This window comes from Phocaeicola salanitronis DSM 18170, from assembly GCF_000190575.1.
Lineage (GTDB): Bacteria > Bacteroidota > Bacteroidia > Bacteroidales > Bacteroidaceae > Phocaeicola > Phocaeicola salanitronis.
Window position 1 is genome coordinate 3,182,501 of sequence record NC_015164.1, and the last position, 57,671, is coordinate 3,240,171.

A 57,671-nucleotide genomic window follows, 5' to 3' on the forward strand; every position below is an offset into this window, starting at 1 on the left:
TTGCATGGACTAAAAATAGGAATGATGGAAAGAATAAATGCTGTAATTACAGGAGTCGGCGGATATGTTCCTGACTATGTATTGACAAATGAAGAATTGTCAAGAATGGTCGATACCAATGACGAGTGGATTATGACTCGCATTGGAGTAAAAGAAAGACGTATTTTAAATGAAGAAGGGTTAGGCACTTCTTATTTGGCGCGTAAAGCAGCTAAGCAATTGATGCAGAAAACGAATTCAGATCCTGATTCGATTGATTGCGTGATTGTGGCAACTACAACTCCTGACTATCATTTCCCTTCAACTGCTTCGATTTTATGTGATAAGTTGGGGCTGAAAAATGCGTATGCATTTGATTTGCAAGCAGCTTGCAGCGGATTCCTTTATGCTATGGAAACGGCGGCAAGTATGATTCAGTCAGGAAGACATAAAAAGGTTATTATAGTTGGTGCTGATAAAATGTCTTCGATGGTGAATTATTCAGACCGTGCCACCTGTCCGATTTTCGGGGACGGAGCTGCTGCTTGTATGGTAGAAGCAACAACAGAAGAATATGGAATTATCGATTCAATATTGCGCACTGATGGAAAGGGACTGCCTTTCTTGCATATGAAAGCAGGTGGTTCGGTATGTCCTCCTTCATATTTTACGATAGATAATAAGATGCATTATTTGTATCAGGAAGGAAGGACTGTATTTAAGTATGCAGTTTCGAACATGTCAGATGTGACGGAGGAAATCGCTCAGAAACACGGCTTGAACAAAGATAATATTGACTGGATTGTTCCTCATCAGGCGAATTTGCGTATCATAGATGCTGTCGCTTCGCGTTTGGAAGTACCCTTAAGCAAAGTGATGATTAATATCCAGCGGTACGGCAATACCAGTGCCGGCACGTTGCCGCTTTGTTTATGGGATTATGAAAAACAATTGAAGAAAGGCGATAATATTATCTTCACCGCATTTGGAGCCGGTTTCACATGGGGTGCTTCGTATGTGAAGTGGGGATATGATGGCGATAAAATTTAAGAATAAGATTAATCTTTATAAAAAACGCATCCCAATCCGATGCGTTTTTTTGTATAGTTGATGAAAGATTGAGTATGCACAAAGCCGGATTTGTAAATATTGTGGGTAATCCCAATGTCGGGAAATCTACATTGATGAACTTGTTGGTGGGAGAACGTGTCTCGATTGCGACCTTTAAGGCACAGACCACCCGTCACCGTATTATGGGAATCCTGAATACGGATGATATGCAGATTGTTTTCTCTGATACTCCTGGCGTGTTGAAACCAAACTATAAGCTTCAGGAGTCGATGTTGAATTTCTCTGAGTCTGCTTTGGTGGATGCAGATGTTTTGTTGTATGTAACAGATACAATAGAAAAGCCGGATAAGAATAAAGAGTTTGTAGAGAAGGTCCGCAACTTGGATATACCTGTTTTGTTGCTAGTCAATAAGATTGATTTGACCAATCAAGATAATTTAGTAAAGCTGGTAGAAGAATGGCATGGATTGTTGCCCGATGCTGAAATCATTCCAATATCAGCGAAGGCAAAATTCAATGTGGATGCGGTGATGAAGCGTATCACGGAATTATTGCCGGATTCTCCTCCTTATTTCGGAAAAGACCAATGGACGGATAAGCCTGCGCGTTTCTTTGTGACAGAGATTATCCGCGAAAAAATCTTATTATATTACGACAAGGAGATTCCTTATTCTGTAGAAGTCGTGGTTGAGCAGTTTAAGGAGGAAGCCAAGAGCATTCACATTCATGCGGTAATTTACGTGGAACGTGAATCGCAGAAAGGGATAATTATCGGCCACCAAGGGAAAGCGTTGAAAAAAGTGGCGACTGAAGCGCGAAAGGCATTGGAACGTTTTTTCCAAAAGTCTATTTATTTGGAGACTTTTGTCAAAGTAGATAAAGATTGGAGAAGTTCGGATAAGGAATTAAAGAACTTTGGGTATCAATTAGATTAATTTCGGCTGTGATAGCCGTAAACGGAAAAAGAAGAATATGGGAAATTTAGTAGCAATCGTAGGACGTCCCAATGTGGGAAAGTCGACACTGTTTAACCGCTTGACAAAGACACGTCAGGCTATTGTGAACGAGCAGGCCGGTACAACCCGCGATCGCCAGTACGGAAAGTCTGAATGGCAAGGAAAAGAGTTTTCGGTGGTAGATACCGGCGGGTGGGTTGTTAATTCGGATGATATTTTTGAAGAAGAAATCCGGAAACAGGTAATTTTAGCCATGGATGAAGCGGATGTCATTCTTTTCTTGGTGGATGTAAAGAATGGAGTGACGGACTTGGATATGGATGTTGCCGCAATTTTGCGCAGGTCGAAGAAGCCGGTGATTGTGGTGGCAAACAAGACGGATAATAATGACTTGCAATACAATGCTGCGGAATTTTATTCTTTGGGACTGGGAGAGCCTTATTGCATTTCTGCATTGAGCGGAAGCGGCACCGGTGATTTGCTGGACTTGATATTAAGCAAATTCCGGAAAGAAGCCGATGAAGAGTTGGATGAGGAAATTCCTCGTTTTGCCGTTGTAGGGCGTCCTAACGCAGGCAAATCATCTCTTATTAATGCTTTTGTCGGTGAAGAGCGGAATATCGTGACTGAGATTGCCGGAACGACCCGTGATTCGATTTATACGCGTTACGATAAATTCGGCTTCGATTTTTATTTGGTAGACACTGCCGGCATCCGGAAAAAGAATAAGGTAAACGAAGATTTGGAATATTATTCTGTTATCCGTTCCATTCGTGCTATCGAAAATTCAGATGTATGCATTCTGATGCTGGATGCTACCAGAGGCATCGAAGGCCAGGACCTGAATATCTTTTCATTGATACAGCGCAACCAAAAAGGATTGGTGGTGGTTGTCAATAAATGGGATTTGGTGGAAGAGAAGTCCGCGAAAGTCATGAAGACTTACGAAACCGCGATTCGCAACCGTCTTGCTCCTTTTACGGATTTCCCGATTATATTTGCTTCTGCCCTTACCAAGCAGCGTATTTTTAAAGTATTGGAAACGGCAAAAGAAGTATATCAGGCACGTACGACACGCATCTCTACAGCCCGTTTGAATGAAGCGTTGCTGCCTTTGATTGAAGCTTATCCGCCTCCCTCGAATAAAGGGAAATACATCAAGATTAAATATATTACGCAGTTGCCGAACACACAGGTTCCTTCTTTCATCTTCTTTGCCAATTTGCCGCAATACGTCAAGGAGCCTTACAAGCGTTTCCTTGAGAATCAGATACGGGAACGGTGGAAATTGTCAGGCACGCCGATTAATATATTTATTCGGCAGAAATAACAGAGGAGCATTTTCTCTGCCTTTTGTAGAGACGTCACATGGGTGGCGTCTCTAAACATATTGAATCAGTTGGGGAGTATAAAATAAAAAAGCGATAGTCCTCTTCTCTGACCACCGCCGGCTTCCAAAAGAACCCCCATTAATAGGGTTCTTGTTTCATCTTCATTCAGTTGTTTGTGTTTTTTTGTTATCCTTTTTTCTTCTTTTTACCTCAAAGCAAATTCCTAACCTATGAAAACTGTAATTCCTGAAAACTTACCTTCTTAAATACTAATACCTAAAAACAAAAACATCTTTTTAAACCTAACTTAATACCTATTTGCTTTGAATGCTTAGTGCTTTTTATTTCTAATACCTTTAGTTTTTGTATGTTGTCTAATACCTATATTTGTTAGTCTTCTTGTTGGTTTCACAACCACGATGCAAAGGTATGGCTTTTTTTATTATCTGCAATAGCTTAATGGCAATTATTATAAAAAATGCTATTTTTCTTGATGTAAATCATCTCATGTTTGTTAGAATATGTTTGAAAAAGCATCCTGTGTTCGGAAACGGTTCTCCCGTGTGCGATAACGCAGCCTTTTAATGGCAAATGTTATGTCAAATTACGCTTGCATCTTAACTTGCTTAAAACGTAACTTCAAAGCGTGATTTAGGGTTGAAGTGTTAAATGGGGACGCCGGATTTCAGCTTCAGGATGCGTTGGTTGCTGCTTCCGCGAAATTCCAGCCGGGGAGAGTAAAGCGATTGTTCAAACCGTCCGTCAACCAAGACATCAATGTAGCCGAGGATGGGACGGCGAAGCGGGTCGGCAACTAACTCCTCATACGTATATCCGGTGTAACACCAAATGTTCAGTCCGGTCTGTTCACGGAATTTGCGGATAACGGGAAGGAATGCTTCGGAATGATAGAACGGATCGCCTCCGGAGAAGGTGATTCCGTCCAGCAAGGGATTGGCTTTGATTTGGGAAATCATTCCGTCAATGACCTTATCGGTCAAAGGAGAACCGGCTAAAGGATTCCACGATTCAGGATTGTGGCATCCTTTGCAACGGTGGCTGCATCCGGCAAGATAGATGGAAAAGCGGATGCCTTCACCGTCGACAATGGTTTCGGGATATGTGTAGAGGTAATGGAGCACTTTTTTAATGATGTTTTACACGGTCGCGTTCTTCGGCACGTTTGGCAGAATTCCAACTGTTTAAGTCCCCGGTCAGATAACCTGTGATGCGGCGCATGCGGAGGATGTTCTCGCTGTTGCAGATGGGGCATTTGTCGTAGATTACACCCCGGTATCCGCAGTTATGGCATGTGTCTACCGGATGGTTGATAGAACCGTAGCCGATGCCTTCATCGTGCATCACTTTGACAATCTTGGCAATGGCGCGCACATTCTTTTGCGCTTCGCCGTCCAGTTCCACATACGTGATGTGTCCACCCCGTGTCAAGGCGTGAAACGGTGCCTCGCATTTGATTTTCTCAACGATGCTGATGGGTTCTTTTACGTCTACGTGGAACGAGTTGACGTAATAATCACGGTCTGTCACACCGGGAATAATGCCGTATTTCTTGCGGTCGATACGGGTGAAACGTCCGGAAAGCCCTTCGGCAGGCGTGGCGAGTATCGAGTAGTTCAGTCCATATTTCTGTTTGAATTCGTCTGCTACCCGGTTCATTTCCTCTATTGCCTCGTATAAGGTGTTCCATGCTTTGCGGTTATGCCCGTGCCCTGTGCCGTAAAGTGCGGTCATGGCATTGTGTCCGCCGATAAAACCGATGCCTAACGTGCCTTGCTTCAACACGTCGCCCACTTCATCGTTTGGATTCAGTTTGCCTCCTCCTTTCCATACATCGTTGCTCATCATGAACGGGAACTGGCGGGCAAGGGCGGTCCGCTGGTATTGGTAGCGGACATACAGTTGTTCTCCGATAAATTCCGACATGCGGTGCACCGATTGCAGGAACAGCTCTTTGGCGTGTTGTTCGATGGCCTCCTGGCTTTGGTTTCCCGGTGTGCGCTCTGCTTCCCGGCGTGCTTCGATGGCAAGGCGGGGCAGGTTCATTGTGGTAAACGAAAGGTTTCCCCGTCCCAGACTGGTCTTTTCGCCGTTCAGGTTTTCGAATACACGGGTGCGGCATCCCATGGTGGCAAGCTCGTAGCGGTACCGCTTCGGGTCGTTCGGATTCCATTTCTCGTTTTGGTTGAACGGGGTGTCTAAGAACATGAAGTTCGGGAAGAGGGCTTTCGCCGTAGTGCGGCATGCTTTCAGAAACAGGTCAAAGTTGGGTGCCTCGAAGGTCATTCCGCCGTTCAGTGCCGCTTCAAAGTCGGTCATTGCTTTCTGATAATCGGCATCCGAGTAGGATACCCCGTCTTTTATCTTGAATATCTGGATGGGGAATACCGGCACTTCGCCTTGCGTGCCCAGTCCTTCAACGGTGGCTTGGAGCAGTTCTTCGATGACCATCCGTCCTTCGGGAGAAGTGTCCGTCCCGTAATTGATGGAACTGAAAACCACTTGGTTCCCGCCTCGCGAGTGCATGGTGTTCAGGTTGTGGATAAATCCTTCCATAGCCTGATGCGTGTCTTTCCGCACTTGCTTGTGGGCGGAGTGCAGGATGTGTGCCAGTTCTTCTTCGGTGAGAAAGCAGCCTTCGTTTGCCAGTGCTGCAAGGAAAGCCTTTTGGGCTTTTGCGTCCGGTTCTATCGAAGTCAGGTGTTTGCGTACGTGTTCCGTCAGGGCTTTTTCGTCTATCGGCGTTCCTTTCATTTCCATATAGAAAGCAATGTCCGTTACAATCGCTTTCTGATAGCTTTTCAATACGCCTTTTGCCATGAAGAAGTCGAATGCCGGAATCGCTTGCCCTCCGTGCTGCTCGTTCTGGTTGGTCTGGAAGATAATGGTAGCCAGTGTGGCATAGCTTTGGATAGACTGGGGCGTGCGGATGCTTCCGTTCTTGGTATGGAACCCCCGTTCGAACAGGTCATCCAAGTCATATTGGATACACGTGGTGGTTTTGGTGGGATAATAATCCAGGTCATGAATATGGATATCCCCCATGCGGTGCGCTTCGGCATATTGCTTGGGCAGCAGGTATTTGTACGTGTAGTCTTTGGTGACTTCCGAGGCGAAGGTCATCATCTGTCCGGCAGGCGTATGGCTCGACATGTTGGCGTTGCTCAGGTTCACGTCGTTCTTGTCTATTGCCACGATGCCGTCCATGATGTGTTTCATCTGTGTCTTGCGCTCGCGTTCGGTATTGCGCCACTGGCGGTAGATGATGTATTTCTTCGCTACTTCGGGCTGCACTTTCATCAGTTCGTTTTCTACGAGGTCTTGTATTTCTTCTACTCCCAATGTCGGATGGGTGAAGTGTGCGATGACCCGGCGGGTAATTTCCTCGATAAGCTGTTCCTGTTTTTCCAGTCCGGTGGCTTGGAATGCTTTCCCGATAGCGTTCGAGATTTTGGATGCCGAAAAGCTTTCTTGCTTTCCGTCCCGTTTAATGATGCAAATGTCTGCTGCGTTCATACGTGTTGCTTTTATAAGGGGTTGAACAAACAGTTGCAAAGGTAATGATTTGGATGATAATTCAAAATTCAGAATCTTCGTTGTTGTCTAAATTGGATAACTTCGAAAAATAAAAACGGCGTTATATATACGTGTAACGCCGTTTTATGGATAACTTAATTTATAATTGGATTCTTCTGTTTGAAAATTGAAGAATGTTTATATTAGGAAAGCCCTACCGGTTCCAGCCCCATTTCCTTGGCTTTCTCCAGCATAAACCGGAAGGCGGCATCGTGCTCGTTGGGGATGGCGCCGTCCAGGATAGCGTCTTTAATGGCACTCTTTAAGTCGCCGATTTCACGGCAGGGATGCAAGTTGAAGACCTGCATGATTTCCTTTCCGTCTACCGGAGGCTGGAAATTACGGATGCGGTCTTTCTCTTCCAGGTCTTTCAGCTTTTGGCGCACCAGCTTGAAGTTGTCCAGAAAACGTTGCTTGCGTGCCTCGTTTTTCGAGGTAATGTCCGCTTCGCAGAGTGCCATGAGGTCGTCTATGTCGTCTCCGGCTTCGAACAGCAGGCGGCGTACCGCCGAGTCGGTCACCTCGTCATCGGCAATGACAATGGGGCGCATGTGAAGCCCTACCAGCTTTTGGACGTATTTCATCTTTTCGTTCATGGGCAGTTTCATGCGCCGGAATATTTCGGGCACCATTTTTTCTCCTATGTAATTATGGTTATGGAAGGTCCATCCCAGGCGAGGGTCCCAGCGTTTGGTGCGCGGTTTGCCGATGTCGTGCAACAAGGTCGCCCACCGCAGCCAGAGGTTGTCTGATACTTTCGCGATGTTGTCCACCACTTCCAGCGTGTGGTAGAAATTATCCTTATGCCCTCGTCCGTTGCGCACTTCTACGCCTTGCAGGGCGGTCAGTTCGGGAAATATCAGTTCCAGCAGCCCGCAGCGGTCAAGGTCGACAAATCCTTTCGAAGGGATGGGCGAGAGCAGGATTTTGTTCAGTTCGTCTTTGATGCGTTCGTACGAGATGATTTTAATCCGTTCCCGGTTGCGCTCCAGCGCGTTGAATGTTTCGTCTTCGATGTAAAAGTTCAGCTGGGTGGCAAACCGGATGCAGCGCAGCATGCGCAAGGGGTCGTCGCTGAACGTGATGTCGGGGTCGAGCGGCGTGCGGATAATGCCTTGCTTCAAGTCGTCCAGTCCGCCGAACGGGTCAATCAGTTCGCCGAACCGGGCTTTGTTCATGCATACCGCCAGGGCGTTGATGGTAAAGTCGCGCCGGTTCTGGTCGTCTTCCAGTGTTCCGTCCTCTACGACAGGCTTGCGGCTGTCGTGGCTGTACGATTCTTTCCGTGCCCCTACGAATTCCACTTCGGTATCGAAGAATTTTACTTGCGCGGTGCCGAAATTATGGAATACCGACACGTGCGCCTTCGGTCCCAGGCGTTTCCCCAAGGCTTCTGCCGTCTGGATGCCGCTTCCTACTACGACCACATCGATGTCTTTCGACGGGCGGTTGAGGAAAATATCACGCACGTAGCCTCCTACAACGTAGCATTCCAGCCCCAGTTCATCAGCGGTTTGGGAGATTAAACTGAATATTTTACCGGTAAAATGTTCCTTCAGATTCATGCGTTATGTTTTTTCGTTTGAAAATAGCGTGCAAAATTACAAAAAAAGAGATAGCTTTGCAGGGAATAAACCGATTAAATTGTATTTTTGTTTTGTGATAAGCATTTTGGGAGTGACAAAAAAACAACGCATTATGAGAAAAACAGTATTGGCAGCCCTCTGCCTGATGGCGCTTCTTTCGGGCTGCAACGGAGATTCGAAGAAAGCCGGAGCCTTGTTCCAGCAGGCGGAGCTGGCATACGCTTCGGGCGATTACAGTCTGGCTAAGTTGCAGATAGACAGCATCCGTACGCTTTACCCGAAGGCGGTGGAAGTCCGCAAGGCGGCTATCCGGCTGATGCAGAACATCGACATGCAGGAGCAGCGCAAGACGCTTGCCTACCTGGACAGCATGATGCTGGTGAAGCAGGCGGCTTTCGATTCGATAAAGGGGAATTACGTATTGGAAAAAGACACCGCCTATCAGGAAACGGGCAATTATTTCTATCCCACGCAGGTGGTAGAGAAGAACATCGGGCGCTCCTTCCTCCGGGCGCAGGTGAACGAGCGGGGCGAAATGTCGCTCACTTCCATTTATTGTGCCGGAGGGAATATCCACCACACGGCGGTGAAGGTCAGCACCGATGGGGATACGTTTGCCCAGACCCAGCCTTCCTCGGACAGCTACGAGACGACCGACTTGGGGCGTGCCATCGAGAAAGCCGATTACCGGGTGGGGAAAGACGACGGGGGCGTGGCGTCATTCATCGCTGCCAATCGGGATAAGCGCACGTTCCGTCTGGAGTTTATCGGAGACAGGAACTATCGGACTACAATGCGGAGGGACGATGTGAAAGCTATCGTAGCAATCAATGATTTGGCGCGTATCCTTTCGGCTATGGAAGAAATCCGCAAAGAACAGAACGAAGCGAACCTGAAATTAAAGTTCGTTATGCGGAAGATGAAGGAAGCGGAAAAGGCTGAAGAATAGTCCCTTTTATGTGCCTTCCTGCCTGCGTAAGCCAACGCAGGCTTTTGTCTCAGGAGTTTCACCGTGCTGAAACTGCAGTTTCAGTGCAGTGAAACTATAGTTTCAGTTAGCTAAAACTATAGTTTCAGCTAACTGCGACAAGCGTGAAACTATTTTCTGTTTGCGAAGCCATGCTTTTGTCTTGCCATTCCCTTCTGTATAAGCCTAAAAAAATCCGCCGGCTCCCTTGCTCACGCAAGCCTGCCGGCGGCACTTGAAATCTAAGAGAACTTATAGATCAATGCTGTATTATTCCGTTTTCACCACAGATTACACAGATTTTTCAATCAATTTTCTGTGTGCTCTGTGGCTCTGTATTTTATTTTGAATATCCGCAAACATCCCATGTAGGGGCGTATCGCATACGCCCGAATGCGTCCACTTATCCACGCGGATGCCTTCAGGGCGTATGCGATACGCCCCTACAGGGCAATTGGATGGAATGCGGATATTCATATTTTAATTTATTAATCTGTGTAATCTGTGGTGAACTTCATGTCATTCCGTCTTCAGGTTTTCCACCGGATTCTCTCGTGTGGCTTTCCGGCTGATGAGGTACACCGAAACCAGCGAGATGAGGCTCACGATGAGGACGGAAGCTATCGGAACCCACCATGGGAAAGTGCTTTCATATTCTATGATGTTGTTGATGCTTCTCACGCCTGTGATTGCCAGCGGGAGGGCAACGAGCAGGCTGATGCCGATGGAATGAAGCGAGAAGCTCATCAGTCGTTTCTGTTCTTCCAGCGGACTGGAGCCGAACACCTTGCGGATTGCCATATCCCGCTTGCGCTGGGCAATGAAGTAAATGCTCATGGCGGTCAGCCCTAACAAAGAGATAAGGAATGCCGCTCCAGTAAAGATGCCTATCAGCTTGTTCATGCGGAAGAGATGTTTGTATTGGTCACGCATTTGGTTGTGATACCAGCGTGATTTATAAGGGATATCTTTTACGAACGACTCATACAACGTGTTTAGTTGTTGTTGGTAATCTGCCAAGTCGCCGTCGTTGGTCTCTATTAAAATCTCCCATGGATGCACGTCTTTTACGTCACGGATTTGAATGCGCAAGGGACGTTGTGAATCCATAACGCTCCGGATGTGAAAGTCTTTGAACACTCCGCTGATGTAGAAGCCACGTTTCCCTTCACGTGTGTTGGGTACGTAATTGGTAATACCCGGCATCTCCTTCAATGCATTTTCGCTCACCATCCATGCACCGTCATCGTTTGTTAACTGGTAGTCTTGTGTGATTTGAATGCCGAACATGTCGATGAAAGAAGAGTCGGCAATGAAACATTGGAAACTCATCGACTTGGTGCTCCCTTGTATGGGGACGTTCATTGTATTGTTATTTCCTCCGTCGCGCGGCGTGCCTTGGGTGAAGCAGATTCGTTTCACGAAAGGCAGTTTCAGGGCTTCGTTGCGGAAGGCGAGCAGTGTTTCGTTTTCGCCTGCTGGCGTGAGGGCAAGGATGTTTCCGTAGGTATATCCCAACGGTTCGTGCAGGATGCGGTATAATTGCACGCTCAGGAAGAGGGCGCAGGTAAGCATGGCAATGGTTAAGCCGTTTTGCACGATATTCAGTATGCGCAGGTAAATGGTTTTGGTCTTGCGGCGGAACGTGCCTTTCACTACGTCCAGCGGACTGTAGTTCGAAAGGATGGTGGCAGGGATGAAGCCCGACAGGTAAGACAACAGTAAGATGAATGCAATATAAATAAGGAGTGTGCCTATGGTCAGGTCTCCTATCAGGTCGAGCTTGACTTGAAGCAAATCCATGGCAATTGGTTCGGCTGCCTTAGCCAGCAGGAAGCCGATAAGGAAAGCCGTGAAGGTGAGCAATGCTGATTCGGCTATCATGCGCCAGAAAATATCGGGACGTGACGAGCCGAGCAACCTGCGTGTTGCCATTTCCTTGGCTCGGTAACTGGTTTGCGCCACACTCATGCTGATGTAATTGAATACCGCCATAAGCAAGATGAGCACACCCGCCGTGAGGATAATCCATACCATAGTGATGTCGTATTGCTCCATAGGAAGAACGCAGTCTACGTTTGTTGCAAAATAGAAATCCCGAAGGGGAATAAAGCTCACCGGTTTGCCACCAAACCACCAAATCTCTTTCAAGTAGGCACTTACATCCTTGGCTTTCTCGTTCGGGTCTACGCCTTTCGGGCAGCGTATGAAAACCATGGCACTTGTGGCATTACTCATACGGTCGTCTTTGATGCTAATGGTCCCGTTTATGTATTCAGTATTCTCGTAAGGAATAATGGCTTGGATATTGTCGGGGATGATTGCATTGTTGAAATCTTCCATGATACCCGTGACGGTGAATGTCTGGTCATTGATTCCAGGGAAGTGCAATGTTTTACCCAAGGCGGGGTGTCCTCCGAATAGCATATTGGCACACGAGCGGGTGAGCACGATGCTGGTATTGCTTAGCAAGACTTGTTCGGGATTGCCTTCTATCAGCTTGTAGCTGAAGAACTCGAAGAAGTTTTTGCGGGTGGTCAGCAGCTTGATATTGACTGGTTTCTCTTCTATTAAAGTATATTGAACGTATCCGGGCGTATAAGAACACCAGTCTTCTACTTCCGGATACCGGCTTTGCAGCTTCTCGCCGATAAGGTAATGGGCATTGGCGAATTGACCGTTGGTAAGTACAAAGGTGCGGTCAGCGTCCCGTTGGCCTTTTTCCACGGTAAGCTGGCGGGTCACCATGTTGGCAATCAGTAGTACGAACATCAGTGAGATACTCAGCCCCGCCACGTTGACGAATGTAAAGAGCTTGTTGCGCTCTAAGAAGGTGAAGTAGGTCTTCATTTCAATTAATAATTAACAATTAATAATTAATAGTTGGTTTGTGTCTTTTTCACCACAGATTACACAGATTCATCAATTGATTTTCTGCGTGCCCTGTGGCTTTGTATTTTAATTTTTAAATATCTGCAAACATCCCCTGTAGGGGCGTATCGCATACGCCCGAATGCGTCCACTTATCCATGCGGATGTCTTCAGGGCGTATGCGATACGCCCCTACAGGGCAATTGGATGGAATGCGGATATTCATATTTTAATTTATTAATCTGTGTAATCTGTGGTGAACTTTATTTCATTCTGTCTTGATGCTGTTCGCCGGATTCTCGTTGGCGTTCTTCCAGCTTTGCACCGTGACCGTAATCATGGTGATGGCGGTGACGAGGAGGAAGGAGGTGAGGAATATCCAGGCACGGATAGGTGTGCGTTCGGCGAATCCTTCCAGCCAGTGCTGTCCTATCCACCAGCCGAAGGGAGCGGCAACGATGAAGCATCCTATCAGTATATACAGGTAACGGCGGTTGAACATGCGCAGGATTTCGCCCGTGGTGCTGCCGAATATCTTGCGGATGCCTATCTCCTTGCGGCGGTACTCGCTTTCGAACATGGTCAAGCCGAATACGCCGATGATGCTGATGACAATGGCAAGCAGGGAGAAGAGCAGAATTTGCTTGGTGAACCGCAGTTCGTTGCGGTACGCATTGTCGAGCACTTGGTCCATAAAGCGGAAATGAAAGTCGTGTCCCGGCGTGAACTTCTCCATTGCCTTCTGCAGCGAACGGATGATTTCCACCTTGTCTGTTCCGGCAGAGACGCGGACGTTGACGGTGTTTTCCCAACCTTCCCAACCTAAATCTTTGGTAGAGAAGAATGCCATGGGGCGTTCATCGTTATCGTTGCGGAACGAGGTAAACTTGATATTCTCGCAGAAACCTATGACAGGGAAAGCCATGCTCTTTTGGAATGGAGGCTGGTTCAGTGTGAGCCATGGGTATTTCTTTCTTGCGGCTTCGTTGAAAATGAATCCGCTGCCGTCTGTAGATTTAAAATTACGTCCTTCGGTCAAGCGGATGCCCATTACATCCAAGTAACGGTAGTCTACCGGCATCACCTCATAGTTCATTGTCCGTTCCCCTTCGGAAATGCCCCAGCTCATATAAGTGTCGGATGAACTGAGAACGAATTGCGAGAACGCCACGCCTTCCACACCCGAAATGCGTGACAGTTCGTCTACGACGGCATTCATTTGTTGCTTGACTTCTTTGGTTGTTTCGCCCACAATGATGGCATCTTTGTCATAACCGTATTCCGAAGTGCGGATGTATCGGCTTTGAGCATACATGATACCGATAGCGATAATCAGCATAAAGGAGATGAAGAACTGGAAACAAACCAGTGTTGTGCGCAACTTCCGTCCCTTGGGTGATAAGCCGAACGAGCCTTTCAGTACGAGGGCAGGAGGGAAAGAGGTAACGTAGAACGATGGATATAGCCCTGCCAGTATGCCTATTAATACACTGATGCCGAAGGTGGCGATTAAGAGAATCACATGTTTGCCTAAACTCAAGTCGGCACTGACCAAATCTTCTACGCCCGAATCGCGCAAAGCCAGTATCAAAACAAGGCTGAGGGCAAAGGCAAGGATGCTGACGAGCACCGATTCCATAATCAGGCTGGTGCGGAGCGAGCCGGTAGTTGCCCCTAACACTTTTTGCGTATTGATGCTTTTGATACGCATCGGCGTTTCGGCAAGCGAGAAATTCATAAAGTTGATAGCGGCGATGATGACGATGAGAAACGACACGCAGATAAGCAGATAGACCGTAGTACGGCTGCTGGCACTCTTATTCCCTATTTTCGAGAAATGGACTTCCGATAAGGGAGTAAGGCGGAAGAAAGGAGTGCCTTCCTTCAGTTCGATTCCTCCCGTGAAAGGTTTCATTTCTAACAGTTTTTGGCTGACTATTTTCTCGATGCTTTCCGCTTGCGTGGCATCGCTTAGGCGTACATAGCAGATATAGTTGAAATTGTTCCAGTTGTCTTTGTTCTCGTTCTTGTCGAGCGGTTTGAGGAGCATGTTTCCTAACTGTGTGTTTTCGGGGAAATCCTTATATACTCCACCTATGGTCAGCGGTTTGTTGTCCGCTTGTTTGCCTTCGAAGATGGTTTTACCTACGGCGTCTGTACTCCCGAAAAAGCGTATCGCCATCGATTGGGGAATCAGGATGTTCCCTTCTTGGTTGAGCGCATCGGCAGAGCCGGCAATCATTTCGGGTTGGAAAGTCTTTATGAAGTTGCCGAATCCGGTTTGTGTGGTTTCGTTGAACAGATGTCCGTTCACTTCATAATCGTAACCACTGTTCCAAATCATAGCGTTAGACACCGCTTCAACGTAGGGAGAACTGTTCTCGATTATTTCTCCAAACGGACGGGATAACCATGTTTGCCAGTCTCTGTCTTCCCCTCCTTTAAATTCGGCGCGGAATATCTTTTCATAATCCTTATACCCTTTATTGAAATTCAAATCATAGTCTACCTGCGTCATGATGACGAAGAAGGAGGCGAAGGCGATTGCCAGCCCGATGATGTTCAGGACGCTTGCCGTGAGGAAACGCCGGAAGGTATGCGAGAAGTTGCGTGCTAAGGTGTTCATGTGGTTATTTACTATTTAGCGATTTACTATTTACGATTTCTTTTCACCACAGATTACACAGATTTTTTAATTGATATTTCTGTGTATCCTGTGGTCCTGTGTTTTAAATTTATTAATCTGTGTAATCTGTGGTGAACTTTATTTCATTCCGTCTTGATGCTGTTCGCCGGATTCTCGTTGGCATTCTTCCAGCTTTGCACCGTGACCGTTATCATGGTGATGGCGGTGACGAGGAGGAAGGAGGCGAGGAATATCCAGGCACGGATAGGTGTGCGTTCGGCGAATCCTTCCAGCCAGTGCTGTCCTATCCACCAGCCGAAGGGAGCGGCAACGATGAAGCATCCTATCAGTATATACAGGTATCGCTTGTTGAACATGCGGAGGATTTCGCCCGTGGTGCTTCCGAATATCTTACGGATGCCTATCTCCTTGCGGCGGTACTCGCTCTCGAACATGGTGAGCCCGAACACGCCTATCATGCTGATAACAATGGCGAGCAGGGAGAATAGCAATACCTGGCGGGTGAAGCGCAGCTCGTTGCGGTAGGCATTGTCGAGCACTTGGTCCATGAACCGGAAGTTGAAGTCATGCCCCGGCGTGAACTTTTCCATTGCCTTTTGCAGGGAGCGGATAACGGCTACCTTGTCCGTTCCGGCGGAGATGCGGACGTTGACGCGGTTTTCATAACTCCAATTTTTTGCGTTGCTGACATAAATGAATGCCATAGGCTCTACAATGTCGTTGTTTCGGAACGTACTGAACCGGATGTTTTCGCAGAAACCCACTACGTTCCAGTCGCCGGGAGTGGCTGGCATATCTACCGCCATCCACGGATATTTCTTGCGTGCGGCTTCATTGAAGATGTATACGCCGTTGTCGCTGGGCTTGAAGTTGCGTCCGTCGGTGATGCGAATGCCCATTACGTCCAAGTAATGTTCGTCTACAGGGAAGCAGGCGAAATTGATGTTCTTGTCTCCTTCGCCTCGTCCCCAACTCATATAAGTATCTTGCGAATTGAGTACGAATTGCGAGAATGCCACGCCTTCCACGCCCGATATGCGCGACAGTTCGCTTACTACGGCATCTTTTTGCTTGCGTGCGTCTTGGGTTACATCGCCTACGACAATGGCATCCTTGTCATAACCGTACTCCGAGGTGCGGATGTAGCGGCTCTGTGTGTACATGATGCCAATGGCGATAATCAGCATGAACGCCACGAAGAACTGGAAGCATACCAACGCCGTGCGCAGCTTCCGTCCTTTGGGCGAGAGGCCAAACGAACCTTTCAGCACCAGTGCGGGAGGGAAAGACGTAACGTAGAATGAGGGGTACAGCCCTGCCAGCACGCCAATCAGAATGCTGATGCCGAACGTAGCTGCCAGTAAAGGCAAATGCTTGCCGAGGCTGAGGTCGGCTGTCACCAAATCCTGTATGCCTGAATTGCGTACGGCGAGCAGCAGCACCAGCGATACGGCAAAAGCGATGAGGCTGATAAGCACCGATTCCGCAATAAGTCCGCCGCGCAGGGAAGAAGTCTTTGCTCCCAGCACCTTCTGCGTGTTGATGCTCTTGAGGCGCATCGGCGTTTCCGCCAGCGAGAAGTTCGTGAAGTTGATAGCGGCAACGATGACGATGAGGAACGACACACAGATGAGCAGGTAGACCGTGGTGCGGCTGCTGGCACTCTTGTTGCCGATTTTAGAGAAATGCACTTCCGATAAAGGGATTAAATGAAAGAAATCAGCGTTGTCTTTTTCTTCTTGTAACCCTTCTTGCAGTTCTTCAGGCGCTATTTTCATCAGTTTTTGGAATGCCAGCTTCTCCACTTCGGAAACGTTTGCCGGATTGTTCAGACGGTAATAGCAGGTGTAGTTCCAGTTGCCCCAGTTGTTTTTGTCTATGTCCGGGTCAAAAGGCATAAAGATATAGTTGCCTATCTGCGAGTTCTCGGGGAAATCCTTGTAGACACCGCCTATGGTCACAGGCTTGTTATCCGACTGTTTGCCTCGGAACAGCATTTTGCCGACGACGTCCGTGCTTCCGAACATGCGCATAGCCATTGAGACGGGAATCAATACGTTGTCTTTCTTTTCCAAGGCATCGGTAGAGCCTGTTACCATTTCGGGCTGGAACACGTTCATAAAGTCGCCGAAGCCGGTCATCATAGGTTCGTTGAAAAGATTTCCATTCACTTCATAATCGTTGTCGTTTACCCACCCGGTAATGGCGGATGCCTGGATATGTGGCGAGGCGGTGCCAATCAGTTCGGCAATGGGGCGAGGTGTCCAAAGCTGCCAGCCCCATTCCTCGTTGGGCTTGATTTCCAGCCGGTAGATATTCTGGTAATCCTTATACCCCTTGTTGAAGTTCAAGTCATAGTCCACCTGCGTCATGATGACGAAGAAGGAGGCGAAGGCGATAGCCAGCCCGATGATGTTGAGGACGCTTGCCGTGAGGAAACGCCGGAAGGTATGCGAGAAGTTGCGTGCTAAGGTGTTCATTTTATTCAGTTAATAGTTAAAAGTTAATAGTGAATAACGGTTTTGGTTTTCACCACAAAGGTCACAGAGTACCACGGAGGTTATAATCTTTATTTTTAAGACTCTGTGTGCCTCAGTGTCCTCTGTGGTGAACTTATTCCTCAACTTTCAGCCGGCGGTCATTGATTTTGCTTAAGAAGCCGTCTTTGATGTCTGCCGAATGCGCCTTGCCGCTCAGCTTGAGCGAACTGACTCCATCGGCACGAGCTTTCAGCTTATCGCAATACACGTTGACATTGCCTTTGCCCACACCGTCGATATCTATCTGTACTGTCTGACAATGCAGGTCGGCGATTTTTATAGTGCCGACGCCGTCTATTTCGAAACGGATGTCTTCGGCTTTTAGTGGTTCTTCGCATTCGAATGTGCCTACGCCATCTATTTCCACTTCATCGAGCGTGGGGGCGGAGAGATAGAGGGTTGTACCTTGAATGTTCTGCTCCCGTTTGCCCTCTTTCCGTTGGTCGATGATTAGTGTGCCGTTTTTTACTGTGGTGGTGAGTCGGTCCAATTCTTCGGCTTTGCCTTCTATACGGCACGACCAAGTGTCGCTTTGCGCGAAGCGGACGGTTGCCACGCCGTCGATACGGATGGAAGTGTAGCCGCTGATGTTGCGTGTTTCGCTGGTCTGGTTGTCTTTTGCCATGCAGGCGTTGAGGCTTGCGCCGAGAAGTACGATGAGTGAAAGGATAATCTGTTTCATAAATTTCATGTTTTTAATGGTTGTTGTATCGTTCTAGGGGGCGAATTGGGCTTTTTTCACCACAGATTTATCAAATTATTATTCTTCATTTAATAAATCTGTGTAATCTGTGGTGAAAAATCCGTCATTTTAAGATGAGCACTTCGTTGTCCTTGTAGCTTTCGTAGCCGGAGACGATGACGCGTTCGCCCTGCTCCAGGCCTTCCAGCACCTCGTAGTATTGGGGGTTCTGACGTCCGATGCGGATTTGGCGGCGGTATGCTTTCTTGCCGTCCTTGTCGAGGACGAAAATCCAGTTGCCGCCCGTCACTTGGAAGAACGTTCCTTTCGGGATGAGGACGCTTTGGGTCGGTTCGCCCAATTGCAAATCGATGTAATACGTCTGTCCGCTGCGGATATTTTCGGGGCGGTTGCCTTCGAAGACAAGGTCGGTGCGGAAACGTCCTTCGCGCACTTCGGGGTAGACTTTGCGCACCTTGAGGCTGAACGTTGCTCCCTGCCGTTCGAAGGTGGCTGGCAGCCCGTTGGTGACGCGGTCGATGTAGTGCTCGTCTATCATTGCTTCAATCTTGAAGTCGGAGAGGTCGTTTATCTGGCCCACCATTTGTCCGGCAGTGATGTTCTGTCCCAGTTCCACATCCAGCAGTCCCAGTTCTCCGTCTATCGGGGCACGCACTTCCAGCTTGTCCTTGCGCTCGCGGATGAGGAGGACGTTCTGGCGCATGTTGTGCAGGTTGTCTTCCATCTGGTCCATTTGGATGGTGCGGTAAATGGAGTCTTGCACAAGGCGTTCACTGATGAGGGCATGCTGCTTTTGGGCTACCTGATAATCTTCTTCCGCTTGCAGATATTCTTCGCGGCTGATGAGCCGTTCGTTGTAGAGGCGTTCGTATTGTTGGAAGGTGCGGAGCTTGCGGCGGGTATCTACGTCGAGCTGTACCTTTTCGGTCTCGTTGTTCAGCTTGTCTTGCTGCATGGTCACTTGCGTGTTACGCAAAAGGTTTTGTTTTTCGGCGAGTTCCGATTCGGCGTTCAATATCTGCAGGTCGAGGTTCGAGTTGCTCAGGCGGAGGATGACGTCGCCTTTCTTCACGTGCGCGCCTTCCTCGACTACTTTTTCCTGCACGATGCCGCCTTCTTCGGGGCTGAGCTGCACGATAGAAATGGGTTGCACTTGTCCGTTGAGGCGGATGTAGTCGTTGAACTCTCCGTAGGTGACGTCGGCGATGTTGAGCGCGTCGCCGTCGATGCGCAAGGTGGATGCGTGGTTGCCGAAGATAATCCATACCAGCAGGGCGAGGATGACCGCGCCGCCTGCGATGTAGGGGATGTGTTTCTTCTGAATGCCTTTTTTCTTTTCGAGTTGAATATCCATAATTTTAAAATTTACGATTTTGCGATTTACTATTTACTATTCTTCATTCCTTATTCTTTTTTGAAACGCAGATTCACGCAGATTTTCACAGATTATAAATTTTAATGATTAAGCCCAATCTGTGTTAATCTGCGATAATCTGCGTTTCTTTAGTAGCATTTCTCTCTTCATTCCGAATGATTTCCTCTCCTTTATAATAATCTACCAGGCGGCACTTCATTACGTAGGTGAGTTTGCTTTGCAGCAGTCCGGTCTGGCTTTCGAGGAGGGTGGATGCGTTGTTCTGCACGTCGAGCGAGGTCATCAGTCCTTCTTCGAACTTGCGGCGTGTGACGCGGTAGGCGATGGAGTCGGAGGTGACTTTCTTTTCCATCTGCAGGCTTTCCTTGAGGAATCCTTCGCGGTCTTGCACGGCTTGCAGCACCAGTTTCTGCAAGGCTTCTTTCTGTGCCTCGTATTGCTGGGTGGCGATGAGGTAATTGTTTTTTGCCTGCTTCACACCAATGGAACCGGACATGCGGTTGAAGATGGGGATGCTCATCGAGATGCCGAAGTAGGAACCGAAGTTGTTCTTCATCTGGTCGGCGAAGTTGTCGTAGCCGCTTTGGTGTAACTCTTTATAATAAGAAGAAGAGATGCCACCGAAGATGCTGATGGTAGGGAAGAGCGAGCCCCACGATATCTTGCGGTTCATCCGCGCCACTTGCTTGTTCATTTCCGACTGGCGCAGGGTGGGGTTGCAGTTGAGGGCGATGCGGAACACATCATCGGCATTGTCTGCCGAGAGCCGCACCTGTTCGATGACGGGTGTGTCTATCAGCCGGGTGTCGAGCACGAGGGTATCCGCTACGGGATAGTTCATCGTCTGCTTCAGGGTGAGCATTGCCGTCTCATAGAGGTTGCGCTGATGGGTCAGGTTGTAGGCATCGGTGGCTTGCTGGGCTTCCATTTGTGCCACGTCTGCCATGCCTTTCAGTCCCAACGCTTCTTGGCGTCGGGTCTTGTAAACTAATGAGTCGCTTTCTACCAGCTTCTGTTCTGCCAGACGGGTCGTTCCGTAGTAATAAAGAGCGTCGATGTATGCCTGGAAGGTTTCGAGTGCGGTATTGTCTTTCGCTTCCTGCAGGGCGGCTTTGCCTAACAGTTCGTTCGCTCTTGCCCGCCGCACTTGGTTGATAAGGCTTCCTCCCTGAAAGATAGGCATCGAGCCTTCCATGGCATAGCCGTTGTTGAACGTAGATTGTGAGATGTAGGTGTTGGTTTCGGGGTCTACCGAACGTCCGTAACTGTACTGTGCACTCACGCTTCCGCTTACTCCAGGCAGGAATTGCCCGATGGCTTCTATCTTGTCCAGCCGGTAGTTGTCGGATTCCAGTTTTCGCTGCTTCACGGTACGGTTGTGTTCTACAGCGTATGCCATGCAGCGGTCGATGTCCCATGCTTCTTGGGCGGTTGCCGCCAGGCTGCACAAACAGAGCAGCATGCCCATTGATTTTCGTATGTTCATTGTCTTGTTCATTATTTCGTTCTTATTTCTGCTAATTTACAAGCAAAAATCGTGCCAAAAAGTTAAGATGTTAGTTCTTAGCAGGTTATATATTTTAACATTTCAAAGAGTGTCAAAAAATTAGACGGTAGGTGTCAAAAAATTAGACACTTGACGTGAAAGGACGTATTGTTTCTTTGTGTATCTTTGCAGACAGAAAGATGAAACGCAGATTCACGCAGATTTTCACGGATTAATAAAAATCAGCGTTAATCCGCGTTAATCTGCGTTGAAAAAATCAGAAACAACAATGGCAAAACAAGGAACCTTATTGGTTGTAGACGACAACCGGAACATATTGACTTCGTTGCGCTACCTGCTGGTGGATTACTTTGCGCGGATACTGACGCTCGATTCGCCCGTAACGATTCCCACAGTGTTAGCGCAAAATGAAGTGGATGTGGTGTTGCTGGACATGAACTTCGCTTCGGGTATCAACAATGGGAATGAAGGGCTTTATTGGCTGAAGGAAATCCGCCGTATCCGTCCGCAGGCGGGTGTGGTGTTGTTTACTGCATACGCCGACATCGACCTTGCCGTGACGGGTATTAAGGAAGGTGCGGCTGATTTTGTAGTCAAGCCGTGGAACAACGACAAGCTGATTCAGACATTGGTGGAGGTATATAATAAGGTATGTGCGCAAAAAAAAGAGAAAAAGCGTACGGCAGGAAAGGCAAGCAGAACCGATACGGCAATGTATTGGGGTAACTCGCCGGCCATCCGCCCTTTACGTGCATTGGTGGAAAAAGTCAGCACTACGGATGCCAATATTCTGATTACCGGCGAGAACGGTACGGGCAAGGATATGCTGGCGCGTGAGATACACCGCCTTTCGAACCGGAAAGACGGGCCGATGGTCGTGGTGGATATGGGTGCCATTACCGAATCGCTGTTCGAAAGTGAATTGTTCGGTCATGTAAAAGGTTCGTTCACCGATGCCCATGCCGACCGTATCGGACGCTTTGAGGCTGCCGATGGCGGAACCTTGTTTTTGGACGAGATAGCCAATCTGCCTTATTACCTGCAGGCAAAACTGCTGACCGCCATTCAGAAGCGGAGTTTCATCAAGGTAGGAAGCAACCTGCCGCAACCTACCAATATCCGCCTGATATGCGCCACAAACCGCGACTTGGATGAAATGGTACGCAAGGGGGAGTTCCGTGAAGACTTGCTTTACCGCATCAACACCATTCACTTGCACATCCCTTCGCTCCGCGAGCGGAAAGAAGATATTCTTCCGTTGGCGCGGATGTTTTTAGAACGCTATGCCAAACAGTACGGGCGGACCAACGGTACGTTTTCTCCGGATGCGGCAGCCCGGCTATTGGCATATCCGTGGTATGGGAATATCCGTGAATTGCAGCATACGATTGAGAAAGCTGTGATTTTGGCGGATGACGGTGAGTTGCGTGCCGAATCCTTGCAACTGGCACCGGTAACGGAAAAGGAAGAAGTCCGTGCGGCAGGCGAAAAAGCTGAAACTGTTTTCCATACGCTTGATGAAATGGAGCGGACGATGATTCAGCAGGCTTTAGACCAGTGTGGAAGCAACTTGACGCAAGCGGCGGTCAAGTTAGGCGTGACCCGTCAGACGCTTTACAATAAAATGAAACGTTATGGGTTATAGATGGATTTATTCAACATTCTTTCGGCTTGTGGTTCTGGCAGGCGGAACTGTATTGTTGACTTTCAGTATATTGCAAGGAAGCTGGTGGGCAGGGATAACCGGCGGCATGCTGTGTGTGTTGGCAGCTTGGTTGTCCTACCGGATGCAGCAGCAGTTGCGCGAGAAGTGCTGGCTGATGTTGGAAGCCATCCGTAACCGGGATTATTCTTTCCGTCTTCCGCTGTATGGCTTTTCGGGAGGCGAGCGTGTGTTGCAAGAAACCTTAAACCAGTTTGGGAACTTGATGGGTGAGCAAAAGCAGCTGATGGAGCAGCGTGAGCGGTTTTACGAACAGATTCTTTCCAGTGTCAGTTCGGGGGTTGTCATACTTAATGAGGAAGGGACCGTTGTCCAGACAAATCCGGCTGCAGCCCGTTTGTTTGCTGTTCCGATGCTTAGTACGTTACGGCAATTGGAACGTTATGGAGCGGAAATACCCGACATGTTGCGTACGTTGAAGGCGGGTGAACGTTGTAACCTTCAGTTTGCTATGGTGAAAGGGGAAGTGCAGTTGGCGGTCCGTGCAACAGAGATGCGGTTGGGCGAGGACACCGTGCGTATTCTTACCTTAAATGATATCCGTAACGAATTGGATGCAAAAGAATTGGATTCGTGGATAAAATTGACGCGAGTATTGACGCACGAGATTATGAATTCCATCGCGCCCATTTCTTCTTTGAGCGAAACCTTCCTGAAGCGGGAGGACGTGATAAACAGTCCGATTTACGACGGCATCCGTGCGATACACGAAACCTCTACCGGGCTGATTTCTTTTGTGGACAGCTACCGGAAATTCTCTGCTTTGCAGAAGCCTTCGCCCGAACCGTTTTATTTGCTGGACTTGCTTCGTCAGATACAGGGGTTGAGCCTGATTCCCGAAACGATTTCGCTTACCTTGCAGATTGAGCCTCCTGAACTGATGCTGTATGCTGACCCGAACCTTATCCGGCAGGTGTTGATAAATATCCTGAAGAATGCGGTACAATCCATCGGCGAGGTAAAAGGGCGCATTCATATACGTGCGTATAGCAATGCGGCGGATGAACACGTCTTCATTTACATCAATAACGACGGTCCCATTATTCCCGAGGCGGAAGCTGAACAGATTTTTGTGCCGTTCTTCACAACCCGTACCAATGGAAGCGGTATCGGTCTGTCATTGTCCCGCCAGATTATGAAGCTCTCCGGAGGAAGCATCAGCCTGCTCAGACCCCGCGCAAATGGCTGGAACACGACTTTTGTATTGGAGTTCGAGTAACGCAGGATACCCGTGGACTGCCTTTCAGCTGCGTTCGTAAACGCATATATACTGCGTGTGCCAAGTCAGATATATGCGCCGGCGGTTTCATATATATTGAAGCCGCGGATGAAGTATATCTTCGTTTAAAAGCTAAGAACCTGATAGAATATTTATTGGAAAATTTAGAAGCTGTTTTGAATTTATCGTGCGCTGATTTGGGATGAGTTTTTGAGGCATTTTCGCTTCTGTGATGAGGAAGATAGCGGGCTATCTGACGAAGAACAGGAGCGAAAAAGACCAAAAAATCGCCCAAAGCACACACGAAAACGGATACATCAAGCCAAGAAAAACTTTTTGGAGAAATTCAAAACAGCTTCTTAAACAGGCTCTATGTAATTGGCTCGTTTTTTCAGTTCTCTTTCTCGAAAATGAAGATTCTTCCGTTCTTCTTCTCTACGTTGACAAGGCTTCCTTTGGGACTAAGGTTGAATGGGGTGACTTCATCGTTGAGGCTGGTCACAATCAGGAGCGCGCTTTCTTCGGCAAAGCGGGCAACTTGGAGCTTCACATTGCTGTCGGGCATGGTGCGGTCCAGCAGGAGGCTGTCGTTGATGTAGACGGAAATGCTGTCTCCTGCAAACGAGTCGGTGAGCTGGATGGTGTACATGCCTTCGTAGGCTCCTTCGTGTTGCTTGTCTTGTTGACGGAAAGCCAGGTATAGGAACAGGCATACGACAAAGAAAACGCCAAATGCCAGGATGCCGTTGCCAATCATAAACTGCTTGTTGCTGTTAATGCTTTTGTGTTTCATATATGCAAATCATTTATAAGTTCCTGTCTGTTTGATACATTTGTTTGATGTGCAAACTTACACAAAATCTACGGAATATCCATCTAAACTTTGCAGATTAATCAATAAAGTTGGAATTATGCTTCTCTCGCTATTAGAGGTGCCGCAATGTAATGCCCCTGTAAAAAAGGCGGGTTAATATGCATTCGCACTCCGGTTCTGATTGTCTTTAAAAAGAAATAAGTGATAATTTTAACTGATTTTTGTATCTTACATTGTTATTTCTGATATTTTTAGTACATTTGCACGGGTTAATAAAACGATTTGCATTTATAAAACGGATGAATGTATTTTGTTTTGAAGAGCTTAAACGAAATGGAAGAAGAAAATAAAATTTTCAATGTTCGTTTCTTGAAGATGTATAAATAGGTTGTTTATCAGCATTTTACGTAAAATGCTGATATGGCTGGAAAATGTCTATGCATGAAGAGAAAAAGCAGATTTGCGGCAATTTTACAATAAGAAAACAGCCAATCCGATGGTATGTGATGCTTCTTCCTTCTTCTCATCGTGGGTTGGCTACCGGCTTAAAGGAAGAACGGGAACGGCGGATGAAGTATGGTGAGCCTGTTTTCGATTATTTTGCGCCTTCTTATGTAGAAGTGAAGAAGATAAAAGGGAAGTTCGTAAAGACCGACTGTCCTTTATTATACAATTATGTATTTATCCGTGCGACGGTAGATGAAATTTTCCATCTGAAGCGCAATTTGCCCCAATATAATTTTTTGCCCAAGGTGAAAGGAGAGAAAGAAGATTATTATCCTTACCTCTCCGACAGGGCAATGGAAAATCTGAAATGGGTAGCCGATTCTTATTCGAATGTGTTGCCGGTTTATGTTCCGAAGTCAGAGACATTGGTCAAGGGAGACCGGGTACGTATTACGGAAGGGCAATTCAAAGGAGCTGAGGCTACTGTTGTCATCCAACCCGGTGCAGGGATGAAAGACATTATGGTCAGTGTTGAGAACTGGATGTTGGTGCCTTTGTTGCATGTCAAGCCGGGACAATACGAAGTCATATCGTTGAATGAAGACAGCAAGCATGTGTATTCCAGCTTAGATAATCAACGGGTGATATCCCGGCTTCATGGCGCATTGAAGTACTTGCATCATGCGGAAGGCATACCGGAAACAGACCGGCAGTTTGCCCGGGAAGTCTTGTCTCAATACGGAAATCTTCGGATGGAAACGGATGTGATGCGCTGCAAACTCTATTCGATATTGCTTCCGGCTTATGTTTTGGCAGGCGATCAGGAAGCGTTCAACGCATTGGCCTCTACAGTCGAGTCTATACTTCCGGCGGTTAAAGCCGGACAGTCCAAGGCGTTGCTTCTTGTTACACTTTACGGATGTACCGATAACAGTATTTATTATGCGAAAGCCCATCAGCTGACTCATTCTTGGCGTATGGAAAAGAACCCGAAGAAAAGCAAGCTTCAATTGTTAAGGTGGTTGGATGATTTCGATGAATGGTATGGGCACGAATAGGGAGGCTGGCAATCGGGTAGTAATAACTGAGGTAAAATATGGATTATTTATTCTTGGCAAGTAGTTTTTTGTTGTCGTTAATTCTTGGGATGTTGATTATTCCTAAAATTCTTTTGATTTCTTATAAGAAACGTTTGTTCGACCAACCGGATAGCCGGAAGGTGCATTCGGTGCCTGTGCCCAGACTGGGTGGGTTGTCGTTTTTTCCGGTAATATTGATATCGGTATGTTTTGTGTTGGGAATGTTCTTTTATTTGGGGCATACTGTTGAAAACCACTGTACCAATGAACTTTTGTTTTTTGCAGTGGGAATCATGACGCTTTTCTTGGTTGGAGTAGCGGATGATTTGATAGGCGTAAGCTATCGGTATAAGTTTTTGGTACAGGTTGTAGCAGCCTTCTTGCTTGTATTGCCGGGCGAATGGTTCAATTCATTAGGCGGTTTGTTTGGTATTTATGAGTTGCCTTTTGCGGTTGGCGCACCGTTGACCGTGTTTGTGGTGGTGTATATCACGAATGCCATTAATTTGATAGACGGCATTGACGGGCTGGCTTCCGGATTGAGTTGTATCGCCTTGTTTATATTAGGGCTTATGTGTACGCTTCAAGGTGAGGGGATTTTTGCCATGTTGGCATTTTCCACTTTGGGTGTGATTGTTCCGTTTTGGTTTTACAACGTATTTGGCAATGCCCGTCGGGGGCATAAACTGTTTATGGGCGATACGGGCAGCCTTACGTTAGGTTATATCCTTAGTTTGCTGGTCATCCATCTAAGTATGGCTGAATTTGGGCAGGAAGATACTCCCAATCCCAAGATGGTTATTGCTTTTTCCACACTGCTTGTTCCGCTTTTTGATGTGGTAAGGGTGGTGCTTCATCGGTTGCGTACCGGAAAGAATCCTTTCCTTCCCGATAAAAACCATTTTCACCATAAACTGCTTCGCACAGGTATGCGCGTCCGTATGGTGTTGGTGACCATTTTGTTTGTTTTGTTGTTTTTTATCGGGTTGAATGTTTGTCTGGTTGATAAGTTAGACGTTACCCTGCTGCTTATCCTTGATATCGTGCTTTGGACGCTTATGCAATTGTTTATCAACTATTGTGTAGCCCGGCATAAATCGAATCCTGTAATTATTGTTGAAAAGAAAAAATAGAAAGAGATGAAATTATTCCATTTGTTTAGGAAATCCGTTCTTTGGGGAGTAGCTGTCTGGGCATTAAGTGCTTGTTCCACTCCGAAAGAGGTTATTTATTTTCAGGACTTTCAGCCGGGCGAAACGGAAATCCGGATTGCCGATGCGGTAGAAATTAGGGTGCGTCCCGAAGATAAGATTTCGATTATCGTCAACAGCCGCGACCCGCAGTTGACCGACTTGTTCAATCTGCCTTACGTCAGCCGTCAGCTTGGGCAATCATTGCGCACCAATGGCTTGACAACAGGAACAAGTAATGGCGTATCCGGTTATACGGTAGATGATGAAGGGAATATCGATTTCCCTGTATTAGGCAAAGTTCACGTGGCAGGCATGAAGCGTGAGGAAATTGCCGCCTATATCAAGAACGAGCTGATGGCTAAGAATCTGGTAAAAGACCCGGTGGTGACCGTAGAGTTCATGAATCTGTGCATTTCGGTGCTGGGTGAAGTAAACCAGCCCGGACGTTACAGCATCGACCGTGACAAAGTAACGATTTTAGATGCGTTGAGCATGGCGGGCGACCTGACTATTTACGGACAGAGGCAAAAGGTGTTGGTGTTGCGTCAGGAAGAAGGCAAACAGCGTGTCTATGGAATCAACCTGACTTCCGGCGAGCATGTCTACACCTCTCCGGCATATTACCTGCAGCAGAACGATGTGGTCTATGTCGAACCGAATAATGTGCGTTCGCGCCAGTCTACGGTGAACGGCAACAATGTCCGCTCCACTTCTTTCTGGATTTCACTCGCCTCGTTGCTCACTTCCATCGGCATCCTGATATTCAACTAAAAACTGAAACAATGGCAATACCCAACAATCCGACACGCCCCAAGCAGGGCGATGATTTCATCCGTATTCAAGATTTGTTCTACCTGTGCCTCGCCAAATGGCGTTGGTTTGTAGTTTCGCTCGTACTTACCTTAGGCATTGCAGTCTATTATTTGCTGACTACTCCGCCTGTATATACCCGTGCGGCTTCCCTGCTTATCAAGGAAGACAGCAAGGGGCAGTCGCTTTCCGGCGATGTCGGTTCGACGTTTGCCGATATGGGATTGTTTCAGGCAAATACCAATGTCAACAACGAGCTGCTTTCCTTGCAGTCTCCTGCCGTAATGCTTGATGTCGTGAAACGGTTGCATTTGCACACCGATTATCTGACCGACGGCACTTTCTATAAGCAAGTGCTTTATGGGCAAACCCTTCCTTTCAGCATCTCTTTCTTCGGGTTGCAGGATAACGAGACCGCTTCGCTTACGTTGCGTCAGGGAGCGAGCGGCAAACTGGAGCTTTCCGATTTTACCCGCAACGGAGAGAAAGTGGAAGGAATCTCCGAAGGAAAACTGAACGATACGATTGCCAGCCCGGTAGGCAAACTGCTGGTAGAGCCTACACCTTATTATAATATAGGCTTTCACGAACCGGTTTACGTTAGCCGCTCTTCGCTGCATGGCGCGACTGGTGCTTATTCGTCCCGTTTGTCGGTTGTGTTGAGTGACGAGAAGTCTACGGTCATCAATCTTTCGTTTCAGGATGTATGCATTCAGCGTGCCGAAGATGTGCTGAATACCGTGATTGCCGTGTACAATGAAAATTGGGTGAAAGACAAGAACCAGATTGCGGTCAGCACATCCATGTTCATCAACGAGCGCTTGGGAGTCATCGAAGGAGAGTTGGGCAATGTGGATGAAAACATTTCTTCTTACAAGAGCGAGCATCTGCTGCCCGATGTGCAGGCGGCTTCCAATCTGTATATGGCACAAAGCAGCGAGACCAATGCGCAGATACTGGCACTCAATACCCAATTGTCCATGGCACGTTATATCCGTAATTACCTTACCGCAGCCAGCAGCCGTAATCAGTTGCTTCCTGCCAATTCGGGCATCGAAAGTGCCAATATCGAACAGCAGATCGGCGAGTACAATACCATGCAGCTGCAGCGCAACAACCTGGTTGCGAACAGTAGCGAGCAGAATCCGCTGGTAAAAGACCTGGACCAGTCGCTTGCTTCCATGCGCCGTGCCATTATCACATCGGTAGACAACCTGATGGTGACCTTGGATACCCGCATCCGCAGCCTTCAGCGCAGCGAACAGCAGACTACCGAACGCTTGGCTGCCAACCCTTCGCAAGCCAAATACTTGCTGTCGGTAGAACGCCAGCAGAAAGTGAAGGAAGCACTTTACCTCTTCCTGCTTCAGAAGCGCGAGGAGAATGAATTGTCACAAGCTTTTACGGCGTATAATACCCGTGTGATTACTCCGCCTACGGGCAGTATGCTTCCTACGGCTCCTGTACGGCGCAACATTCTGCTTGTCGCCTTTGCCTTAGGCTTGCTGATTCCCGTAGTCATTGTTTTTGTCCGCGAGAATATGAATACGAAGGTGCGTGGCAAGAAAGACCTTGAGTGTCTGTCCATGCCTTTTGCCGGTGAAATTCCGTTGGCAGGAGAATCTCGGCGGAAACATCTTTTTGCTTCGAAAACGTATGATGCGCCTCGGGGCATTGTGGTGAAGCAAGGCAAACGCAACATCATCAACGAAGCGTTCCGTGTGTTGCGCACGAACCTGGAATTTATGACGAGCGAGAACGAAAAGGCAAACGTCATTCTGCTTACTTCGTTCAATCCCGGCAGCGGAAAGACTTTCCTCTCCCTTAATATTGCCGGAAGCCTTGCCTTAAAGGGTAAGAAAGTCCTGATTATCGATGGCGACTTGCGCAAAGCGTCCGTTTCGGCATTTATCGATTCTCCTAAAACCGGGCTGAGCGACTATCTCGGACGAAAGACCGATGCGATAGACACTGCCGTGGTAGAAGCTCCCCAATGCCCGGGCTTGTATATATTGCCTGTAGGTACATTGCCTCCCAATCCGACCGAACTGCTTGCCGAAGACCGCTTTGGCAAACTGGTTGCCGGCTTGCGTGACCGTTACGACTATATCTTTATCGATTGTCCTCCTATTGAGATTGTAGCGGATACGCAGATTATCGAAAAGGTCGCAGACCGTACCCTCTTTATTGTCCGTGCCGGCTTGTTGGAGCGGAGCATGCTTGCCGAACTGGAAACCATCTATCAGGAGAAACGTTTCAAGAACATGGCGGTAATCCTGAACGGCACATTGGACGGCAATAACCGGTACGGCTACAAGTACGGTTACAAGTATGGCTATCACTACGGATACGGCAGCAAAGATTACTATAACAATGAATAATTAACAGTTAACAATTAACAATGAATAATGCGAATCAGGAGTTAAACGTAGTTATGTTTTACAGGAGTTATCACTTCGTTCAGGAGTTAAAGGTCAATAGCTTTGCTTCTGAAAACGGTGGAAAAGGTATTGGCATTTAACTCCCAGCCGATCGGTGGGCGATAACTGCCTGTAACTCCCTTTTAACCCCTGATTGGCATTAATTATTAATTGTTCATTATTAATTATTTAATTCGATTTATGTGGCTGTTTCGAAAAAAGCAAATGCTGGAAGAAAGCGGTTTCTTCCGGGGCTTTACCGACTGGCATTGCCATATTCTTCCCGGAGTAGATGACGGGGTGCAGACAATGGAGGAAGCTTTGGAAATACTTGCAGAATATGAACGGTTGGGGATAAGGGAAGTGTGGCTTACTCCGCATGTCATGGAGGACATCCCCAACACCACCGGTTGCCTGAAAGAAAAGTTCAGGGAGTTGCAGGATGTCTATAAAGGAAACGTCATCCTGCACCTTGCTTCCGAAAACATGCTGGACAGCCTGTTCGAGGAGCGGCTGGCAAAGAATGATTTCCTGCCGTTCGGCGCAAACGGCGACCACCTTTTGGTAGAAACCAGTTACTACAATCCCCCGATGGGGCTTCAGAATCTTCTGCTGCGCATCCGGATGAAAGGCTATTTTCCCGTACTTGCCCATCCGGAACGCTATGCATATATGGAAAAGGACAGATACAACTACCTGAAAACAATGGGGGTAAAGTTCCAGCTGAATTTATTTTCATTGGTCGGGGCGTATGGTGACCGTTCCAGACACATTGCCCATATGTTATTGGAAAAGAAAATGTACGATTTTACAGGAAGTGATTTACACAAGCTGGAAATGCTGCATGACTTCTTGCAAAAAGATTTTCGAAAAATAAAGAAATGTTTGTCATCCTGAGTGCCCATTTCCTGTGGAAAGCCCATTCGATTATGACAGGTATTGTCATCCTGAGCGCCAGCGAAGGATCTCGTAGACATCCACGTAGATGTGAGATTCTTCCTCCCTACGGTCGTCAGAATGACAAGAGGGTTAAGGATAATCCGTCATTGGTAATCCAGCGTTACATAGGTAGCGTGTTTTTATTACCGCAGGATAAAATAAGTTTGCGAAAATACTGCAAGTAGTAGAGACGCCACGATGTGATGTCTCTACTACTTGCCAATTGAACTACAAACTCGCCGCCATACCGCCGGTGCTTTCCGGGTCATCGTTGCCCGTTCCGCTACGCTTGGCAGCTTCCAGGTCTACGGTTGTCTCTCCGGCTTTTTCCGCCTTAACGGTGGCTTTCTGTGCTTTACGGCTCGCCACAAGGTTGAACGTGGCTTTGCTGATCATGTTTTCGAAGTCGGGACCGGGTGTAAAGACCAGATTCACCGCCTTGATGTTGGCGGCGGTAAACTTCTCCATGCTTTCGGCACTCTCGCAACTGATGGAAGCGTGGAACGTGCCCAGCTCGCCCAAGGCAATCTTGTTGCCGTTCAGCACCTGCTCCACGATGCAGTTGCACAGGTCGCTCACCACCCCTTTGAATGTGCCCCGCGTGAAAACGGCGTTGTGCGCTGCCAGGTGGTTGATGAACTTGTCGCCGTTCCAGTTTTCGCGGATTTGCAGCCGGGCGTAGGCTCTTTCGCCGGCTTCGGGTGCCAAGTGGTTGTTCTGCATGTAAACACTGTAATCTAACATAATACGTTCCTTTCTTTTTTAAATGGTAAAACTTCGGGTTACTTGTCTTCGTGATGTCTGCGCTCTTCATCCTTTCGACATGACAAAGATAAGGCGCCGGAAGTGCGTTTTGCAAATCCGTTGAAAGACGTTTATGATCCGTTTACTGCCTGTTGAATTCCGTTGAGGATTCGTTGACTCCATACAAGCAAAGGCCCTATGGAAGACGGCAACCAGGTTGTATTCAATATCTATGGAGGCAGTCGGCAGATAAACCCTACGGCTGCTACAGCTATCCGGAATTACTATGGCGGCCGGTTCGCCGCCGATAAGTTGCGCGAGGAATCCCTCAACCTATCCGGCTTTCCGCCCGAAGCGCAAGCGTTGGCAGTCCATGTCAGCCACGCTGGGAACCTGACTCTCTTACGTCGTCCAGCTCGCGCAATGCGAGTCGGCAAGCGCATTGGCAAAGAGGCTCCGCAAACGAACATAAGTGAAACGGCTGACTCACTTATGTGAAACGCCCGACTTACTTATGTAAAACAGTCCACTCACTTATGTTCATCCAAACGCTATCCTGAGAACAATTGCTTCGGCACGCCCGTTCCCCCCCCCCCCCCTCCCATGAGACGGCTTCCGCCCGTACCGTACTCGTGCTTGGCTCCAACGACATGCTGCGTGCCAACCGCCTTGCGGACATTATCGTCATCGGCCGTGACATGGAAGCGGCTTGCAAAGATGTCTGCACCACCCTCCAGCAACCGGCAAACCGGTACACACCCATCACGGTACAGGGGCATCCGGCAAGGAAGTATGACAACCGCATCACGGTGATCGGGGCAGAATTGGATGAGATAGATTTGAGGGAGTGGCTGGGATAATTATCTTTTCCGATTTGTATAGAGATAGTTGGAAATGCAAGAAATTTCCTTGCTTGTAGCATTTGGATGTAAAAAAAGCTATCTTTGCATATAGGTTATAGATATTTTTAAGGAGATGAACAACAAACTATATTTGAAGGGATTCACTTGCTTTCAAGACTGTACCTTGGAGTTTTGTGGAGGAATCAATGTCTTTATCGGTCGTAATGGAACAGGAAAAACCCATATCTTGAAGTGTATGGCAGCTGCCATGAAGGCCAATTCCTTGTTTGAACAATCCACTTCCAAGACCAAAGACAAGTTCGGTGATTTGCTGACAGAAAAGTTGTCGGGGTACTTTAAGCCGGACACGTTGGGACATTTGGTAAACAAATATGGTTCCGGTACAGCTTCTGTGACGCTGACGATGGATTCAGGTAGTTTGAGTTTCAATTTCAGTGAGAAAGCATCGTTGGCAAAAACAGACAATAATGCCTATATCTCACAACCTCACTTCATCTATATTCCTCCTCGGGAAATGTTTTCTTTGTTTGAAGGCTTCGTCAGTCTTTATGAAAAACGGGAAATTTCCTTTGACGAGACCTATCTCGATTTGGCAAAGGCAATGGATGCTGCACCTTTGAAAAGCGAGGCATTGAGAGAAGCAGAGGATATGTTGGCTCCCTTACTTGAGAAATGGAATGTGAAGGTGCTTCGAAAAGGGAACCGTTTCTATGTCATAGAGGATGGCAAAGAATATGAGGCTCATTTGGTAGCGGAAGGATTGAGGAAAATGGCTACCTTATTATATTTATGCATCAATGGAGAGTTGAAGCCGGGCAATATTCTGTTTTGGGACGAGCCGGAGTCGAACATGAATCCTATATTGATTTCTACGGTAGTCGATTTGTTGGTGGAACTTTCCAAAAAATATGGTATACAGTCGTTCATTTCCACTCACGATTACCTGTTGTCCCATAAGTTGTCCATGTTGGCTGAATATGCAGCCGGTGATAGTCCGGAAATGCGCTTTTTCAGTTTGAAAAAAACGAGCATGATGTAGATGTGGAAGTGGCAGACAAACTGATTGACATCAACCATAATCCTATTTTGCAGGAATATGCTGCCTTTTTTGATTTGTAAAATGAATATATGCAAAAGGGAGAATAGAATTGATTTAGAAGTTTTTATAGCCCCTGATTATTGCTGATTGAAAGAAAATTAGTATCTTTGTAACTAAGATAGAACAATGAATAAGTATATGTATTGCATAATATGGTCAGTAGCTCTATTTGTGGTGACCTTTTATGGTTTGCTGAGTCAAGAAAAAGCTTTTGACTTTACTGGGAAGGATCTCTTGCCGGTGGCTCAAACTCATATTATGCCTATGATAATGGCCATGACATTGTATTTGTGGGATGTACTCTACAATGTGTCAATGCGTAGGCTGAATGATGAAAAGTCTACGTTCTGGATATTGCTTATGATAATACTCTTTTTAGGATGTTTTGTGTTCTCAATTTTGGTTAACGATAACACGATAGGGTGGATACTCTTTATTGGCTCGTGGCTGTCATTGACCATGTTAAAGTTCAAAACAACCGAAAGCGAACAAGTGCAGCCCTATCAAATATTGGAGGATTAAAAGATGAGTTTAACTGTATTTACAATAGCATTCTCGATAATGATTGTGGGTATGATCATGTTCCTGATCATTAACTTCAAGAGCTTACCCGTAGTCAAAGCAGGTAAGGTAACAAAGCTTTGCCCTAAGACTAAACACATACTAGGTTATATGCCCGACACGATCAAGGTGAATGGTACGAAGATAGACGTAAGTCATGACGAGAAGATGCTTGTCAGTGGCAACTCCATGAAATTTTTCAATATATATGATGGCCAACGCATCTATGTAAGACGGTTGTCCGATAGTGAAAAATTTAACATAACCAGATATCCGGTGTTGGTATTTCACATCGTTAATAATCCCAATAAAGACGATGCTGACTATAAACTGAGGAAATTTGTAGGCTATGTTGATTCCATTCAGTGGACTGATATCTTCTCCAAGTTCAAGGATAAGATTAAGATTTCCGAAAAAGATTTTATCCGTCAATGCCAATCCAAGTATCAACGCCTGCCTGATGCAGAACGGAGCAACTTGATTCTGTCCGAGACTTATGATGAGGATAATAATAGAATTTGTTATTCACTTCATCCTGTAAACTCTGTTTACGGAAAAGTGGAATATGCACTGTGAATAGTATATACCCTTTACAGGATGAAGCGTTGTCTTGAATATCAGTGGAATGCTCGCTGTGAATCAAAATTTAAGAATAGTATATAGCAGTGAAGCTCTTGAAAAGTTTTACTTTCAGAACTAGACGGAAGTTCTTTTTCAAACTTTTTTAAATACAACTCGGTTTAGGGCACTCAAAAGTGTCCTTTCAAAGGAGGATGCCCTAAATTGAGTGCTTACGGCAAAAGCTGATACAATTGAAAAATCCTTGTGGCTTGTCGGAGATAAATATTATAGGAAAGAATCATTTGTATATGTGATAAACACTGGATTAACAACTGATTTTAGTACAAACCTGACTTTCGGAGAGATAAAAACAAAATTAGTTCAAATCTATAATGCTGCATAATATATTATGAAACTAAAAATGAATATACACAAAATAAAGTGTATTAATAATTTGGAAATTGAATTTCCTACGGAAAAAGGTCTATACGCAATTACAGGCCAAAATGGCTCTGGTAAAAGTACAATTGTTGCTTGTGCTTCAAGTGTGTTTTTTAATATGCGTATGAATGATTATTTTGGTAAAACAGATGAAGATGCATATATTACTTTTGAATTGGGAAATTCCAAGCGATCATGGAAAAAAACAGATCACAAATGGATAAAAGCATCTGATGGAGTGATGAATATCAAAGGCTTTTATGAGGGTAGTTTAATTTTTGGCAATCGATTCAGAGATACATCTTATGACAAATTGCGAATAATTGAAACAATTGATGCAAACAAACTTATACCTGCGAATGATTTTATTAGAAAAAATCTAGGACAAATATTACAGGGTGATTCTAATTTTTATGAAAAGCTATGGTTTGTTTCTTCGAATTATGAAAAATTTGATGGTACTGTGTTTTTCTATGAAAAAAATGGGAAAAGGATAAGTCAATTTCATATGTCAACAGGAGAGAATTTACTCATTAGTATTCTTAACTCTCTATATATAAGAAATAACGATCGAGCAAATTTGAATAAACCATGCCTTATATTCCTTGATGAAATTGAATTAGCTCTTCATCCATCTTCATTAAAAAGATTAGTGCATTTCTTACAGGAAATGTCAAACCAATATAATTATGCCATATACTTTTCAACTCATTCCATAGAGTTAATAAGCGGAATATCTCCTGCTAATATATTTTTTATTGAAAGACACAGTGACAATTCTATTGAAATTATGAATCCATGTTATCCTGCATATGCGACAAGAATATTATATGACCATTCGGGTTATGATAATGTTATTTTGGTTGAAGATGATTTGGCACGAGAAATTATTAGACGCATTTTAAGAAAGGAATGCTTATTAAATAATCGTTTAGTACATGTTTTACCGTGTGGTGGGTATTCAAACGTAATTGACTTGGCTGATGATGTTGTTAGAAATAACTTGTTAGGCAAAAAAGCTTCAATTTGCATTATCTTAGATTTAGACATCAAAACTAACGCAGAAAACTATATAGCTCATAATAACATTGCTAATAATATACCTCTGAATTATTTACCAATAGAAAGCTTGGAAAAATATTTAAGAAATAAATTAGTCAAGAATGTAGATCACACTCTATTTAGGCGTTTAAACGACTATATCTTTCAACAAAAAAGTTTAACTGAGATTATTAATGATTACACTCAGAACAATAATGCTGATAATGATAATAATGGTAAGAGATTTTATAAACTTATTGATACTGAGTTGAGAGAAAGAAGAAAAGATAGAAATGAGTTAATCGAAATGATTGTAGAGTATCTTTTTGAAAAGAATGATGATATGATAAAAAGAACTACTTCATTCCTAACAACGCAATTTAAAAATAATAATTTCTAACTAATATTAGATTTAGTAGTCAATCTCTTTGCCTGCTCAAGGATTTTGACTACTTTTACAATTGAGTTATTTGACAGCATCGCACCGCAAAACACTGAAAATCGCACGGTTCCCAAATCGTTACTGCTGTTTCTTAAATACTCCGTTAAATGTTTATTTCTCAAACGGTTGTATCAAACCGTTGAAAATCTAAAATAAATTCTTAGGGAAATATCCTTCGGAATAAGAATCTTATAATAATTAATGGCTTCTCCTGCACTTAGAATCATAAAGAATAGCGGATTTTTATATATTCGTATTGCGGTAGTGACATTTCTATCGCTATATTCTACTCGTTTGATACTTGAAGCATTAGGAACATCCGACTTCGGTATATATAACATTGCCGGGGGAATGATAGCCATGCTTGGGTTTCTTAACGGGGCTATGGCTAGTGCGACCCAGCGTTATATGTCGTATAGCGAAGGTGAAAACAATAAAGAAAAGAAGAAGGTTATTTTCAATATTAGTCTAATCATTCACTTTTTCATTGCGCTGATACTTTTAATATTATTTGTTATAATTGGATGGGTTTGTTTTACTTTTATTCTCAATATACCCAATGACCGCATATTTGCAGCACAGATTGTTTACTGTTGTTTAATTGTAAGCACCGTGTTTAGTGTGACAAGTGTACCTTATGATGCCGTGCTCAATGCGCATGAAAATATGTTATACTATTCAATTGTTGGGATAATCGATGCTACATTAAGATTGGTTGTTGCAGTTTTATTATTTCGTGTGTCAACAGACAAATTAATAGTATATGGACTATTAATGGCATTAATTCCGCTCATTACATTTAGCATTATGCGAATTTACTGTCATCGTCATTATGAGGAATGCGTGGTTTCGTTACGCAAATATTTCGATTGGGGAAAAACCAAGGAGATGGCCGCTTTTGCAGGGTGGAACTTTCTATCTAAAGCAGGTAATGTTATTGTAATACAAGGATCATCTATTGTATTGAATTCATTTGGTGGTATCCTTATTAATGCAGCCCATGGTATAGCTAACCAATTAGCTGGCTATTTGTTAGTATTTTCTAGCAATATGCAAAAAGCTCTTAATCCCGTCATTGTGAAGAAAGAGGGAGAACATGACAGACACCAGATGCTTGCTTATTCATTGGCAGGCAATAAATTTTCATTTATACTCTTTGCATTTTTTGCTATTCCTTTTTGTATTGAGATGCCATATGTTTTGCAACTATGGTTGAAAGAACCTCCGGAATACGCAGTGCTTTTTTGTCGGTTAATTGTGATACGCCGACTGATAGGACAACTTACAAGTACATTTGTTACTTCAATAGGTGCAACTGGCAACATTAAACAAGATTCTATTGCTAATGCTATCATCATGACATTGGCGTTGCCTGTTGCATGCTTATGTTATATACAAGGCGCACCGATATATGCTATGTATGTGGTGCTTATTTTTATGGTGTGTTTGATGGGGATTGCCGATTTATATTTTATGCATAAACAGTGCGGATTGTCAAGCATCACATTCTTCAAAGAAGTACTAACTCCTTGTGTGACAATTTCAGTATTTACATTTGTCACAGGTATTATATACCTTTATTTTATGCCCATAGGTATATTGCGACTTTCTTGCGTAATGATTACTTGTTTTTTAGTCTGCATCGTATCAACTTATGCCTTGGGAATGTCACATAATGAGAAAAGGGTAATCAACGGAATTTTTAGTAAACTGGTATCAGGAATATGCAACAGAAATTAGGTAAGATAGGTATTATTTACAAGAAAGATATACCAATGAGCCAATTGACAGGCATGAATCAAGTGGACATTATTCCTCTTGTAGTGTACCCTTCATCGCTTCAACAGATGACTGATCTATGTAATATTCTGATAGAATATGGCTTAACATGGGAAATTTTAGGAGGATTGACTAATACTTACTTATGTGAATCATTTAAGCGTGACGTTGTAATTTCTACTCGCAAACTCAACCGAATTCATCAATTGGATGGGATACTGACAGTTGAGTGTGGTTGTAATCTAACATCGGTATCAAAACATTTGGTAGAACAAGGGTGTATAGGTTATGAGGGATTGGTGGGAATTCCAGGCACTGTGGGAGCTGCTACTATTAATAATAGTGGTGCTTTTGGTTGTGAGATGGGTAAAGTTGTAAAAGGCATTCAATGTCTCTCAATGAGGAATGGGCAATTGAAATATTTCAGTAACGATGAATTGCAGTACGAAAAACGTAATTCCATATTGAAAGGGAGTAAAGAATATTGTGTGTTAAGCATTGATCTTAACACGTCTCATAAAAGTAATATTGAGGATTTGACAGCTTTGATGCGTAAGAACTTAGAAATGCGCCGAATTAAAGTTGACGGAAGACGTAAAAGCCTTGGAACCGTATTTGTTGCCACTTCAATGAAAGAATTGTATAATCGTCATCGCATGGCATTGTTCTTTTGGAAAGTTTTGAATTTGCCTAATAAACTGTTATTTCACCGAAACGATTGGAGTCTCTATTTGCAATTCCTTTGTTTGGGACATCCTGAACTATCTCGCCATTGCGATTCTATTGGGCGGTTTTGTTGGGAGAAAGATACAACAGAAAGTGACTTTATGCAATACATCCATACTATGCAGAACTTGGCTGGTGAAAAACTTGTTTTAGAAATCGACATAAAAGAATAAAGATATCGCAATGAAGAAAATAGGAATTTATACCATTATAGCCAATAATTATGGTGCGCAATTACAAGCTTATGCCACTGCCCGCTATTTACAGCAGATTTGCAAAAACAGTAAGGTGGAATTGGTATATGTACCTGAAATACCCACAAGTCATAATTGGCGATCTGTAGTAAAGTCTTTTTTACCACAAGAAATGATTAGGAGACGACGGTTTGAACAGTTTCAAAAGCTTTCACCTTTGACACGAAGTTATACAGCAAGTGAGATATTAAAATCGCCCCTTCAATACGATCTGCATATTGTTGGCAGTGATCAAGTGTGGAATGTATCAGGAGGAATGGACAATCATTTGCACTATTTTTTACCGTTTCAAACATCTTCTCCAAAGATTGCATTAGCAGCAAGTTTTGGAACATCAGAAATACCTATAAAACTAAAGGATGAAGTGAAAGGTTACCTCTCCGGTTTTTCATCAATCGCTGTTCGAGAGATAGATGGAATCAAGATTCTGAATGAGTTAGGAATCTATGCTAATGTTATTTTAGACCCAACATTTTGGATGGATACAGAAGAATGGGAATTTTTAGCTGGAACAACTCCAATACTCAAAGGTGACTATATTGTTACCTATGGGTTTGAAGTCTCAAATAAAAACGTTCAAATTCTTATAAATGATATAAGAAATTTGTATAAGTTACCAGTAATTGCCATTGACGGTGCAAGAATATTTAAATTCGACAAAGTTTTTAATAGCTGTGGACCTTTAGAATTTTTAAATATTATACGATATGCGAAATTGGTAGTTACTAGTTCATTTCATGGAACAGCTTTTTCTGTTATTTTTAATAAAGATTTTTGGGTTCTAGCACATTCTTCTAAAAACTCACGTATGGAGAATCTATTGTCTGAATTAGAAATTACAGATAGAATACTTCCATTTAACACTTTTTTATTTAAGTCTATTATAAGTAAAGCACCTTCCATTAATTATGGCAAATTGAATAGAAGGTTATCTATGCTAAGGCAAAAAAGCCAGGCATATATAAAGAATATTATATTAAGTAAGAAATATGATTAGAGTTTTTGTAAATTTATTGCCTTTTTATCTCCAAAGTTCAACTGATATAAATTATGCACGTTCATTGGGGAAAAGTTCCTCCAAAATAGGTGCATTTTTCTATTATCCTCATAAATGGTCTTGGGGCTTAAAAGAGAATTTAAAGCTTGTTATAAATAAATTCTTGTCTATAATTGGTTGTCGTAAAAGAATAAATGTTGTCCACCCTAAAGAATTTTTGAATTCCGAATTCAATGAGAAAGAGTTTGATATTGTGTATTCACAAGGAACATGTCCACAAAATTCAGGAAACGTACCATTGTTTATAGAATCAGGATTATGGCGTCCTGGTCAAAATAAAGCATATACTGAATTTGACGAACATTATTTCACGCAAGTTACCATACCATTATTTCAAGATTATTTGAAGCATAATTCAATTGTTAATCTTAAAAGCAATATTGAGATAGAAAATGCTAAACAATTATTCCCTTGTTATAAAAACAGTTTCGTAAAGATTCCATTTCTTTTACCTGATCTAATTCCAATTTCTCAAAGTGAATTATTAGCAAAGCATAAAGAAGATGATACAATAAGAATTGGTTTTGTTGGGGGACAGGCAAATCGTAAAGGATTACCTGCACTTATTCAGGCATACCAAAAGGTCAAGTTGGAATTAAAAGGAATAAAGAAAATGGAACTTCATATTATAAGTGGATATAATGATGGAAATGTTTATGTACCAAAAGGGTATGATATAAAAGAGCATGGAAAATTGCCATATGGAAATGTTTTACAAGTTATGAAAACATGGCACATATTTGCGATGGTAAGTAATAATGAATCTTATGGTTTGGTTTATATAGAAGCAATGGCAAATGGTTGTATAAATATTGTCAGAGACTTTTATCCTCAAAGAGAATTTGTTGATTTTGGTAAGATTGGGTTTCTTGCATTCCCTGATAATATAGAATCCATTTCAAAGGCATTAAAAGATGCAATCATGTTAACCCGTGATGCGAGAATATCTATGGCTGTATCGGGATTGGAAAAATTCAATACTGAATACGAATATACCCATGTTGTCAAACAATTTAGAGAAGCATTAAATAAGTGCGCATCTCTTAAATACGTTAATAGATGAGAGACATAATACTAAAAGGGAGTAGAAAGATATACAGAATTCTCGCTAATCTTGAATATCATTCGCCTATATGCGAAACAGATCGTAGTAAGGCAAATGACTACATTTATGAATTGCTCTCAAATAATAGTCCGTGCATGATTTCACGCTTTGGTACAATCGAAATAGGCATAGTGACAAATTATTTGGCATTGCATAGCAATAAATCGTTGTTAAAACGTTCCATTGACTATATTACAGATAATACAGGTTTGCCATGGTGGGACAAGTTGTATTTTAAATCAATGAAGAATAATGCTGGTATATTTCCTGAGACAACAGAAATTCTTGAACGTTTCTCTAAACGGTATCTGCGGGATATTCCTGAAATTGATTTATTGGGATCATTTAACTATGCAGAAAAATTCATGCCTTTACGCAGTAATGTAGTCAAAGTACATCTTGAATGCCTTTACCCATTTTGGGCTGAAAGACCTTGGACGCTTGCGCTTTGTGGCAAGAAAGTACTGGTAGTGCATCCATTTGTGGAGACTATTAAAACACAATATACTCATCGTGAAAAGTTGTTTGATAACCTTAATTTGTTGCCTGAATATGAGTTAAAAACATTACGAGCAGTTCAGAGTAACGCAGGAGCAGAAGTACCTTACAAAGATTGGTTTGAAGCTCTTAAATGGATGGAGGATGAAATTGACAAAATTGATTTTGACATTTGTATATTGGGCTGTGGCGCATATGGTCTGCCTTTGGCTGCGACTATCAAGCGAATGGGAAAAAAAGCGATTCATTTGGGAGGCGGTTCTCAATTACTTTTTGGAATTAAAGGCAAGCGTTGGGACAATGATGGCTATCATTGGAAAAATTTACCGCAATTAAATACTAATTATAGTAGCTTGTATAATGATTATTGGGTAAGACCGTCACAAAACGAAACTCCTTCAGCTGCTAATAAAGTTGAAGGGGCTTGTTATTGGTAAAGTAATAGGAATGAATACCATATTATATTTATATTGGGCTGTTGCCATTTTATTAGTATATCTTTTTTTTCTGTTGCTACAAAAGCGATATAGATTAATATTGCCTTCTGTGATACATACGTCTATTTGGCTGGCAACAGTTGTTTTAATAATTTTTCAATTAAATGGTTACTTTATTACAGAACAACTAATTGAGGAAAGATTCCAGTATGTGGGGAAATTCATTTGTTTTATGATGATTTCATCTGTTATGGGATTTATTCTCGCACATGTATTGACATCAAAGGGCGAAACATATAATGAAGTAGACATTATTGAAATAGCAACAATTGACGCAATATTGCACAAATTTCGTTGGATTCCAGTTGTTTGTGGAGTAATCGGAATTGTCTTATTATTGTTCATCGTTTCAACAATGGGGAATATATCTTCATTTGGGGAATATAGAAGTTTTGCGATTAATGTTGAGCCGACCGGTGTTGTTGCTATTGTACAACGGTTAAGTGGACATATAAGTGTTTTAGGAGCATTTTATTTGTTATTATTAGGTTATAAATTTGGAATAACAGGCATTCATATCCCTTTACTTGTTAAGAATGTAATTCTTTGTTCTACTATTAATATGGCTATAGGTGGGCGTGTGTGGGTTGTAATGTCTGTGTTACCAGTTCTTACGATGTATATTTTTTCTCGACATTATTCTGGACTGGAAACCAAGATAAAAAAGAGAGATAACATTCGAATCTTGTTAATGCTTGTAATATCGGTGTCGCTTTTTTCGATTATCGGGATACTCAGAAATGAAAGTGGTAATAGCGTTTCTAATGAGCAAAATTTTATTGATAAGTTTTTATATCTCACAGATGGATCTAGAATGACTAATATGGTGATTAGTATGTATCCTCCAGGTACATATAACTTAGAATATGGTAGGAGTGAGTTCCTTTCAAATTTTATTGGTTCGCCAATGATGGATAGATTTAATCGTGCTATATCAGACAATGTAGGTTTAATGGTGACCGTAAAATCTGTTATGCCAAATCTATATTTTGATTATGGATTTAAGGGGGGGATTATTATGTGGGGGGTATTTTGTTTTATTCTTGAATTTCTCTGTATTCGTTTAAAATACACACACAATATTGTCATATTGCTTTTTTGGGGTATATTAGCACAAATAATGTTTCAAGCACCTATTGCGAATATATTCTCTTTAAATACACCTAGAATTGAATGGATAATTCTTATTTACTTATTTCGAAAACAAATATTTAGTTCCATCCCAGGAATAAATAATTATATATAATATAGAGCAACTTTATGAATATTTTACAGCGTATAAAACATGGTTTGGGTATTTTCATCCACTATTATGTCAAGCCTAATCCGTCACGTTTAGGTTACTTCGGTAAAGGAGCTATGATTGGCATTCCCGCCGATTTGAAGAAACCTGAGAATATCTTCCTCTATGATTTTGCCCGCATAGGTCGGCGCAGTACGATTATGACCATGGGGGACAGTAAATTCGTCATGAAACGTGGTTGTTTGACTGCAGAAGGTCTGGTAGTCGTCACCTCTAATCATCGTCAATATATAGGTCAATTCTTGAGCGGACGAAATGAAGATAATGAATATAAAGACATCATTGTAGAAGAAGATGTTTGGATAGGAATTAATGTTACACTTTTGGCTGGCTCACGCATTGGCCGAGGTGCCATTATTGGTGCTTGTTCTGTGGTAACAAAGGAGATTCCACCTTATGCTGTAGCCGTTGGTAATCCTGCAAAGGTTATCAAATTTAAATGGTCGATAGATGAAATCATGGAGCACGAACGCCAAATTTATGATGAGAAAGACCGAATGCCACGCGAATTGCTTGAAAGAAACTACCAAAAGTGGCTCAACAAATCACATAAATAATAATATTATTATGCGAATATTTGTCACCAATATTAGTCCGAAGGATAAGATAATAGAATATGGCATTTCATTATCAGCCAGCAACTTCAATTACAATTTAATAGAAGGCCATTGTTTCGACAAAGTATATTCAATTTACCCTGGTTTTGTCAAAGGAAAATTGGATAAGTTGGATGACGAAACATTTGAGGCGGTGTATTCTTCGTGGCGTTGGAAAGGTAAACTTAGGCAACGGTTGGCTCGATTTGTAGAGCAATACAAATTATTCAGAAAGATACCTCGCAAATCAACGGTTTGGTATTATAATTTAAGCACGCTGAATGTTTTGCTTGTATTACTATTAAAAATATTTAAGCCTAGTGTCCAGCAAAATATCATAATTCTTGACTTTACACCCGACCTGTTTTTTAACAAGAGAGTGCTGTCCTTGATAAACAGAATGCATGGCCGCATATCCTTGTCAACATACGAAAAATTTAATTCTCGTAATTTAGTGGTTATGCCAGGGGTTGTTCCTGTTTCCCATAACTCATATCCACAATTAAGCAATGTAAAGCGTGAATTTCTATTGTCGGGAGCATTGCGGGAAAATATAGCTATGCACTCGATGCTTCTTGATGCTTTTGCCGAGATGCCCGAATTGACTCTTCACATATCGGGCGTGTTGCTCGACCACAAGGGAAAAACGGAAAGTTATAGTCGTAAATATCCCAATATTCATTTTTATGGGAAGATGCCATATAACGAGTACAATGAATTGCTGTCGTCTGTTTCTTTCTCATTCAATACAAGGAAACCAACTGCTCCCGAAAACAAGTGTAATTTCCCGTCAAAGGTAATAGAAGCGTTACTTTACAACCGCATAGTGATTTCTACCATCCACTATCCACAATTGGAAGGCATCAATTATTTGGAAGTGCCAACGGATAAGGAAGCATTCAAGCAAGAGATAAGGCGGATTGCGGCATTGAGCGATACTGAATTACTTAGATATGCCAATCAAAGTGAAGAGGTTATTAGGCGGTTTAGCACCGAGAAATGGAATGATATAATGGCTCAAATAGAGGAGTTTGAATGAAAAATATTGTATTTTTTAACCTTGCGGTAATGCCCTACCATGTGGCAGTGTTTCGTGCAATCATAAACAAAGGTTATCAATGTGTGGTATATTGGTGGGGGCGTGCGCCCAAGACATCCTATCGTGCACCGAAGATAGAGAGGTTAATTCAAGTAAACAGATTTGATTTTTCTGATGCTAGATCTTTATATCAAGATGCATCGAAGTGGTCGCCTGTGTGTGTAGTATGCAATGGCTGGATGGATCGTGGATATAACAGTGCTTGCGCTATGTTTAAACGTTCGGGAATACCAACATTAGCGGTATCCGATACTCAATGGCGAGGTGGAAAACAATGGTTAAATAGGTTATTTTCCCCATTCCGACATAAACGATACTTTGATTATATTTGGGCAGCCGGTCTGCTGCAATATGATTATGCACGCAAGTTAGGCTATGATTCATCTCACATTTTGCTTAATTGCTTCTCGGCTGACACTGAAGTATTTTCTAGGGTTTCATTAGACGATAAACGCAACATTTATCCTCGCCGCTTTCTTTATGTAGGTCGGTTTGTTGAGGTAAAAGGCATAGACACCATGCTTAAAGCATGGGAAAGCATAGTTGACAAACGTGGGTGGACGTTGGAACTCGTGGGTGATGGCCCATTGAAAGAAACATTCAGACGCGATTATCCAAACGTGATTATTAAGGACTTTATGCCGCAATCGGATTTGGCGATAGAGGCTGCAAATTCAGGCTGCTTTATACTTCCGTCGCATTTTGAACCTTGGGCCTTGGTGATACAAGAATTTGCCAGTGCCGCAATGCCCATTGTGTGTACAAGAAAATGCGGTGCCGCATACCATTTTGTATTAAATGGCTATAACGGTTATGTGGTAGAAGCCGATGATGTGGCGGCGATGGTCAAAGCGATGCAGAAAATAATTAAGGCCACCGATATGGAGTTAATTACGATGTCGGAGCATAGTCGCCAACTTTCGCAAGCCGTGACACCCGAATTTGTGGCAGATACGCTGCTGAGTATTCTATAACGAAATAATAAAATATATACATATTATGAACTGGGAACTAATTAATAAGCTCCGCCGTTTTGCACGGACATCTTGGTTTAAGTCATTGTACCTGAATTTTGTAATGCTACCTTTTAAACAGGCAATTAGAATACCAATTATTGTGTCAAAATACACTTATTTCTATTCTCTTTCTGGCAGGATAGAACTCACATCTCCACCGAGCTTTGGCATGATTCGGTTCGGTTATTTTGGAGAGGATGTTATTACGCCAAAAGATGCTCGAACTCTTTTGCAAATAGAAGGTATAATGAAACTTGCATCGAATGTTCATTTTGGATGTGGAGTGGTTATCAGGGTAGAACCTGATGCGGTGTTAGATATAGAAACTAATGTAAGAGTTAGTAACCGCACTAAGATTATTTGTTATGACAACATTAAAATTTGCCATGATACGAGAATAGCTTGGGAGTGTCAACTTATTGATACCACATTTCATTATATGCGTAACATGAATGATAATTCTGTAACAGAATTGACAAAACTTATTGTAGTGGGTGCGCATAACTGGATTGGCAATAGGTGCAATATAATGAAGGGTGCTGTAATTCCCAATTATACGATTGTCGCTGCAGGCAGTTTGTGCAACAAACACTATGACTTCCCTCAGTATAGTTTGATTGCTGGGACACCTGCAAAATTAATAAAAACCGGTATATATCGTTGTCTTGATAAAGAGGAAGCCGAAATTAGAGCATCTTTAAAATGAAAATTCTTCAAACAATCGCAGGTTTCGGTGCACATAGCGGTGGAACATCCACTTGTACATACGATTTGCTTTCAGCAATGCGTGTAATTGGGTGTGATGTAGATTTAATGACCATCCAGTCAACAGACCTAATGGGTAAAGGTGAGGCATGGATAAAAGCATTGCCTAATGATGCTATTACTCCATACGGATATTCTCGAAATATGAATCGCTTTTTGAAACAAAACGATTACGACCTTTATCATACCAATGGTATGTGGATGCATTGTAATCACGCAACTTGTGTGACAGCTCGCAAAAAGGACAAACCTTATATCATCACACCGCATGGGATGCTATATCCGCAAGCTTTGGCTCGTTCGGCATGGAAAAAGAAAATCTTACTGAATTTTGGTGGTGTCAATCAAGACTTGCGCTTGGCTGATTGCATTCACTGCACATGCAAGGAAGAAATGATGCATTATCGCAATTTAGGATATAAAAATCCTGTGGCTGTCATTCCTAATCCGGTACCTGTCCCATCATTTGTAAATGATTTAATCCACGAACGTTATATAAAAAGAATCGGCTTTTTAGGACGATTGCATCCACGGAAGAATGTAGAAAGTCTATTGGATGCATGGATTTCATTAGGTATAGCAGTAAAAGACGCTCGGCTGGTTATTATGGGAAAGGGAGAGCCGCAATATGAACAAATGTTGAAAGAACGTGTGCGGCAGCATGGATTGAAAAATGTAGAGTTTGCCGGTTTCGTTACAGGACGAGAGAAGTTTGAACGACTGGCTTCATTGACAGCCTTATGTGTGCCGAGTGATTTTGAAAATTTCGGTATGATTGTGACCGAAGCCCTTTCTGTGGGTACTCCGGTTATTGCCAGTCTGGGTACGCCATGGGAAGAACTGAATACGGAACATTGCGGTTATTGGGTAAAGAATGATGTTCCGACATTGGCTGGAACGATTGCAGATGTTCTGTCCTTATCGGCAGAAGAGATTGCTCGTATGGGGGAAAATGGGAAACGGTTGGTACAGGCAAAGTATAAGGATACACAAGTGGCACTGATGATGAAGCAACTGTATGAATGGATGCTGAACGGGAGAGAAAAGCCAGATTTTGTGTATGAATAATTCGATTGATTTAATAGACTGAAGCTCTAGGCTTTTGCTTTTTCCTTTGGATTATTTCAAATTCGAACCAATTATTTCCTTGGATTTTTTCATTTTTTGGCGAATTATTTCCTTGGATAATTTAAAATCGTTATATTTGCATATTGGAAATCAATTGATTGGCGCTATGTATCACAAACGACTTATAGACGGTTATCTGAAGGAATGGGCTGAACGGGATACACACAAGCCTGTTTTGTTGCGTGGAGCACGTCAAGTGGGAAAATCTACGGCAGTACGCAATTTGAGTAAACAGTTTGAATATTTTGTAGAAATAAACTTTGAGAAACAGCCTGATTACAAGGCGTTTTTTAAAAATAACCTTGACGTTAAACGTATCACAGCCCAGCTTGCCGCAGTGTATGGAACGCCGGTTATAGCGGGTAAAACACTTTTATTCTTTGATGAGGTGCAAAGTTGTCCGGAAGCTATTATGGCACTGCGCTTCTTTAAAGAAGATATGCCGGATTTGCACATCATAGCCGCAGGTTCGTTGTTGGAGTTCGCATTGGCTGAATTGCCTACTTTTGGCGTGGGGCGCATACATTCCATGTTTATGTATCCGATGACTTTTGATGAGTTTTTAGAAGCGAACGGAGAAGATTTGCTATTGCAAGCGCGAAATGATGCCACATCCGACAATCCATTGCCCCAACCGTTGCATGACAAACTGATTGAGTTGATGCGAATCTATATGCTTGTGGGAGGCATGCCGGAAGTGGTGGACAAATGGGTATCTACGCACGATTTCATACAATGCCAAGAAGTACAAGACGACATTATAGTGAGTTATGAAGATGATTTTCCCAAATATCGGAAGAAAGTAGACCCGATGCTTCTCCGCTATACCTTGCGTAATGCGGCCGTACAGGCGACCAAAAAATTTGTTTATACGCAAGTGGGAGGAGGGTTCAAGATAAACGAAGTGAAGAAGGCCCTTGAAATGCTGGTACTGGCCGGTATTCTGATACCGGTGACACATACGGATGCTAACGGACTACCTTTTGGTAGTGAAGCGGATTTTTCTTATCGGAAAATGTTGTTGCTCGACACTGGTCTGATGCTTAGGTTACTTAATATGACTTTGGGGGATGTAACTGAAATTACTACACACGTACTGACAGCCAATGCTACGGATTTAGTAAACAAGGGAGCTATGGCCGAGCAAATAGCCGGTTTGGAACTATTGCGCTATCAAAGTCCGAATATCCGACATGATTTGTTCTACTGGGTACGTTTGTCGCGGAATTCACAAGCGGAAATCGATTATTTGATAGCTCATGGACAAGAGGTGGTGCCCATAGAGGTAAAAGCGGGTGTACAAGGTGGAATGAAAAGTTTATGGATGTTCATGCGTGAAAAGCATCTGTCGAAAGCAGTGAGATGTTCGTTGGAAAATTTTGGCGCATTTGACAATGTGGATGCAGAAGCAGACAATGCCGTCAGGCACGTGTGCATCTGTCCCTTGTATGCCATATCAATGATGCGCGCGCTCATTTAGGTAACGTTGTTATTTTACTCAATAATGACATTGTACTGCATAAAATAGCTTGATTTTGTGCAATAAGCATCATTATTTGAATAAAAGAGAGTTATTTATTCGTAGGACAATATGACTGAAACAATAATCGACTTGTCCAAGTATCACAACGCATTGAGCCGCCGGAATCAGGTAGTGAGGATGTTGTGGACCATTGTGTGGGGTGTCTTTGCCCGTCCTCTGCCACGTAGTGTAGGGAGCGGTTGGAAGCGTTTTCTATTGCGTCTGTTCGGAGCGAAGATTGACCGGACTGCTATTGTGTATTCGTCGGCAAAAGTGTATTATCCTGCCAACCTCATTATGGAACGGTATGCCTGTCTTGCCTCGGACGTGGACTGCTACAATGTGGCTCCTGTCCATATAGGGGCAAACACGACTGTTTCGCAAGGTGCTTATCTATGCACGGCAAGCCATGATATCACCAATCCGTTGAATCCTCTTGTCACTGCACCGATTGTTATAGAAGACCAGGCTTGGGTAGCTGCCGGAGCTTTTGTAGGGATGGGTGTGACGATAGGGCAGGGAGCAGTGGTCGGTGCACGGGCTGCAGTATTCAAAGATGTGGATGCTTGGACGGTAGTTGGAGGGAATCCGGCTAAGTTTATCAAGAAAAGAATTATTAAAGATATCGTATGATGATTTTCAATCCTATACAGACTAATGCCATGCCGTTGAAAGATAAATTGAAGAATATGGTATGGAGAATCGTGAATAAAACTTTATTTAGATTTACCCCCCCCTATTTAAGTTTATTTAGGAAATGGAGGGTGCTTTTAGTGAGGCTTTTTGGAGGGCAGGTAGATTGGAATGCTTCGTTGCATCCTACAGCTGTTATTGATTATCCATGGAATCTGATGATGAGAGAGAAAGCATCATTAGGAGAAAAATGTTGGGTGTATGCAATGGCGCCGATAAGTATCGGAGAATTGACTTGTATCGGGAAAGATGTCTATTTGTTAACCGGAAGTCATGATATTGAAAAAAGCACGTTTGATTTGGTGACTAAACCTATTAAAATAGGAAAGGGGTGTTGGATTGCTACAGCAGCTACGGTCTTACCCGGTATAGCAATAGGTGATTATTGTGTGGTAGCAGCCAATTCTGTAGTAATAAAGAATGTAGAGGCTTGCAGTGTAGTCGGTGGTAATCCAGCCAAGTTTATTAAGAAACGTATTATCAAATAATAATCCTTTATATGCTTGATCTTTCAGTCATTATCCTCACTTACAATGAGGAAATGCACATCCGTCGGTGTTTGGAAAATGTTGTGCCGATAGCCAAGGATGTCTTTATCATTGACAGCTTTTCCACTGACGCAACACTCGACATTGCCAAAGAGTTCGCCAATGTACATATCCTGCAAAACAAGTGGGAAAACAATTATGCCAGACAGTTTAATTGGGGTCTGGAACATGCAAATGTTACTACCCGATGGGTGTTGCGGTTGGATGCCGATGAATATTTGCTTCCCGAGCTGGTACAAGAATTGCAAGAGAAGTTGCCTTCGTTGCCCGATGATGTGACCGGCATCATTTTCAACCGCCGGCATATCTTTATGGACAAATGGATGAAGAGGGGCATTTATCCTGTAAAACTATTGAGGGTGTTCCGCTATGGAAAAGGTATGTGTGAGCAACGGCTGATGGACGAGCATATCCAGTTGACTGAAGGACGTGCTGTAGAATTTGAGCATGATTTCTGCGACCATAACCTGAATAATCTTTCCTGGTTTTGCCATAAGCACGTAAACTATGCGATTCGCGAAGCTGTAGACTTGCTGGATATAGAATTGGACCTGACGGGGGCTGCAGAAACGGACGAAAACAAGCAAATCAGTACGCAAGCCAAAGCCAAGCGGATGAAAAAGCACCAATATGCAAAGCAGCCTTTGTTTTGGCGGTCGTTCGCTTATTTCTGTTACCGCTATTTCTTGAAAGGTGCATGTCTGGATGGCAAAGTGGGTTTTATATGGACTTTCCTGCAAGGGTGGTGGTACCGCACACTGGTAGATGCCAAAATATATGAGATAAAGAAGGCTTGCGGAAACGATAAGGAGAAGATACGGGGGTATCTGAAAGAGGTATATAACATTCAATTATGAAAATATCAATTATTACCGCTACTTATAATAGCGGCACTACGTTGCGTGATACATTGGAGAGTGTGTTGTGTCAGACTTACCAGGACATCGAATGCCTGGTTGTTGACGGAGCCTCGAAAGACAATACGCTGGATATCGTGAAAAGTTATGAAACGAAGTTCGGCGGGAAACTGAGATATATCAGCGAACCGGATAAAGGCATTTATGATGCCATGAACAAGGGGATAACGATGGCGACAGGCGATGTGGTGGGCATACTTAATTCGGATGACTTCTACACAACAGATACGATACTGGAACAGGTGGCGGAAACAATGAAGGCGCAACCGATGATAGACGCGGTATATGGCGATGTGCATTATGTGGACGAGAAAGATTTAAGCCGGAGCGTGCGTTATTATTCTTCGCGTTTATTCAAACGCAGCCTGATGCGGTTCGGGTTCATGCCGGCACATCCTTCGTTTTATTGCCGGAGGGAGGTATACGAAAGATACGGGGCGTTTGATGTCTCGTATAAAGTGGCTGCTGATTTTGAAAATTTGCTCCGGCTGATATTTATCCATAAAATCCGTACACGTTATATTCCGGCAGATTTTGTGACCATGCGTATGGGTGGAGCTTCTTCATCGGGACTGAAAAGCCACCGGCAAATCATGAAAGACCATTTGCGTGCCATGAAGCAGAACGGGGTATTCTCGAATAGTTTGCTGCTTTGCTTCCGTTATCCTTATAAGGTAGGGGAGGTGGTATGGGCACGATTGACAGGCAGACGGGTTTGATAACTGGCTTTTTTTATGAAAAGAATATTTTTACTCTTCTTGCTGGCAGGGGTATTGGGAACGGCATCTGTCAAGGCACAGCCTGCCATACCTGCCGGGCAAGTGGATATCTTTATGGGAGTGGACTTGAATTACCGCGACTTGCTTCATAACGGACGGGTGTATGATTTCCTGATAAACCTGACTCCCGGCATCAAATGGAATATGGGTAAGGGATGGCAGGCTACGGCGCAAGCGTTTATCCCTGTTTATAATAATTATGGCGACCGGTATAAGAAGGTGCGGCTGACCATGGCTGTGCTTTCGAAAGAAATGAGTTTCCGTTCGCGCTGGTATCTGAAGGCTAGCGGAGGATTGTTCGGAAGCGAGCGTTACGGACTGGACCTGAAAGGAATGTATGTGGTGAATGACTGGCTGGCATTGGAAGCTCAAGCCGGTTGGACAGGATATTGCTCAATGGCAGCAGGCTGGGAAGCCAGCTTGCCGAAGCGTTTGACAGCATTGGCTGGAGCAGACTTTTATTTGAGTAAATGGAATACGCAATTTAGGGTGAGAGGCGGAAGGTTTGTGTATGAAGATTACGGTGCCATTGTAGAAGCCATGAGGCATTTCAGGCATTGTACGGTGGGTGTGTATGGGGAATACAGCAATGAAGGCGGGAAAAACGCGGGATTCAAGGTCGTGATGATGATACCGCCTTATAAGCGTCACCGCAGGAAGGTGAATTTCCGTCCTGCATCTAATTTCCGCCTGACTTATAGTTTGGAGGGAGATGCGTATGCCAATAAGATGTATGCGACAGATCCTGAAGAAAACGAACGGGAAGGATGGTTTGACCGGGAGGCGTTGAAATGGGGAAGCAATACGATGGAACCGGACTTTGAGAATGAAGAACGAAAAATGAAGAATGAAGAATGTGTACAAAATTAATCGATATTTTACCACAGAGGACACAGAGGCACACAGAGGCTTTAAAAATTTCCTCTGTGTTGCTCTGTGGTGAATTTTATCATATAAGCTAATTATGCTGATCAGGAGTTAAGGAGTTAAAAGGAGTTATCACTTCGCTACGCTCCGTTAGAAGTTAAGCCAATAGTTATGTTGGTGGGAGCATTAGTAAAAGTATTGGCTTAACTTCTTAACTTCTTAACTTCTTAACTCCTTCTAACTCCTGTGACGCATAACTACATTTAATTCCTGATTGATATTAATTATGAATAGTTACTTAAACGGTTTCCTTTTTTGCATTGCATTTTTATTGTCGGGAAGTTTGCTTTCGTTGTCGGCACAAGAATATGGAGGAATCACAGGCATGATTCATGTGCCTACGGCAGAAATGGCACCGGAAGGGGAAGCCCGTATCGGTGTGTTTTTTCTGAATGGGGAATTCTTGCCTGACCGTATTGCTTATCAAGGTACGAAGTATAATACGACAAACCATTTCCTCGCCATTACACCTTTTCCGTGGATAGAATTGTCGTATGTATGCACTCTCCTGAAAGGAGAAGACAATAAGGGTGAAGTAGGCTATAACATGAAGGACCGGCATTTCGCCGTGAAACTCCGTCCGCTGAAAGAAGGCAAGTGGTGGCCTGCCATAGCCATAGGGGCACAAGACCCGGGGCGTTCGGTGCCTGATAATGGAGACTATGCTTATTTTCAGAACTTTTATCTGGCAGCGAGCAAACATCTGGCATGGAAAGGGCATGAATGGGGAGTGCATCTGGCTTACCGGTATTACCGTTCGGACTTTAATATAAAATGGCGGGGAATAGCCGGAGGCATTACTTACCGCCCTTCGTTTGCAAAAAACTTCAGGGCAATAGTGGAATATACCGGAAACGATATAAATATAGGAGTGGACTGCCTGTTGTGGAGGCATCTGTTCTTGCAGGCAAGCCTGCAGGATGGGAGGCATTTTACAGGAGGGGCTTGCTTTAAAATCAATCTCTTGGGTAAGAAGAAAACGGTCCGCAAAGAAAAAGATGTGTATTGAATTTATGGTTTAACTAAATCTATTTTAAAGATGAAACAATTTGTAAAGTTGGGAATGTTCGCATTCCTTGGTGTGGCTTTCGCCACAAGTTTTGTTGGATGTAGTGATGACGATCCGGATTACAGCAGTGTAACACCGCCGGAAGTAGCCGTATCTCATAGTATCAGTGGCCGGGTGACGGGCATGGACGGTAAAGGGATTGTGGCGACTGTAAGCATGAACGGGACTTCTATGCAAACCGGTGCGGACGGTGTATTCCAATTTGAACGTGTGGAAGCCGGAAGTTATACGCTGACAGCTGAAGCGGAAGGAAAGCAATCGAGAGAAACGGTTGTTACGGTATCGGCAAGCGGAAGCGGAGCCAATGCGGTATGGAACGTAGCGTTGCCCAATGCCGGTACGACCGTTGAAATCGATGCCGATGGAGGTGCGGAAGCAAGCGTGACTTCGGAAACGATTGAAGGGAATGCGCAAGGTGCCGTGACGGTAGATGTGACCGTGGCTGAATCGACATTGCCGGAAGGCAGCTCGATTGTGATTACTCCTATTTACAGTATGGATGAGGCTGCAGAAAGGTCGCGTGCAAACGAGGAGGTGATGCTGATTGGTACGAATGTAGAAACTACGGATGCGGATGCCACTCTGGAGCAGCCTATCGCTTTGGCGTATGATGTAGAACCGGAAATGGCAGAGGCGGTAAGGGCACGGAAGTATGAAAACGGACAATGGACGGATGCTGAATATACTGTGGAGAACGGTCGGGTAACTGTTATGGCTGACCAGTTTACGTCTTATTCATTGACCTTGGATGCGGATGTATCTTCTTCTTCCAGTTCAGTCGCTTTGGATTTTGGACAAGGCTTGTGGGATAACCTGTATGGGAGCGGGGATATGTCGGTGGCTTCTGCTTCTTTCTCATACCACATCGGTATGGAAATCACTTCATCGGGTACTGACCGGATTACGGCTTATTTGATAGAAATATTAGCCAGAATGGCAGGCGCTTCTGTCTCTACGGCTATAGGCAATTATCCGATTGGCGTGACTCTGCCCATCGGTACGGCTTTGCAAATTAGCGGTACGCAGCAAGTAACGCTTTGGACCGTTTCTGCATTGGGGCATTCGGCATCGGGCAGACAATATGGAGATATGTCTATATCTGCTCAGGCTTATAACCGGGAACACAATGGAGGAACCAATTAACACGATGTTTGTAAAAGCTGCTTGGCAGTTTTGCTCATAATTTGGCAGGCATCCGATTATTGAACACAGAGACACAGAGGTACAGAGAAATAAATAGAGAGACGACAAAATTCACAGAGCCTGTTTTTTCTCCGTGATCTTTATCCTCTCTAAAAAATAAAACTCTGTGTCTCTGTGCCTCTGTGTTCAATTTTTTTTCGTAAACCAATTTGTTTTACTATAAAGCGTTTGGAAGATGGGATGAAAAGCGGGCTTCGGCATCTTTTTTAAAATCAGTTAAATGTGAAATAATTATTCTAATATTTTGTTGTACATGATATTATTTGTATCTTTGCACGCGAGATGAATGAGAAGGTGGAGGGGCGGTAAAGCTCCTTTTTTTATTCTTAATAGTATTACATGATAGAAAAAAACGTGGTAACCCGGATTGTCGAGGAATGGCTGGACGGGAAAGATTATTTTCTGGTAGATGTCTCTGTAAGTCCGGATGACAAGATTGTAGTTGAAATCGACCATGCGGACGGCGTATGGATTGATGATTGTGTGGACTTGAGCCGGTACATCGAATCGAGACTGAGCCGGGAAGACGAGGATTATGAGCTGGAAGTCGGTTCGGCAGGAATCGGCCAGCCGTTTAAAGTGTTGAAACAATATCAAATCTACATCGGGAAAGAGGTAGAGGTGATGGACAATACCGGGAAGAAATGGAAAGGCGTGCTGGCGGATG

General features: G+C 44.1%; 47 protein-coding genes (1 of these 47 cut by a window edge). 35 read left to right on the top strand and 12 right to left on the bottom strand.

The window, feature by feature from the left end; genetic code table 11:
- Positions 1-24 precede the first annotated feature (24 nt).
- From BACSA_RS13685 to der, 3 genes are all read left to right on the top strand, one after another.
- Entirely contained in the window at positions 25-1,029 is a 1,005-nt protein-coding gene (locus BACSA_RS13685; RefSeq protein ID WP_041584043.1) for a beta-ketoacyl-ACP synthase III, read from the top strand.
- Between the two features lie 74 nt (positions 1,030-1,103).
- A complete protein-coding gene (gene era / locus BACSA_RS13690) occupies positions 1,104-1,985 on the top strand; it encodes a GTPase Era (protein WP_013618626.1) in 882 nt (293 codons plus the stop codon).
- Positions 1,986-2,022: 37 nt separating this feature from the next.
- Entirely contained in the window at positions 2,023-3,336 is a 1,314-nt protein-coding gene (gene der / locus BACSA_RS13695; protein ID WP_013618627.1) for a ribosome biogenesis GTPase Der, read from the top strand.
- Positions 3,337-4,002: 666 nt separating this feature from the next.
- Here the strand turns inward: der and nrdG are convergent.
- The 3 genes from nrdG to BACSA_RS13710 all read right to left on the bottom strand — a co-directional run bounded on the left by nrdG (position 4,003) and on the right by BACSA_RS13710 (position 8,496).
- Positions 4,003-4,479: an anaerobic ribonucleoside-triphosphate reductase activating protein gene (nrdG, locus tag BACSA_RS13700; protein ID WP_013618628.1), complete on the bottom strand. Its 477-nt coding sequence runs from the start codon at positions 4,477-4,479 to the stop codon at positions 4,003-4,005.
- 4 nt (positions 4,480-4,483) lie between these two features.
- Positions 4,484-6,871, bottom strand: coding sequence for an anaerobic ribonucleoside triphosphate reductase (locus BACSA_RS13705; protein WP_013618629.1), 2,388 nt, complete (start codon positions 6,869-6,871; stop codon positions 4,484-4,486).
- Between the two features lie 203 nt (positions 6,872-7,074).
- Positions 7,075-8,496, bottom strand: coding sequence for a CCA tRNA nucleotidyltransferase (locus BACSA_RS13710; RefSeq protein ID WP_013618630.1), 1,422 nt, complete (start codon positions 8,494-8,496; stop codon positions 7,075-7,077).
- A 133-nt stretch (positions 8,497-8,629) separates the two neighbouring features.
- Between BACSA_RS13710 and BACSA_RS13715 the strand changes: the two genes are divergently transcribed.
- Positions 8,630-9,466, top strand: a complete 837-nt coding sequence (locus BACSA_RS13715) for a hypothetical protein (protein WP_013618631.1) — start codon at positions 8,630-8,632, stop codon at positions 9,464-9,466.
- Positions 9,467-10,003: 537 nt separating this feature from the next.
- Here BACSA_RS13715 and BACSA_RS13720 read toward each other — a convergent pair.
- The 7 genes from BACSA_RS13720 to BACSA_RS13745 form a co-directional block, all read right to left on the bottom strand.
- On the bottom strand, positions 10,004-12,334 hold the full coding sequence (locus BACSA_RS13720; protein WP_013618633.1) for an ABC transporter permease: 2,331 nt from the start codon (positions 12,332-12,334) through the stop codon (positions 10,004-10,006).
- A 115-nt stretch (positions 12,335-12,449) separates the two neighbouring features.
- Positions 12,450-12,581 carry a hypothetical protein gene (locus tag BACSA_RS20760; protein WP_013618634.1) on the bottom strand — a complete coding sequence of 44 codons (132 nt, stop codon included), beginning with the start codon at positions 12,579-12,581 and terminating at the stop codon, positions 12,450-12,452.
- 42 nt (positions 12,582-12,623) lie between these two features.
- Positions 12,624-14,981 (bottom strand): FtsX-like permease family protein, encoded by a 2,358-nt coding sequence (locus tag BACSA_RS13725; protein ID WP_013618635.1) that lies wholly within the window; start codon positions 14,979-14,981, stop codon positions 12,624-12,626.
- 143 nt (positions 14,982-15,124) lie between these two features.
- Positions 15,125-17,482 carry an ABC transporter permease gene (locus tag BACSA_RS13730; RefSeq protein WP_013618636.1) on the bottom strand — a complete coding sequence of 786 codons (2,358 nt, stop codon included), beginning with the start codon at positions 17,480-17,482 and terminating at the stop codon, positions 15,125-15,127.
- Between the two features lie 133 nt (positions 17,483-17,615).
- On the bottom strand, positions 17,616-18,224 hold the full coding sequence (locus BACSA_RS13735; protein ID WP_013618637.1) for a GIN domain-containing protein: 609 nt from the start codon (positions 18,222-18,224) through the stop codon (positions 17,616-17,618).
- 124 nt (positions 18,225-18,348) lie between these two features.
- A complete protein-coding gene (locus BACSA_RS13740) occupies positions 18,349-19,599 on the bottom strand; it encodes an efflux RND transporter periplasmic adaptor subunit (protein ID WP_013618638.1) in 1,251 nt (416 codons plus the stop codon).
- Positions 19,600-19,723: 124 nt separating this feature from the next.
- On the bottom strand, positions 19,724-21,106 hold the full coding sequence (locus BACSA_RS13745) for a TolC family protein (RefSeq protein WP_013618639.1): 1,383 nt from the start codon (positions 21,104-21,106) through the stop codon (positions 19,724-19,726).
- Between the two features lie 289 nt (positions 21,107-21,395).
- Between BACSA_RS13745 and BACSA_RS13750 the strand changes: the two genes are divergently transcribed.
- Positions 21,396-22,772 (top strand): sigma-54-dependent transcriptional regulator, encoded by a 1,377-nt coding sequence (locus tag BACSA_RS13750; RefSeq protein WP_013618640.1) that lies wholly within the window; start codon positions 21,396-21,398, stop codon positions 22,770-22,772.
- Positions 22,762-24,069, top strand: a complete 1,308-nt coding sequence (locus BACSA_RS13755; RefSeq protein WP_013618641.1) for a sensor histidine kinase — start codon at positions 22,762-22,764, stop codon at positions 24,067-24,069. The genes BACSA_RS13750 and BACSA_RS13755 overlap by 11 nt, the downstream gene beginning before the upstream one ends.
- 391 nt (positions 24,070-24,460) lie before the next feature.
- Here the strand turns inward: BACSA_RS13755 and BACSA_RS13760 are convergent, their stop codons facing one another.
- On the bottom strand, positions 24,461-24,862 hold the full coding sequence (locus BACSA_RS13760; RefSeq protein WP_013618642.1) for a hypothetical protein: 402 nt from the start codon (positions 24,860-24,862) through the stop codon (positions 24,461-24,463).
- 458 nt (positions 24,863-25,320) lie between these two features.
- Between BACSA_RS13760 and BACSA_RS13765 the strand changes: the two genes are divergently transcribed.
- The 5 genes from BACSA_RS13765 (at position 25,321) to BACSA_RS13785 (ending at position 31,729) form a co-directional block, all read left to right on the top strand.
- Positions 25,321-26,388, top strand: a complete 1,068-nt coding sequence (locus BACSA_RS13765; protein WP_013618643.1) for a transcriptional regulator — start codon at positions 25,321-25,323, stop codon at positions 26,386-26,388.
- A 38-nt stretch (positions 26,389-26,426) separates the two neighbouring features.
- On the top strand, positions 26,427-27,542 hold the full coding sequence (locus tag BACSA_RS13770; protein WP_013618644.1) for an MraY family glycosyltransferase: 1,116 nt from the start codon (positions 26,427-26,429) through the stop codon (positions 27,540-27,542).
- A 6-nt stretch (positions 27,543-27,548) separates the two neighbouring features.
- A complete protein-coding gene (locus BACSA_RS13775; protein WP_013618645.1) occupies positions 27,549-28,373 on the top strand; it encodes a polysaccharide biosynthesis/export family protein in 825 nt (274 codons plus the stop codon).
- 11 nt (positions 28,374-28,384) lie between these two features.
- Positions 28,385-30,793: a GumC family protein gene (locus BACSA_RS13780; RefSeq protein WP_013618646.1), complete on the top strand. Its 2,409-nt coding sequence runs from the start codon at positions 28,385-28,387 to the stop codon at positions 30,791-30,793.
- Between the two features lie 240 nt (positions 30,794-31,033).
- The gene (locus BACSA_RS13785; RefSeq protein ID WP_013618648.1) at positions 31,034-31,729 is read left to right on the top strand and encodes a tyrosine-protein phosphatase; all 696 of its coding nucleotides are present in this window, start codon (positions 31,034-31,036) and stop codon (positions 31,727-31,729) included.
- A 270-nt stretch (positions 31,730-31,999) separates the two neighbouring features.
- Here the strand turns inward: BACSA_RS13785 and BACSA_RS13795 are convergent, their stop codons facing one another.
- Complete coding sequence (locus tag BACSA_RS13795; protein ID WP_013618650.1) at positions 32,000-32,515, bottom strand: HU family DNA-binding protein; 516 nt, start codon at positions 32,513-32,515, stop codon at positions 32,000-32,002.
- Positions 32,516-33,165: 650 nt separating this feature from the next.
- Between BACSA_RS13795 and BACSA_RS13805 the strand changes: the two genes are divergently transcribed.
- From BACSA_RS13805 to rimP, 24 genes are all read left to right on the top strand, one after another.
- The gene (locus BACSA_RS13805) at positions 33,166-33,375 is read left to right on the top strand and encodes a hypothetical protein (RefSeq protein WP_144005231.1); all 210 of its coding nucleotides are present in this window, start codon (positions 33,166-33,168) and stop codon (positions 33,373-33,375) included.
- Positions 33,376-33,490: 115 nt separating this feature from the next.
- On the top strand, positions 33,491-34,417 hold the full coding sequence (locus tag BACSA_RS13810; protein ID WP_013618653.1) for an AAA family ATPase: 927 nt from the start codon (positions 33,491-33,493) through the stop codon (positions 34,415-34,417).
- 732 nt (positions 34,418-35,149) lie between these two features.
- A complete protein-coding gene (locus BACSA_RS13820; RefSeq protein ID WP_144005232.1) occupies positions 35,150-35,614 on the top strand; it encodes a hypothetical protein in 465 nt (154 codons plus the stop codon).
- 394 nt (positions 35,615-36,008) lie between these two features.
- Positions 36,009-37,481 (top strand): ATP-dependent nuclease, encoded by a 1,473-nt coding sequence (locus tag BACSA_RS13825; protein WP_013618656.1) that lies wholly within the window; start codon positions 36,009-36,011, stop codon positions 37,479-37,481.
- A gap of 243 nt (positions 37,482-37,724) precedes the next feature.
- Positions 37,725-39,263 (top strand): MATE family efflux transporter, encoded by a 1,539-nt coding sequence (locus BACSA_RS13830; RefSeq protein WP_013618657.1) that lies wholly within the window; start codon positions 37,725-37,727, stop codon positions 39,261-39,263.
- On the top strand, positions 39,248-40,201 hold the full coding sequence (locus BACSA_RS13835) for an FAD-binding protein (protein ID WP_013618658.1): 954 nt from the start codon (positions 39,248-39,250) through the stop codon (positions 40,199-40,201). The genes BACSA_RS13830 and BACSA_RS13835 overlap by 16 nt, the downstream gene beginning before the upstream one ends.
- A 10-nt stretch (positions 40,202-40,211) precedes the next feature.
- Positions 40,212-41,279 carry a polysaccharide pyruvyl transferase family protein gene (locus BACSA_RS13840; RefSeq protein ID WP_013618659.1) on the top strand — a complete coding sequence of 356 codons (1,068 nt, stop codon included), beginning with the start codon at positions 40,212-40,214 and terminating at the stop codon, positions 41,277-41,279.
- The gene (locus BACSA_RS13845) at positions 41,272-42,402 is read left to right on the top strand and encodes a glycosyltransferase family 4 protein (RefSeq protein WP_013618660.1); all 1,131 of its coding nucleotides are present in this window, start codon (positions 41,272-41,274) and stop codon (positions 42,400-42,402) included. The genes BACSA_RS13840 and BACSA_RS13845 overlap by 8 nt, the downstream gene beginning before the upstream one ends.
- Entirely contained in the window at positions 42,399-43,379 is a 981-nt protein-coding gene (locus BACSA_RS13850; protein WP_013618661.1) for a hypothetical protein, read from the top strand. Before BACSA_RS13845 ends, BACSA_RS13850 begins: the two co-directional genes overlap by 4 nt.
- Positions 43,380-43,389: 10 nt before the next feature.
- Positions 43,390-44,685 (top strand): O-antigen polymerase, encoded by a 1,296-nt coding sequence (locus BACSA_RS13855; protein WP_013618662.1) that lies wholly within the window; start codon positions 43,390-43,392, stop codon positions 44,683-44,685.
- Positions 44,686-44,699: 14 nt separating this feature from the next.
- The gene (locus BACSA_RS13860; protein WP_013618663.1) at positions 44,700-45,299 is read left to right on the top strand and encodes an acyltransferase; all 600 of its coding nucleotides are present in this window, start codon (positions 44,700-44,702) and stop codon (positions 45,297-45,299) included.
- 10 nt (positions 45,300-45,309) lie between these two features.
- Positions 45,310-46,377, top strand: coding sequence for a glycosyltransferase family protein (locus tag BACSA_RS13865; RefSeq protein ID WP_013618664.1), 1,068 nt, complete (start codon positions 45,310-45,312; stop codon positions 46,375-46,377).
- Positions 46,374-47,411: a glycosyltransferase gene (locus BACSA_RS13870; protein WP_041584048.1), complete on the top strand. Its 1,038-nt coding sequence runs from the start codon at positions 46,374-46,376 to the stop codon at positions 47,409-47,411. The genes BACSA_RS13865 and BACSA_RS13870 overlap by 4 nt, the downstream gene beginning before the upstream one ends.
- Before the next feature lie 25 nt (positions 47,412-47,436).
- Positions 47,437-48,159 (top strand): acyltransferase, encoded by a 723-nt coding sequence (locus BACSA_RS13875; RefSeq protein WP_013618666.1) that lies wholly within the window; start codon positions 47,437-47,439, stop codon positions 48,157-48,159.
- Positions 48,156-49,286 (top strand): glycosyltransferase, encoded by a 1,131-nt coding sequence (locus BACSA_RS13880; RefSeq protein WP_013618667.1) that lies wholly within the window; start codon positions 48,156-48,158, stop codon positions 49,284-49,286. Before BACSA_RS13875 ends, BACSA_RS13880 begins: the two co-directional genes overlap by 4 nt.
- A gap of 166 nt (positions 49,287-49,452) precedes the next feature.
- Positions 49,453-50,826 carry an ATP-binding protein gene (locus BACSA_RS13885; RefSeq protein WP_041584049.1) on the top strand — a complete coding sequence of 458 codons (1,374 nt, stop codon included), beginning with the start codon at positions 49,453-49,455 and terminating at the stop codon, positions 50,824-50,826.
- Between the two features lie 111 nt (positions 50,827-50,937).
- Positions 50,938-51,501 carry an LbetaH domain-containing protein gene (locus tag BACSA_RS13890; RefSeq protein WP_013618669.1) on the top strand — a complete coding sequence of 188 codons (564 nt, stop codon included), beginning with the start codon at positions 50,938-50,940 and terminating at the stop codon, positions 51,499-51,501.
- The gene (locus BACSA_RS13895; protein WP_041584050.1) at positions 51,498-52,049 is read left to right on the top strand and encodes a DapH/DapD/GlmU-related protein; all 552 of its coding nucleotides are present in this window, start codon (positions 51,498-51,500) and stop codon (positions 52,047-52,049) included. Before BACSA_RS13890 ends, BACSA_RS13895 begins: the two co-directional genes overlap by 4 nt.
- Before the next feature lie 11 nt (positions 52,050-52,060).
- Complete coding sequence (locus BACSA_RS13900) at positions 52,061-52,966, top strand: glycosyltransferase family 2 protein (RefSeq protein ID WP_013618671.1); 906 nt, start codon at positions 52,061-52,063, stop codon at positions 52,964-52,966.
- Positions 52,963-53,745 carry a glycosyltransferase family 2 protein gene (locus BACSA_RS13905; RefSeq protein WP_013618672.1) on the top strand — a complete coding sequence of 261 codons (783 nt, stop codon included), beginning with the start codon at positions 52,963-52,965 and terminating at the stop codon, positions 53,743-53,745. Before BACSA_RS13900 ends, BACSA_RS13905 begins: the two co-directional genes overlap by 4 nt.
- Before the next feature lie 15 nt (positions 53,746-53,760).
- Positions 53,761-54,675 carry a hypothetical protein gene (locus BACSA_RS13910; protein WP_013618673.1) on the top strand — a complete coding sequence of 305 codons (915 nt, stop codon included), beginning with the start codon at positions 53,761-53,763 and terminating at the stop codon, positions 54,673-54,675.
- A gap of 283 nt (positions 54,676-54,958) precedes the next feature.
- Positions 54,959-55,741: a YjbH domain-containing protein gene (locus tag BACSA_RS13915; RefSeq protein WP_013618674.1), complete on the top strand. Its 783-nt coding sequence runs from the start codon at positions 54,959-54,961 to the stop codon at positions 55,739-55,741.
- A 30-nt stretch (positions 55,742-55,771) separates the two neighbouring features.
- Positions 55,772-56,944, top strand: a complete 1,173-nt coding sequence (locus BACSA_RS13920) for a carboxypeptidase-like regulatory domain-containing protein (protein ID WP_013618675.1) — start codon at positions 55,772-55,774, stop codon at positions 56,942-56,944.
- A gap of 399 nt (positions 56,945-57,343) precedes the next feature.
- Positions 57,344-57,671, top strand: partial view of a ribosome assembly cofactor RimP gene (gene rimP, locus BACSA_RS13925; RefSeq protein ID WP_013618676.1) — the 5' portion only. The gene runs 140 nt beyond the window's last position; 328 of the gene's 468 nt are visible here — the first part of the coding sequence; its start codon is at positions 57,344-57,346; the stop codon falls past the right edge of the window.

Excerpts from the sequence above, each read along its gene's own strand:
- BACSA_RS13725 (WP_013618635.1), bottom strand. The coding sequence starts at position 14,981 with ATGAACACCTTAGCACGCAACTTCTCGCATACCTTCCGGCGTTTCCTC.
- BACSA_RS13850 (WP_013618661.1), top strand. The coding sequence starts at position 42,399 with ATGAGAGACATAATACTAAAAGGGAGTAGAAAGATATACAGAATTCTC.
- BACSA_RS13810 (WP_013618653.1), top strand. The coding sequence starts at position 33,491 with ATGAACAACAAACTATATTTGAAGGGATTCACTTGCTTTCAAGACTGT.
- BACSA_RS13685 (WP_041584043.1), top strand. The coding sequence starts at position 25 with ATGGAAAGAATAAATGCTGTAATTACAGGAGTCGGCGGATATGTTCCT.
- BACSA_RS13845 (WP_013618660.1), top strand. The coding sequence starts at position 41,272 with ATGATTAGAGTTTTTGTAAATTTATTGCCTTTTTATCTCCAAAGTTCA.
- BACSA_RS13710 (WP_013618630.1), bottom strand. The coding sequence starts at position 8,496 with ATGAATCTGAAGGAACATTTTACCGGTAAAATATTCAGTTTAATCTCC.
- BACSA_RS13785 (WP_013618648.1), top strand. The coding sequence starts at position 31,034 with ATGTGGCTGTTTCGAAAAAAGCAAATGCTGGAAGAAAGCGGTTTCTTC.
- BACSA_RS13715 (WP_013618631.1), top strand. The coding sequence starts at position 8,630 with ATGAGAAAAACAGTATTGGCAGCCCTCTGCCTGATGGCGCTTCTTTCG.
- BACSA_RS13870 (WP_041584048.1), top strand. The coding sequence starts at position 46,374 with ATGAAAAATATTGTATTTTTTAACCTTGCGGTAATGCCCTACCATGTG.
- BACSA_RS13795 (WP_013618650.1), bottom strand. The coding sequence starts at position 32,515 with ATGTTAGATTACAGTGTTTACATGCAGAACAACCACTTGGCACCCGAA.
- BACSA_RS13875 (WP_013618666.1), top strand. The coding sequence starts at position 47,437 with ATGAACTGGGAACTAATTAATAAGCTCCGCCGTTTTGCACGGACATCT.
- BACSA_RS13705 (WP_013618629.1), bottom strand. The coding sequence starts at position 6,871 with ATGAACGCAGCAGACATTTGCATCATTAAACGGGACGGAAAGCAAGAA.
- BACSA_RS13765 (WP_013618643.1), top strand. The coding sequence starts at position 25,321 with ATGCATGAAGAGAAAAAGCAGATTTGCGGCAATTTTACAATAAGAAAA.
- BACSA_RS13755 (WP_013618641.1), top strand. The coding sequence starts at position 22,762 with ATGGGTTATAGATGGATTTATTCAACATTCTTTCGGCTTGTGGTTCTG.
- BACSA_RS13860 (WP_013618663.1), top strand. The coding sequence starts at position 44,700 with ATGAATATTTTACAGCGTATAAAACATGGTTTGGGTATTTTCATCCAC.
- BACSA_RS13895 (WP_041584050.1), top strand. The coding sequence starts at position 51,498 with ATGATGATTTTCAATCCTATACAGACTAATGCCATGCCGTTGAAAGAT.
- BACSA_RS13820 (WP_144005232.1), top strand. The coding sequence starts at position 35,150 with ATGCCCGACACGATCAAGGTGAATGGTACGAAGATAGACGTAAGTCAT.
- BACSA_RS13900 (WP_013618671.1), top strand. The coding sequence starts at position 52,061 with ATGCTTGATCTTTCAGTCATTATCCTCACTTACAATGAGGAAATGCAC.
- BACSA_RS13775 (WP_013618645.1), top strand. The coding sequence starts at position 27,549 with ATGAAATTATTCCATTTGTTTAGGAAATCCGTTCTTTGGGGAGTAGCT.
- BACSA_RS13885 (WP_041584049.1), top strand. The coding sequence starts at position 49,453 with ATGTATCACAAACGACTTATAGACGGTTATCTGAAGGAATGGGCTGAA.
- BACSA_RS13880 (WP_013618667.1), top strand. The coding sequence starts at position 48,156 with ATGAAAATTCTTCAAACAATCGCAGGTTTCGGTGCACATAGCGGTGGA.
- der (WP_013618627.1), top strand. The coding sequence starts at position 2,023 with ATGGGAAATTTAGTAGCAATCGTAGGACGTCCCAATGTGGGAAAGTCG.
- BACSA_RS13835 (WP_013618658.1), top strand. The coding sequence starts at position 39,248 with ATGCAACAGAAATTAGGTAAGATAGGTATTATTTACAAGAAAGATATA.
- BACSA_RS13735 (WP_013618637.1), bottom strand. The coding sequence starts at position 18,224 with ATGAAACAGATTATCCTTTCACTCATCGTACTTCTCGGCGCAAGCCTC.
- BACSA_RS13855 (WP_013618662.1), top strand. The coding sequence starts at position 43,390 with ATGAATACCATATTATATTTATATTGGGCTGTTGCCATTTTATTAGTA.
- BACSA_RS13720 (WP_013618633.1), bottom strand. The coding sequence starts at position 12,334 with ATGAAGACCTACTTCACCTTCTTAGAGCGCAACAAGCTCTTTACATTC.
- BACSA_RS13840 (WP_013618659.1), top strand. The coding sequence starts at position 40,212 with ATGAAGAAAATAGGAATTTATACCATTATAGCCAATAATTATGGTGCG.
- BACSA_RS13740 (WP_013618638.1), bottom strand. The coding sequence starts at position 19,599 with ATGGATATTCAACTCGAAAAGAAAAAAGGCATTCAGAAGAAACACATC.
- BACSA_RS13770 (WP_013618644.1), top strand. The coding sequence starts at position 26,427 with ATGGATTATTTATTCTTGGCAAGTAGTTTTTTGTTGTCGTTAATTCTT.
- BACSA_RS13745 (WP_013618639.1), bottom strand. The coding sequence starts at position 21,106 with ATGAACATACGAAAATCAATGGGCATGCTGCTCTGTTTGTGCAGCCTG.
- BACSA_RS13865 (WP_013618664.1), top strand. The coding sequence starts at position 45,310 with ATGCGAATATTTGTCACCAATATTAGTCCGAAGGATAAGATAATAGAA.
- BACSA_RS13905 (WP_013618672.1), top strand. The coding sequence starts at position 52,963 with ATGAAAATATCAATTATTACCGCTACTTATAATAGCGGCACTACGTTG.
- BACSA_RS13750 (WP_013618640.1), top strand. The coding sequence starts at position 21,396 with ATGGCAAAACAAGGAACCTTATTGGTTGTAGACGACAACCGGAACATA.
- BACSA_RS20760 (WP_013618634.1), bottom strand. The coding sequence starts at position 12,581 with ATGAATATCCGCATTCCATCCAATTGCCCTGTAGGGGCGTATCGCATA.
- BACSA_RS13805 (WP_144005231.1), top strand. The coding sequence starts at position 33,166 with ATGCTGCGTGCCAACCGCCTTGCGGACATTATCGTCATCGGCCGTGAC.
- BACSA_RS13760 (WP_013618642.1), bottom strand. The coding sequence starts at position 24,862 with ATGAAACACAAAAGCATTAACAGCAACAAGCAGTTTATGATTGGCAAC.
- BACSA_RS13825 (WP_013618656.1), top strand. The coding sequence starts at position 36,009 with ATGAAACTAAAAATGAATATACACAAAATAAAGTGTATTAATAATTTG.
- BACSA_RS13910 (WP_013618673.1), top strand. The coding sequence starts at position 53,761 with ATGAAAAGAATATTTTTACTCTTCTTGCTGGCAGGGGTATTGGGAACG.
- BACSA_RS13915 (WP_013618674.1), top strand. The coding sequence starts at position 54,959 with ATGAATAGTTACTTAAACGGTTTCCTTTTTTGCATTGCATTTTTATTG.
- BACSA_RS13890 (WP_013618669.1), top strand. The coding sequence starts at position 50,938 with ATGACTGAAACAATAATCGACTTGTCCAAGTATCACAACGCATTGAGC.
- BACSA_RS13730 (WP_013618636.1), bottom strand. The coding sequence starts at position 17,482 with ATGAACACCTTAGCACGCAACTTCTCGCATACCTTCCGGCGTTTCCTC.
- era (WP_013618626.1), top strand. The coding sequence starts at position 1,104 with ATGCACAAAGCCGGATTTGTAAATATTGTGGGTAATCCCAATGTCGGG.
- BACSA_RS13830 (WP_013618657.1), top strand. The coding sequence starts at position 37,725 with ATGGCTTCTCCTGCACTTAGAATCATAAAGAATAGCGGATTTTTATAT.
- BACSA_RS13920 (WP_013618675.1), top strand. The coding sequence starts at position 55,772 with ATGAAACAATTTGTAAAGTTGGGAATGTTCGCATTCCTTGGTGTGGCT.
- BACSA_RS13780 (WP_013618646.1), top strand. The coding sequence starts at position 28,385 with ATGGCAATACCCAACAATCCGACACGCCCCAAGCAGGGCGATGATTTC.